This window comes from Pseudomonas sp. HUK17, assembly GCF_001566765.1.
Map to the genome: position 1 here is coordinate 1 of NZ_LSMW01000013.1, position 55324 is coordinate 55324.

The following is a 55324-nucleotide window of genomic DNA, read 5'->3' on the forward strand; positions in this document are numbered from 1 at the left end:
GTCGCACCAGGGTAACGTCCCCTTCGTCTAGTGGCCTAGGACACCGCCCTTTCACGGCGGTAACAGGGGTTCGAGTCCCCTAGGGGACGCCACACTCGAAAGAAACCGCCTCACGGCGGTTTTTTTTGTCCGCACGAAAGCCATTCACCAGGGTCTTTCCCAGGTGCCCGTCAGGGCATTGAATTGTGTTAGACCTGTACGCCGAGTCCAAGCAAGGGGAGTGGGATGATCGTCGAGTATCTCTACAGCCTGGCCCAGGTGTCTGCCGAGCAGTGGAACGGTTTGCTGGTGGACGACCAGCCCTTTCTGCGGCATGAATTCCTCTCTACCCTGGAAGACAGCGGCAGCCTGGGGCAGGGGACCGGCTGGCAGCCCGCGCACCAGATCCTCAAGGATGAACAGGGTCGACTGCGGGCCGCGATGCCGGCCTATCTCAAGGCGCACTCCTATGGCGAATACGTCTTCGACTGGGCCTGGGCCGATGCCTGCCGGCGCGCCGGGATCGACTACTATCCCAAGCTGCTGGCCGCCGTGCCCTTCTCGCCGGTGCAGGGGGCGCGTCTGCTGGGCGAGCCAGCCGCCTGCGCGACCCTGCTCGACGCCACCACGGGCAGCCTGGCCGGTCTGGAGCTCTCCAGCCTGCACGTAAACTTCACCGACCCCAAGGCCGATGCCGTGCTGCAGGATCGCGATGGCTGGCTGGCCCGCCTCGGTTGCCAGTTCCACTGGCATAACCGCGGCTATCGCGACTATGGCGACTTCCTCGCCGCCCTGACCTCGCGCAAGCGCAAGCAGCTGCGCAAGGAGCGCGACCAGGTCGCCGGCCTGGGGGTGAGTTTCGAGTGGCGTAAGGGCGATGAGTTGAGCGAGGCGGAGTGGGACTTCGTCTATGCCTGCTATGCCAATACCTACGAGGTACGCGGCCAGGATCCCTACCTGACCCGCGCCTTCTTCAGCCTGCTGGCCGAGCGGCTGCCCGAGGCGATTCGGGTGGTGCTGGTGCGCCAGGGCAGCCGGCCGGTGGCCATGGCCTTCTATCTTAAGGACGATGACACCCTCTATGGCCGTTACTGGGGCTGCCTGCAGGAATTCGACCAGCTGCACTTCGAGACCTGTTTCTACCAGGGTATCGAGTACGCCATCGCCGAAGGGCTGCAGCGCTTCGATGCCGGCGCCCAGGGTGAGCACAAGCTGATTCGGGGCTTCGAGCCCACCCTGACCCATTCCTGGCACTACCTGGTGCATCCGGGTTTGAGAGCCGCTGTGGCGGAGTTTCTCGACCAGGAACGAGAGGGGGTCCAGGCCTATGCGCGCCGGGCCGCCGAGGCCTTGCCCTATCGCCAGGAAGACGGCGCGGCACCATGCTGAACTATCTCTGGTTCCTACTGGCGGCGCTGTTCGAGATCGCCGGCTGCTATGCCTTTTGGCTCTGGCTCCGGCTGGATCGCAGTCCCTGGTGGATAGCGCCCGGGCTTGCCAGCCTGGTGCTCTTCGCCCTGTTGCTGACCCGTATCGAGGCGGCCTACGCCGGGCGCGCCTACGCCGCCTATGGCGGCATCTATGTGGTGGCCTCGCTGGGCTGGCTGGCGCTGGTCGAGCGCACCCGGCCGACTTGGACGGATCTGGCGGGCGGTCTGCTGTGCGTGGCCGGGGCGCTGGTGATCCTGTTGGCGCCGCGCGGCAGTACCTGACAGGCGCGAGACGCGCTAGTCGTCGAGCAACTCGGGCGGCACGTCGCGGCGCAGCACCAGTTGGCACAGCGCGCTGTCCGGATCGAAGAGGATGACGGCTTCGCCGGTTTCCAGGGCGCGTCGGGCGCGCTGGGTACGGGTCGCCAGGGGTGTCTCGTCACCGTTGTCGGTGCCGTCGCGGGTAACGAAGTCTTCCAGCAGGTTGTCGAGGGTGGCGGCAGCGAGCTGGTTGTGGGGGATGATCATGGAGAGGTGCCTGAAAAAAGGCGCCCAGGATACCCCAGGCGCTTGGTTCGAACGCTATTTGCTGCCGTCGCCGACGACCTCCTCCAGCGGCGGCAGGTGCGTCTGGTTGTCCATCTGGGTGTCTTCCGGCAGCAACTGGTGACCGAAGCGATCCAGCGAGCTGTCGGCCGGTTGCGCATCGCTGTCGAACACCGGCGGGCTGAGCATGTAGCCGGTCAGCAGCTGGCTGAGCGCCGCCAGGCTGACGATATGGGTGCGCTCGTAGCCATGGGTGGCATCGCAACCGAAGGCCAGCAGGGCGACCCGCACGTCCTGGCCGGAACTGATCGCCGAGTGGGCGTCGCTGTAGTAGTAGCGGAACAAGTCGCGGCGCACCGGGATGTCGTTGCGTTGCGCCAGGCGCAGCAGGTGCCGTGACAGGTGATAGTCGTAGGGGCCGGCGGAATCCTGCATGGCGACGCTGACGCGGTGCTCGTCGGAGCGCTGGCCGGGCGCGACCGGGGCGATGTCGATGCCGACGAATTCGCTGACGTCCCAGGGAAGGGCACCGGCAGCCCCCGAACCCACCTCCTCGGTGATGGTGAACAGCGGATGGCAGTCGATGGGTGGCGTCTGGCCGGTTTCCTTGAGCATCTTCAAGGCGGTGAGCAGGGCAGCCACGCCCGCCTTGTCGTCCAGGTGGCGCGAGCTGATGTAGCCGCTGTCGGTGAATTCCGGCAGCGGATCGAAGGCGACGAAGTCGCCGACCTGCACGCCCAGTTGCTCGGTCTCGTGGCGACTCTTGGTCACGGCGTCCAGGCGCAATTCGATGTGGTCCCAGGTCACCGGCATCTTGTCGATCTCGGTGTTGAAGGCGTGACCCGAGGCCAGCAGCGGCAGCACACTGCCTCTCAGGGTGCCGTCATCGGTGAACAGGCTGACCCGGCTGCCTTCGGCGAAGCGACTCGACCAGTGGCCGACCGCCGCCAGGCCCAGGCGGCCATTGTCCTTGATCTCGCGGACGATGGCGCCAATGGTGTCCAGGTGCGCGGAGACGGCCCGGTCGGGACTCTCCTTGTGGCCCTTGATGGTGGCGCGGATGGTGCCGCGGCGGGTCAGTTCGAAGGGGATGTCGAGTTCGTTGAGCCGTTCGGCGACGTACATGACGATGGTGTCGGTGAAGCCCGTGGGGCTGGGGATGGCCAGCATGTCCAGCAGGACCTTGCGCAGGTAATCCAGATCGGGCTCGGGCAAGCGATTCATAGCGGAACCTCCCGGGAGAGCGGGAACAGCAGGTCGATGAAGCGTTCGGCGGTGGGGCGGGGCTCGTGATTGGCCAAGCCCGGCCGCTCATTGGCTTCGATGATGACGTAGTCGGGCGAGTCGGCAGCCGGGACCAGCAGGTCCATGCCGGTGACGGGGATGTCCAGTGCCCGGGCCGCCTGGATGGCAGCGTCGGCCAGCACCGGATGGAGGCTGTCGGTGACGTCTTCCAGGATGCCGCCGGTGTGCAGGTTGGCGGTCTTGCGCACGGCCAGGTGGGTGCCGGTGGGAAGCACGCTGTCCCACTCGTAGCCGGCACCGCGGATGGCGCGTTCGGTTTCCTCGTCCACCGGGATGCGCGACTCGCCGCCGGTGGCGGCCTGGCGACGGCGACTCTGGGCTTCGATCAGGTCCCGGACGCTGTGCTGACCGTCGCCGACGATTTCCGCCGGCCGGCGGATGGCCGCAGCCACCACCTCGTGGCCAATGACCACTATCCGCAGGTCGAGGCCCTGGTGAAAGCTTTCCAGCAGCACGCGATCGTCATAACGCTGCGCCGCCTGGATGGCGGTGGCGAGGTGTTCGGCGTCGCGGATATCCACGGCCACGCCCTTGCCCTGTTCGCCATTGACCGGCTTGACCACCAGAGCGCCATGCTTCTCCAGGAAGGCGGCGTTGTCTTCGCCGCTGCCCGCCAGTTGCTGTTCAGGGACCTTCAACCCGGCCCGGGCCAGGGTACGGCTGGTCAGCACCTTGTCGGCGCAGAGGGTCATGGTCACGGCGGAGGTGAGATCGGTGAGGGATTCGCGGCAACGGATGCGCCTGTTGCCCTGGATCAGGGTGAAAAGACCCCCTTCGGCATCGTCCACCTGCACCTCGATGCCACGCCGCAGGGCTTCGTCGACAATGATCCGTGCATAGGGATTCAGTTCGGCAGCAGGGCCGGGGCCGAGGAAAAGCGTCTGATTGATGCCGTTCTTGCATTTGATGGCGAAGGTCTGCAGCTGACGGAAACCCAGCTTGTCGTAGAGTCGCTTGGCCTGCAGGTTGTCATGCAGCACCGACAGGTCCAGGTAGGCCAGGCCGCGGCTGGCATAGTGCTCGATCAGGTGGCGAACCAGCGCCTCGCCGACGCCGGGTCGGCTGCACTCGGGTGATACCGCCAGGCACCACAGCGAGGAGCCACCATCAGGATCCTGGAAGGCCTTGACGTGATTGAGGCCCATCACCGAGCCGATGATGGCGCCGCTGTCGTCGTCTTCCGCCAGCCAGTAGACCGGGCCGCCCCTGTGCCGGGGCGTCAGCCGCTCGGTATCGACGGGCAGCATGTGCCGCTGCTGATAGAGTCGGTTGATCTCGCTCCAGTCCTGCGCGGAGCAGGCGCGGCGGATCCGAAAGCCGCGATAGATCCGGCGGGCCGGACGATAGTCGCTGAACCAGATCCGCAGGGTATCGCTGGGGTCGAGGAACAGCTGCTGGGGTGCCTGGGCCAGCACCTGGTGCGGCGCGGCTACGTAGAGCGCGATGTCGCGCTCGCCGGGCGTTTCGGTGAGCAATTCCTTGGCCAGGCTGGCGGGGTCGGGATAGGTATGGCCGACGAGCAGCCGTCCCCAGCCGCAATGCAGGCAGAGCGGTTGAGAGGTCGGATGATCGCCTTCCGCCAGGCGCGCCTGCAGCCGTTCGTAGGAGGGCGTCTGGGCACGCTGGAGGCGCTGGTTGTAGCTGGTCGCTTTCATGCGTCGTGCACCCTCACAGTCCGTGTTCGCTCAGCCAGAGGTTGAGCGCGGCGAGTTGCCAGAGCTTGGAGCCACGCAGAGGGGTGATGCGGTCGGCCGGATTGGTCAGCAGGCGATCGATCTCGGCGGTGTCGAACAGACCGCGATCCTGGCTGGGATCCAGCAGCAGCTCGCGTACCCAGCTGAGGGTGTTGCCTTCCAGGTGCTTGAGGCCCGGCACCGGGAAATAGCCCTTGGGCCGGTCGATCACCTCTTGGGGAATGACTTTGCGCGCAGCGGCCTTGAGCACCTGCTTGCCGCCGTCGCCCAGCTTGAATTCGGCGGGAATGCGCGCCGAGAGTTCGGCCAGGCGATAATCGAGGAAGGGCACCCGGGCTTCTAGGCCCCAGGCCATGGTCATGTTGTCGACCCGCTTGACCGGGTCGTCCACCAGCATCACGGTGCTGTCCAGGCGCAAGGCCTTGTCGACCCCGGCGCTGGCGCCCGGCTTGGCGAAGTGCTGACGGACGAAGGCCTCGGCGGCGTCTTCCTCCAGGCGCATGCCCGCCTGCACCGTGGCGGCGTACTGGGCATAGTCGCGGTCGAAGAAGGCGGCGCGATAGGCCGCGAAGGGATCGGCGGCGCCATGCACCTGGGGATACCAGTGGTAGCCGGCGAAGAGTTCGTCCGCGCCCTGGCCGCTCTGTACGACCTTGCAGTGCTTGGAGACCTCGCGCGACAGCAGATAGAAGGCGATGCAGTCGTGGCTCACCATCGGCTCGCTCATGGCCGAGAAGGCGCGCGGCAGCTGCTGGATGATCTCGTCCTCGGCGATGCGCAGTTGATGGTGACGGGTACCGTAGTGATTGGCGATCAGATCGGAATACTGGAATTCGTCGCCGCGCTCGCCGCCGGCATCCTCGAAGCCGATGGAGAAGGTCAGCAGGTCCTTGACCCCCGAATCGTGCAGCAGGCCCACCAGTAGGCTGGAATCCACGCCACCCGACAGCAATACGCCCACCTCGCGCGCGGCGCGCTGGCGGATTGCGACGGCATCCTTGAGGCCGTGCAGGACCCGCTCGGCCCAGTCATCCAGGGTGTAGCGGCGCTCGTCTTCACGGGGACCGTAGTCCAGGTTCCACCAGGTCTCCTGATGCTGGTGGCCAGACGCATCCACGGTCATCCAGGTCGCCGGCGGCAGCTTCTGCACGCCCTGCAGGATGGTGCGCGGTGCCGGCACCACGGCGTGGAAGTTCAGGTAGTGGTTGAGCGCGACCGGATCGATGCGGGTGTCGATGTCACCGGCTTCCAACAGGGCGGGCAGGCTGGAGGCGAATCTCAGGCGTTTGTCAGTGAACGACAGATACAGCGGCTTGATCCCCAGACGATCCCGGGCGATGAACAGCCGGCCGCTGTCACGCTCCCAGATGGCGAAGGCGAACATGCCATTGAGCTTGGGCAGCATGTCCTTGCCCCAGGCGTGATAGGCCTTGAGCAGGATCTCGGTGTCACCTCCGGAATAAAAGCGGTAACCCTTGGCTTCCAGCTCGCTGCGCAATTCCGGGTAGTTGTAGATGGCGCCGTTGAACACCATCGACAACCCCAGTTCCGGCTCGATCATGGGTTGGCCCGAGGCTTCCGCCAGATCCATGATCTTCAACCGCCGGTGGCCCAGGGCGACCGGTCCCTGGCTGTGGAAGCCCCAGGCATCCGGTCCGCGCTGTTCGAGGCGGTGGGTGATGCGCTCCACCACGCTGATGGCTGCGGGTTGTTGATCGAAACGAAGCTCTCCGGCGATGCCGCACATGGTGCTGTGCCTCTTGAATCCTTGGGATGCGGCGCAACGAGTTCAATCCCGAACCCGGCGTGCGCATCCAATGCGTGTGGACTTCTCGCGATCCTTGAGAAGCCAATGCAGGGCGCCGTGCGGGCGCAAAGGGCAGGGGCGGACAGCTCGTCTGTCTGGCGCCGTGGGCCTGAACGCACGCACCGACCGACAGCGGGTCTCAAAGAGAGTGGGGTACCGCCGGTCAGGGCCTCAGGTTACGAGCCCCAGGCGCGGCGGATGGTTCCATCGCAAGGGTCATGGCTGCCGCCACCGTCACAGGCGGGACTGCAAAAGTGATCTTTATATGTTATAATGTATCTTTAATCGGCGCACGGGAGGCATCTCGTCTTCGGCGCCCCAGACCAGGAGACGTCTCATGAAACCCGGTATCCATCCCAACTACCGTCCCGTGCTGTTCCACGACACCACCTCGGACACCTACTTCCTGATTCGCTCCACGGCTGAGAGCGACCGCACCCAGGAATACGAAGGCGAGACCTATCCCTACATCAGCCTCGACGTATCCAGCGCTTCCCACCCCATCTACACCGGCGAGCAGCGCCAGATGAAGGTCGAAGGCCGCGTCTCGAGCTTCAACAAGAAGTTCGCCGGCTTCCCGGGTGGCAACAGCAAGTAAGCGCCACGGGCAGCGCGCCGGCTCAGCGCGCGCTGCTGACCCCTTCGAGGGTGGCGAAGGAGGTGTCCTTGGCGGTCAGCAGGAAATCCTGCATGAAGGGCGCTTCCAGCATGTCTTCGCGAATCGCCGCATGGAGCGTCGCATAGAGGCCTTTCTCCCCCAGCCGGCGCGCCGTCACGTAGCCGCGCGAGCTGTACTCGTGGATCGCCCAGTTGGGCAGGCAGCAGACGCCACGGCCTGACGCCACCAGTTGCAGCATCATCACCGTCATCTCCGCCGTGCGAATCGAGAGCGGTTCGACATCGGCCGGATCGAGAAAACGGGTGAAGATATCCAGTCGATCGCGCTCCACCGGATAGGTGATCTGGGTCTCCTGGGCGAGGTCCTCGGGCACGATATAGGGCCGCTGTGCCAGGGGATGCTGGTTGGCCACCGCCAGCAGGGCTTCGTAGGTGAACAGTGGCACATAGGTGACCCCCGAGAGGTCCACCGGATCGGCGGTGACCACCAGATCCAGATCGCCCCGCGCTAGCGCGGGCAAGGGTGCGAAAGAGAATCCGGAGGCCAGGTCCAGCTCCACTTCCGGCCAGGAATCGCGAAACTGGTCGATGGTCGGCATCAGCCATTGGAAGCAGCTGTGGCATTCGATGGCCATGTGCAGCCGGCCCGCCGTCCCGCCCACCAGGCGCGCCAGATCCCGTTCGGCACTGCGCAGATGCGGCAACACCGCGTCTGCGGTCTGCAGCAGGCGCAAGCCGGCGCTGGTGAAGCGGATGGGTTTGGTCTTGCGAATGAATAGCGGGGTCCCCAGCCGTTCTTCTAGTTCCTTGAACTGATGGGAGAGGGCGGACTGGGTCAGATGCAAGCGTTCTGCGGCCTCCACCAGACTGGAGGATTCGCGGAGTGCATGCAGGGTTTTCAGGTGGCGAAGTTCGAACATGGCGTCGGCGCTGGAGGTAAAGGTGCATCATGAAGACTTTTCATGGTGCTGCCTATGCTCCAACGTGCCTGGCGCGCTGTTTCAGTGTCTATTGCAAGGGTGAACACCACTGTTCCTGAGCGGATTGCCCGCTCAGGAACAGCAGGCGTCAGGCCGCGTTGCTGTCCTTGGCGCTCCGGGCGGGTTCGGAATGCGCCAGGAGGTTTTCCAGAGCGGCCCGCTCCGTATCGGTGAATACCAGGCCCAGCTTGGTCCGCCGCCAGAGCACGTCATCGGCACGGGTGACCCACTCGTGGCGCTGCAGGTATTCCACTTCACGCACGTGGAGATCAGCGCCGATTACCGCTCCTAGTTCCTCCACCGAGCGCGAATCACCCAGCAGGGTCCAGACCCGACTGCCATAGGTGGTGGCCCAGCGCTGCGCCAGGGCCGGCGTCAGGCCGCTGACCTTGTCCAGCAACTCGCGGGTCAGCGCCTGGGGTGTGGTCATGTGCTCGCCACCGGGCAGCGGTGCCGAGGCTGTCCAGCTGTTGCCCAGCAGGGGGAAGAAGGGCTGCAGCTGCGCCATAGCCGACTCGGCCAGCTTGCGATAGGTGGTCAGCTTGCCACCGAACACCGACAGCAGCGGGGCGCCCTGTTCTTCGGCCAGCGACAGGGTGTAGTCGCGGGTGATGGCGGAGGGGTTATCCGACTCGTCGTCGCACAGCGGGCGGACACCGGAGAAGGTGTGCAGGACGTCATCGCGACTGAGCTGCTTGCGGAAGTGGGCATTGGCCACCCCCAGCACATAGTCGATTTCCTGGTCAGTGATGGCCACCTTGGCCGGATCGCCCTGGTACTCGCGATCCGTAGTGCCGACCATGGTGTATTGGCCCAGGTAGGGAATGGCGAAGACGATGCGACGGTCCTCGTTCTGCATGATGTAGGCCTGCTCGCCTTCGTACAGCTTGGGCACGATGACATGGCTGCCCTGGATCAGGCGGATGCCATAGGGCGACTTCTGCTGCAGGTCCTGACGGATGAAGCTGGCGACCCAGGGGCCGGCGGCATTGACCAGGCCCTTGGCACGGATCTGCTGGCGCCCCTGAGGACCTTCGACCTCAACCTCCCAGTGACCCTCGACGCGGCGGGCGCTGACGCAACGGGTGCGGGTCACTATGTCGGCACCCTTGTCCCGCGCCTGCATGGCGTTGAGCACCACCAGACGGGCATCGTCCACCCAGCAATCGGAATACTCGAAGCCACGCTTGATCTCGGCCTTGAGCGGCCCCTGGGCATCGAATTTCAGGCCGCGCGAACCTGGCAGCTTTTCGCGCTTGCCGAGGTGGTCATAAAGGAAGAGACCGGCACGGATCATCCAGGCCGGACGCAGGTGCGGGCGATGGGGCAGGACGAAGCGCATCGGTTTGACGATGTGGGGCGCCTTCGCCAGCAGTACCTCGCGCTCGGCCAGGGCTTCGCGCACTAGCCGGAACTCATGGTGTTCCAGGTAGCGCAGGCCGCCGTGGATCAGCTTGCTGCTGGCAGAGGAGGTGTGGCTCGCCAAGTCGTCACGTTCACAGAGGAACACCGACAGGCCACGACCGGCGGCGTCGGCGGCGATGCCGACGCCATTGATGCCACCGCCGATGACGGCGAGATCGTAGGTCCGGGGAGTTGCAGTGGGTGCCTGGGCCATGGTGCCTCCTGTGAAACGAACATAATTATTCGGTTTCGAACATAATAGCCCAGCAAAAACTCAGGTTCTAGCCAGGTCTGTGTCTTCAGACCGCTAAAACGAAAAAAAACGAATATGGAGAGGGGGGAGGCGACGAATGGTCGTCGCCCCTGGAGGTCAGCGCGGGCGCGCTACCTCGACCTTGACCTGCCATTCGCGCAGGCAGCGCGCGAAGGCCGGAGAGGGCTCCTGCTCGGTGAACAGCTGATCGATCTGCTCCAGGCTGCCCAGGCGGATCATGGCGTTGCGGCCGAACTTGCTGGAGTCGGCGGCGAGAAACACCTGGCGGGCATTGTGGATGATGGCCTGGGAGACGCAGACCTCCTGGTAGTCGAAATCCAGCAGGGTGCCGTCTTCGTCGATACCGCTGATGCCCACCAGGGCGTAGTCGACCTTGAACTGCTTGATGAAGTCGGCGGTGGCCTGGCCCACTACGCCGCCGTCGCTGCGTACCTTGCCGCTGGCGATCAGCACGTCGAAGTCGTCCTTGGCGCTGAGGATGTTGGCCACGTGCAGGTTGTTGGTGATGACCTTGAGGCTGCGATGCCCGAGCAGGGCATGGGCGATGGCCTCGGTGGTGGTGCCGATGTTGATGAACAGCGAGGCATGGTCGGGCACGGCAGCGGCCACGGCTTCGGCGATCAGGCGCTTTTCCTCGCGCATCTGCCCGGCCCTCATGCTGTATTCGGTGTTTTCCACGCTGGAGTCGTGGGCGGCACCCCCGTGGTAGCGCCGGAGCAGCCCGGCTTCGGCGAGCTGGTTGATGTCGCGGCGGATCGTCTGGGGGGTGACGGAGAAATGCTGGGCCAGCTCTTCGATGCTGACGTAGCCGCGCTCACGGACCAGTTCGAGAATCTGCTGTTGGCGAGGCGCCAGGCTCATTACGGCTTCCTTGAGGTGATCGAGTAAATTCACAGAGGATGCCGTAGCTCTTTCAAGGTGGAAAGCGCTTGTCGCGCAAAGCAAGACCGGCGTCGGAAGACGCCGGCCTCGTGGGGGAGCCTTGCGGGAAGCGGCCCCGGCAAGTACCGGCCGCTTCCCGGTCGGATTCGACTCAGTCCAGCGCCCAGCCGCGGGTACGCTCGACGGCCTTCTTCCAACCCTTGTACAGGGTGTCTCTCTTGCTCGGATCGCAAGCCGGTTCGAAGACCCGTTCGATGGTGCTCTTGCTGCGCAACTCGTCCAGGCTGCTCCAGAAGCCGGTGGCGAGACCCGCGAGGTAGGCCGCGCCCAGGGCCGTGGTCTCCTTCATTTCCGGTCGCTCGACCCGGGTGCCGAGCACATCCGACTGGAACTGCATGAGGAAGTTGTTGGCGGTGGCGCCGCCGTCCACGCGCAGGGACTTCAAGGCTTCGCCGGCATCCTGCTGCATGGCGTCCAGCACGTCGCGGGTCTGGAAGGCAATGGATTCCAGAGTGGCGCGGATGATGTGGTCCACTTTCACGCCCCGGGTCAGGCCGAACAGCGCGCCGCGGGCATAGGGATCCCAGTAGGGCGCGCCCAGACCGGTGAAGGCCGGGACCAGGTAGACGCCGTTGCTGTCGGTCACCTTGGTGGCGAAGTACTCGGAGTCCAGGGAATCGTTGATCACCTTGAGCTCGTCACGCAGCCACTGGACGGTGGAGCCGCCGTTGAAGATGGCGCCTTCCAAGGCATAGTTGACCTCGCCGCGAGGACCGCAGGCGATGGTGGTCAGCAGGCCGTGCTGGGACTGCACCGCCTTCTCGCCGGTGTTCATCAGCAGGAAGCAACCGGTGCCATAGGTGTTCTTGGCCTGGCCGGGCTCCACGCACATCTGGCCGAACAGCGCCGCCTGCTGGTCGCCGGCGATACCGGCGATGGGGATGCCGGTGGTCTGGCCGCTGCCCAGGTGCGCCTGGCCATAGACCTCGGAGGAGGACTTCACTTCCGGCAGCATCTCGCGCGGGATGTCGAGCACCTCGAGCATGGTGGCATCCCACTCACGCTTGTGGATATCGAACAGCAGGGTGCGGGAGGCGTTGGTGTAGTCGGTGACGTGGGCCTGGCCCTGGGTCATCTTCCAGATCAGCCAGGTGTCCACGGTGCCGAACAGCAGCTCGCCGCGGCGGGCGCGTTCACGGCTGCCTTCGACATGATCGAGGATCCACTTGATCTTGGTGCCGGAGAAATAGGGATCGATCACCAGGCCGGTGGTCTTGCGGATATGGTCTTCCATGCCGTCGCGCTTGAGCTGGTCGCAGATCGCGGTGCTCTGGCGGCTCTGCCAGACGATGGCGTTGTAGATGGGACGACCGGTGAGCTTGTCCCAGACGATGGCGGTTTCACGCTGGTTGGTGATGCCGATGGCGGCGATCTGCTCGGTGCTGATGCTGGCCTGGGCCAGGGCCTCGACGAACACCGCGCTCTGGGTGGCCCAGATCTCCATGGGGTCGTGCTCGACCCAGCCGGCCTGGGGATAGATCTGCGCGAATTCGCGCTGGGCGATGGTCACCACGTTGGCATTGCGGTCCAGCACGATGGCGCGGGAGCTGGTGGTGCCCTGGTCGAGCGCGACGATGTACTGCTTGTTCTGGTCGGTCATGGTCGTATTCCTTATTGTGATTCGCGGCGATCAGGACGCTTTGGAAGCGGAGTTCACTTCGGTGCGAGCGCTGTCCTCGGCCTTGGCCGGGACGTCGCAGGCACCGGAAGCCAGGCCGGGCAGGTGGCGGCAGATCAGCGCCTTGTAACCGGCGGCGCCCAGGCAGGCACCGACGATGGGGCCGAAGATCGGCACCAGGAAGTAGGGGATGTCGCGGCCACCGGTAAAAGCGATTTCACCCCACCCGGCGAAGAAGGCCATCAGCTTGGGTCCGAAATCCCGGGCCGGGTTCATGGCGAAGCCGGTCAGCGGACCCATGGAACCACCGATCACGGCGATCAGCAGGCCGATCAGCAGGGGGGCGAGCGGGCCACGGGGCAGGCCGTTGCCGTCGTCGGTGAGGGCCATGATCATGGCCAGCAGGATGGCGGTGATGACGGCTTCCACCAGGAAGGCCTGACCGATCGACAGGGAAGGATGGGGATAGGTGGAGAAGACGCCGGCCAGTTCCAGGCTCGCCTGGCTGCCGCGGACCATGTTGTGGGCCTGTTCATAATCGAAAAACAGGCTGCTGTAGAGGCCGTAGACCAGCGCCGCGCCACAGAAGGCACCGGCGACCTGGGCCAGGATGTAGGCCGGGACCTTGCGTCTTTCGAAGCCACCGAACAGCCAGAGGGCGATGGTGACGGCCGGGCTGAGATGCGCGCCGGAGACACCGGCGGACAGGTAGACCGCCATGCTCACGCCGACGCCCCAGATGATACTGATCTCCCACAGGCCGAGGGTAGCGCCGCCGACCTTCGCGGCCGCCACGCAGCCGGTACCGAAAAAGATGAGCAGGGCGGTGCCGAGGAATTCGGCGATGCATTGACCGCGTAGTGTTGGAGCGAGAAGAGTACTCATGGGGGAGCCTCGTGGTTGTTGTATTTATAGGTGGCCGATGGGCCATTTGTTCGCAACCGAAAATCTAATTTCAAATATGAAAACTGTCAAAGCTCCTGAGCGCAAAAACAGTGACGACGTTCGACAATTCATTGCCGATGCGACGCCGCCTGCTATTTTGGTCATAGGACTCATGAAGACAATCTGTCCATCGGCCGGTCTTAGGCTGTAGCCGTCGCTACAGGGATCATCAGAGGCCGGGTGCCCGCGCGACGTTGACGCTTGCTGTTTCTCTTCTTCTGCTCAGGTAGCGTGCATGTCCCTAGAATTTCATCAGGTCGATGCCTTCACCGATCAGGCCTTTCGCGGCAATCCTGCTGCCGTCTACCGCCTGGATAGCTGGCCGGCCGACGAGCTGCTGCAGCGAATCGCCACCGAGCACAATCTTTCGGAAACCGCCTTCGTGGTGCGCGAGGGCGAGACCTGGCGGATTCGCTGGTTCACCCCGCGGACCGAGGTGCCATTATGCGGTCATGCCACTCTGGCAGCCGCCCATGTGCTGTTTGAAGCCTATGGAGAGCCTGGAGATCGACTGGAGTTCATCTGCCAGTCGGGCGTGCTGCGGGTGTTTCGCGAGGGCGATGGCCTGCTGGCGCTGGATTTTCCGGCGTTGGTGCCCACGGAGCTGGGGGTGACGCCCGAACTGGAGCGAGCCCTGCAGGTCTCGCCGGTGGATGCCCTGGCGGCGGACAAGCTGCTGGTGCTGCTGGAGTCGGAACAGGCGGTGCGTGACTGCAAGCCGGATCTGGCTGCCATCGCCCGGCTACCCTGGCAGGGCGTCATCGTGACCGCGCGGGGACAGGAGGTCGACTTCGTCTCGCGCTTCTTCGCCCCGGCAGTGGGCGTGGACGAGGATCCCGTCACCGGCTCGGCGCATTGCAGCCTGATTCCCTACTGGTCGCGGCGACTGGCCAAGCGGATGCTCACCGCCCAGCAACTCTCCGCTCGCGGTGGGCAACTCAGGTGTCGGTTAGAAGGCGATCGGGTCAGTATCGCCGGGCGGGCGGTAACGGTCATGCGCGGGCAGCTGTTGCTGTGAGCCAAAGGCCTCGGCTGCCTGGCGCAACCGAGGCCTACGCCAGGATCAGGCGTGTAGCGGCGGCTTGATGAGGAATTCGAGCAGCGCCTTCTGGGCGTGGAGGCGATTTTCGGCTTCGTCCCAGACCACGGCGCGCGGATCGTCCAGCAGGGTATGGCTGATTTCCTCACCGCGGTGAGCCGGTAGGCAGTGCATGAACAGCACCTTGGGGGCGGCGCCATCGAGTAACTCGGCGGTGACCTGGTAGGGCTTGAAGGCCGCCAGGCGCAGACGGGTTTCCTCTTCCTGGCCCATGGAGGTCCAGACGTCGGTGCTGACCAGGTGCGCCTGAGCCACGGCCTCGCGCGGATCCCGGGTCACCCGGACGCGCTCGCCGGCACGCTCGAGAAAGCGCGGGTTGGGCTCGTAGCCTTCCGGGCAGGCGATGCGCAGATTGAAGTCGAGTTGTTCGGCCGCCTCGATATAGCTGTTGCACATGTTGTTGCCGTCGCCGATCCAGGCCACGGTCTTGCCACGGATATCGCCCCGGTGTTCGAAGAAGGTCTGCATGTCGGCCAGCAGCTGGCAGGGGTGCAGGTCATCCGATAGACCATTGATCACCGGCACCTGGGAATGGGCGGCGAAGGTGGTCAGCATCTCGTGGGCGTAGGTGCGGATCATCACGCCGTCGAGCATGCTCGACATGACGCGGGCGCTGTCCGGAACGGGTTCGCCGCGGCCGAGCTGGGTATCCCGGGAGGAGAGGAAGATCGCCTGGCCGCCGAGCTGGATCATACCGGCCTCGAAGGAGAGGCGGGTGCGGGTCGAGGCCTTCTCGAAGATCATGCCCAGGACGCGATTGCGCAGGGGCTCATGCAGCACGCCCCGGTTGCGCAGGGCCTTGAGTTCGATGCCGCGTGCGATGAGTTGCCGGAGTTCCTCGGGGGAACAGTCCATGAAAGAAAGAAAGTGGCGAACCGTCATTTCGTTACCCTAGCGTCCCGTCCCGGTAACGGCCGTCCGTGGAAGGCGCGGCGAACCTGAGAGCATGCCGTTTCAAACGGCGGAAAGACCAAAGGCGAAATGGTATAAGTTCATGTCGCATTTTACCACCATCCCAGCCTAGGCCCTTCGTTTCGGGCTGCTAGCCTGGGACGGGGTAGCGTAGGGGAGGCGCCTTACAGCAGGTCGGCGGGGACGTTGCCGCCGTTGTCGGCCAGCTTCTGCAGAACAGCCTTGTGCAGCCACATGTTCATCTGGGCGGAGTCGCCCATCTTGTCGGCGGGGCAGTTCAGTTCCTTGGCCAGTTCCTGGCGGGCGGTCAGGCTGCTGTCCAAGTCGAGCAGCTTGAGCAGGTCGACGATGGAGGTCTTCCAGTTGAGCGGTTCGCCTTTCTGGGCGGCCAGACCGTCAAGCTTGGCGGCGACGTCCACCTGGCTCATGGGGGTGGCGCCGGTCGGGGCGGCCGGGCTGCCGGCGGGTGCGGCGGTATCGGTCGCGCCGGTGGTGGGCGCAGCGGCGGGGGTATCCGCATGGGCTTCACCAATGCCGAGCTTCGAGAGGATCTTGCTGAACAGGCTCATGGAATTCTCCTGGGTCTTGGATCAGGCGCACCGAGCGGCGCCTACCCTTAACCTGACCACGGCTCCGGTGCCAAAGTTTTGCCTGGCGCCGCTCCGAATGGTCATGGCGGTGGCGAACGGCCGGGTCGGAACGTGGTCGATTGCCAGGTCGAGCCGCGCCTGTCACGGGCTGGGCGTCGCGGAAATCCCGGCGTTCCACCGGCCTTTCCGTTACAATCGTCCCACCGTATTAGCGAGGTGCATCGTGGAAATCATCGATACCATCAAAGACCAGATTGCCAACAATCCCGTGCTGCTCTACATGAAGGGTTCGCCGAACGCGCCTCAGTGCGGCTTCTCTTCCCGTGCCGCTCAGGTGCTGATGGCCTGTGGCGAGAAATTCGCCTATGTCGACATCCTGCAGAATCCGGAAATCCGCGCCAATCTGCCCAAGTACGCCAACTGGCCGACCTTTCCCCAGCTGTGGGTGGGCGGCGAGCTGGTCGGCGGCAGCGACATCCTGGCCGAGCTGTACGAGAAGGGCGAGCTGCAGACCCTGATCAAGCAAGCCGTGGAAACCAAGGACGCCTGAGTCTTTGGCCCATGAAAAAGCCCGCAGCGTGCGGGCTTTTTTTATGGGCGTTTGCCCGATCAATCGTCGTCGTGCATCTGCGACTGGATGTAATTCTCGATCCCGACGCTGGCGATCAGACTCAGCTGGGTTTCCAGCCAGTCGATGTGCTCTTCCTCGGACTCGAGGATGCTCTTGAGCATGTCGCGGCTCACGTAGTCCCGCACGCTTTCGCAATAGGTGATGGCTTCACGCAGGTCAGCCACGGCGCTGATTTCCAGGCGCAGGTCGCACTGGATCATTTCCTGGGTGTTCTCGCCGATCATCAGCTTGCCCAGGTCCTGCAGATTGGGCAGGCCTTCCAGGAACAGGATGCGCTCGATCAAGCGATCGGCGTGCTTCATCTCGTCGATGGATTCCTTGTACTCGTGATGGCCGAGTTTGCGGATACCCCAGTCGTTGTACATCCGCGAGTGCAGGAAATACTGGTTGATGGCCACCAGTTCGTTGCCAAGGATCTTGTTCAAGTGCTGGATGACGGTGATATCGCCTTTCATGGCCGGACCTGCAAATCGGGTGGGATTGCCGGCAGTCTGAGCGTGGAAGGGCCCTTTGTCAAAAGCTTAAGTTGTTGAAAAATCGACGAAAATCGAACGGTAATCGAAAGCTTTTCCATCCTTTCCGTAAGCGTTTGATTAGACAATAAAAAAGCCGGACGCAAGGTCCGGCTTTTTTTTGCAGGGATGTTGCTCAGACGCGCGGGACGTCCAGAGCGTAGGCGAGCTGCTGGGCACCATGTAGCTCACCGAGGGTTTCCTTGACCACCTGCTTGGCGAGGCAAGCGCACTTGCCGCACTGGGTGGCGCAACCCGTGCTTTCCCGGACTTCCCGATAACTGCAGCAGCCTTCATAGATGGCTTCGCGAATATGCTTGTCGGTCACGCCACGGCAAAGACACACGTACATGGATCGCCTGCTGTATGAGTGGAGGTGCCGCCAAAGCTAATGACAATGAGAATGATTGTCAAAGTTGTAGGCGGCAAAATCTCATCAAAGGCGTCCTGGGCGACAGGCGGTTGTCCGATCAGTCCAGGTCGACCCAGCCGCCCATCTCCCGCCAGCGATTGACGATGCCGCAGAACAGCTCGGCGGTCTTCTCGGTGTCGTAACGGGCCGAGTGGGCTTCGCGATTATCGAATTCGATACCGGCCGCCTGACAGGCCTTGGCCAATACCGTCTGACCATAGGCCAGGCCGGCGAGGGTAGCGGTATCGAAGCTGGAGAAGGGGTGGAAGGGATTGCGCTTCAGGCCACAACGCAAGACCGCGGCATTGAGAAAGCCCAGGTCGAAGCTGCTGTTGTGGCCGACCAGGATGGCTCTCTTGCAGCCACTGGCCTTGAGCGACTTGCGCACGCCCTTGAAGATCTCGCTCAGCGCCTGCTCTTCGCCCACCGCCATGCGTAGCGGATGGTCGAGCTTGATGCCGGTGAATTCCAGCGCCGCCGGTTCGATGTTGGCGCCGACAAAGGGTTCGACACGGAAGAAGTAGGTGTGATCCGGATAGAGCACCCCTTCCTCGTCCATGGCCACGGTAGTGGCGGCGATTTCCAGCAGGGCATCGGTGGCGGCGTTGAAGCCACCGGTCTCGACGTCCACCACCACCGGCAGATAGCCGCGAAAGCGGCGCGCCATGGGGATGCGCGAGTCGGACATCGGCTGGCTGGCATCCAGTTCGTCGCTGAAGGTCTCGTCCATGCTCATACGCCCACCTCCAGCCGCCAGCGCAACGTTTCACCCGCGCGCAGCGGAATCACCTCATGGTCGCCGAACGGCAGGGAGGCCGGCGCCTGCCAGTCCTCGCGCACCAGGGTGACGGTCTCGGTATTGCGCGGCAGGCCGTAGAAGTCGGCACCGAAATGGCTGGCGAAGCCTTCCAGGCGGTCGAGGGCGTTGCGGCTCTCGAAGGCCTCGGCATAGAGTTCCAGGGCGCCATAGGCGGTGTAGCAGCCGGCGCAGCCACAGGCCGCTTCCTTGGCGTGACGGGCATGGGGCGCCGAGTCGGTGCCGAGGAAGAACTTGGGATTGCCGCTGGTGGCGGCGTCCAGCAGGGCGCTCTGGTGGGTGTTGCGCTTGAGGATCGGCAGGCAATAGAAGTGCGGCCGGATCCCGCCCACCAGCATGTGGTTGCGGTTGTACAGCAGGTGGTGGACCGTGATGGTGGCACCGACGTTGGCCGGGGCCTCGCGCACGAAGGCAGCGGCATCACCGGTGGTGATGTGCTCGAACACCACCCTCAGCGTCGGGAAGCGCTGGACGATACGCACCAGGTGCTCGTCGATGAATCGCTTCTCGCGGTCGAAGACATCCACCTCGGCATGGGTGACCTCGCCATGCACCAGCAGCGGCAGGCCGATCTCGGCCATGGCTTCCAGGGTGGGGAAGAGGTTGTCCAGCGAGGTGACCCCGGAATCGGAGTTGGTGGTGGCACCGGCCGGATAGAGCTTGGCGGCGTGCACGAAGCCGCTGGCCTTGGCGCTGCGTACGTCGTCCGGGCTGGTGCGGTCGGTGAGGTAGAGCACCATCAGCGGCTCGAAGCGACTGCCGGCCGGACGCGCGGCCAGGATGCGCTCGCGGTAGGCGGCGGCCTGTTCGGCGTTGCGCACCGGTGGCACCAGGTTGGGCATGACGATGGCGCGACCGAATTCCCGGGCGGCGTCGGCGACGGTCTGCGGCAGGGCGGCGCCGTCGCGCAGGTGAATGTGCCAGTCATCGGGACGGGCAAGGGTGATCCGGTCGGTCATGCGGGATTCCAGGCTGCGGGAAAGTGGGGAAATGCTACCGGAAAAGGGGGTAGCCGGCACCCGTGCGGCGGGACCGCGCTCAAGTTTTCCGCGCCCTCGACCGATAAGAAGCCCAGGTACTTTTTCTTTCCGGAGCCCGACGTGCGCCCGCGTTACCTCTTCCTTTCCTATCTGCTGCTCGCCGTGCCGGCCTGGGGGATGACCTTCCAGAGCCGGCTCGAGAGCGTGGAATGGAAAGTGGAGGGCGACATCTTCGCCTGTCGCCTGCTGCAGCCCATCCCGCGCTTCGGCAGTGGTGGCTTTCTGCGCCGCGCGGGCGAAGCCACGGTGTTCGAGCTGCGGCCCAATGGCCAGTGGCTGCCGGCGGGCAGTGCCCACCTCAAGGCGGCCGCAGTGCCCTGGAAGCCGGGGCTCGGCGACATCAGCCTCGGCTCGGTCAAGGTGGTGGAGGGCGAACAGGCGCTGGCCACCAGCGCACAGCAGGCGCAGCGCCTGCTGGCGGGTCTGATGGAAGGGCGTATGCCCCAGGTGAGCAGGGCAGGTGCCCTGGACGACCGGGTCGAGGTCCGGCTGCTGCCGGTGCGCTTCGAGCCGGCCTACCAGCAATTCCAGGCCTGTACCCAGAAGCTGCTGGCGGTCAACTTCGAGCAGATCCGTCATTCCCAGGTCGGCTTCCCAGGCGGCGGCGATACCCTGGACGACCTCGCCAAGGCCAAGCTCGATCTCATCGACGAGTACCTGAAGGCCGATCCGACGGTCAATCACGTCATCGTCTCCGGCTACAGCGACAACCAGGGCACCCGGTTGGACAATCGCCAGGAATCCCGCCTGCGCGCCATCGCCGTGATGGAGTACCTCAAGAGCAAGGGTTTCGCCGCCGAGCAGATCGAGCTGCGCTTCTTTGGCGAGCAGTATCCCGTGGCACCCAACACCAGCAAGGCCAATCGCTCGCTCAATCGCCGGGTGACCCTGGTGTTCTCGCGGGCGCCGGCAAGCAGCGAACCAGCGGCCGCGCCAACCACCAGCACCGCCGCCAATCCGGCCGAACCGCCGGCGCCTACCCCGGCACCGCCCGCCAAACCCAAGGGCTGATCCATCTGACCGGATGTCGCCCAGACATCAGAGTGCGTCGCGCCCCTGTAAAAGCGGCGAGGCGACCAGTAGACTTGTCGCTTTCCGACTCAACGCAACACACGGGAGCGAACGGCATGGCGGATGTGAAGAAGGTAGTCCTGGCGTATTCCGGCGGCCTGGACACCTCGGTGATCCTCAAGTGGCTGCAGGATACCTATAACTGCGAAGTGGTGACCTTCACCGCTGACCTCGGCCAGGGCGAGGAAGTCGAACCGGCACGCGCCAAGGCCCAGGCCATGGGCGTCAAGGAAATCTACATCGACGACCTGCGCGAAGAGTTCGTCCGCGACTTCGTCTACCCGATGTTCCGTGCCAACACCGTCTACGAAGGCGAGTACCTGCTGGGTACCTCCATCGCCCGTCCGCTGATCGCCAAGCGCCTGATCGAGATCGCCAACGAAACCGGTGCCGACGCCATCTCCCACGGCGCCACCGGCAAGGGCAACGACCAGGTGCGCTTCGAGCTGGGTGCCTATGCGCTCAAGCCAGGCGTCAAGGTGATCGCCCCCTGGCGCGAGTGGGACCTGCTGTCCCGCGAGAAGCTGATGGACTACGCCGAAAAGCACCAGATCCCGATCGAGCGCCACGGCAAGAAGAAGTCGCCGTACTCCATGGACGCCAACCTGCTGCACATCTCCTACGAGGGTGGCGTGCTGGAAGACACCTGGACCGAGCACGAAGAAGACATGTGGCGCTGGACCAAGTCCCCGGAAGCCGCACCTGACACCCCGACCTACATCGAGTTGACCTACCGCAACGGTGACATCGTCGCCATCGATGGCAAGGAGCTGAGCCCGGCCACGGTGCTGGCCGAACTGAACCGCATCGGCGGCGAGAACGGCATCGGTCGTCTGGACATCGTCGAGAACCGCTATGTGGGCATGAAGTCCCGTGGCTGCTACGAGACCCCCGGCGGCACCATCATGCTCAAGGCCCACCGCGCCATCGAGTCCATCACCCTCGACCGCGAGGTGGCCCACCTCAAGGACGAGCTGATGCCCAAGTACGCCAGCCTGATCTATACCGGCTACTGGTGGAGTCCCGAGCGGCTGATGCTGCAGCAGATGATCGACGCCTCCCAGGCCAACGTGAACGGCGTGGTGCGGCTGAAGCTGTACAAGGGCAACGTCATCGTCGTCGGTCGCCAGTCCGACGAGTCGCTGTTCGACGCCAACATCGCCACCTTCGAAGAAGACGGCGGTGCCTACAACCAGGCGGACGCGGCGGGCTTCATCAAGCTCAACGCCCTGCGCATGCGGATCGCCGCCGGCAAGGGTCGCACCCTGCTGTAAGGGTGGCCCTGCAACGCGAAACCCCAGCCTAGGCTGGGGTTTTTTATGGCTTAGAGCCTGTTCAAAGTCTGCTGCGCGTCGGCCAAACGGCGTTGAAAATGGCCTGGGTCGCCAGCCCGGTCGGAATACTCATTTACTACTCGTAAACCCGAGCGCGGGTCCGATCCGCTTCCTCAGCTATTTTCGCGGGGCCGCCTAGGCCTTGTTTGGCTCTAGCTCGCTAGACTTTGAACAGGCTCTTACAGATCGAAGTCGTACTCGGAGAGCTGCCGCTTCAGGCGGCGCTCTTCGAGCATGTTGTCGATCAGGCGCCGCTTGGTCAGGTTGGTCTTGCTGACGATGGGCTCGACGGGATCGACGGTTTCGGGCGCCTCGTTATCGGTCTCGAAATCGTCGTCTACATCGATATCGCTTTTGTCTTCGGCCATTGGTAACTCCTGCAAGGCTGGACAGGGTCACACGCACTCATGACAGGGCGGCGGGACCTTTTCGCGCACCTTATAACGACAAAGCAGGGGCCGGTAAAAAAGATTTTTTCAATCGCCGAAGGGCTTTGATACGCCCTTTTTCAATCGTCAGAGGTTTTTGCCTTGTATTCGCAGAGATCTTCGATGCGGCAGCTGCCGCAGCGGGGCTTGCGCGCCTGGCAGACATAGCGACCATGTAGGATCAGCCAGTGGTGGGCATCCAGCAGGTAGGCCTTCGGCACCACCTTGAGCAGCTTGAGCTCGACCTCCACCACGTTCTTGCCGGGGGCCAGATTGGTTCTGTTGCTGACCCGGAAGATATGGGTGTCCACCGCCATGGCGAGCTGGCGGAAGGCGGTGTTGAGCACCACGTTGGCGGTCTTGCGGCCCACGCCGGGCAGGGCCTCCAGTTCTTCGCGGGTCTGGGGTACCTCGCCGCCATGGCGTTCCAGCAGCAGCCGGCAGGTCTCGATGACGTTCTTGGCCTTGCTGTTGTAGAGCCCTATGGTCTTGATGTACTCCGAAAGACCCTGTACCCCGAGATCCAGGATGGCCTGGGGCGTGTTGGCCGCCGGATAGAGGCGGGCAGTGGCCTTGTTGACGCTGACGTCGGTGGCCTGGGCGGAGAGGATCACCGCGATGAGCAGCTCGAACGGCGAGGCATAGGCCAACTCCGTCTTGGGGGCGGGATTGTCTTCGTGCAGGCGACGAAAGATTTCCAGGCGTTTGGCGGCGTTCATCGGGCGACTCGATCTTCCAGGGCCGCGAGGCGGTGAGCCGCCTGCTGAGCGGCGCTGCGCAAGGTTTCCAGTTGCGCGTTCTGCTCGGGTGTTGGCTCGGTACCAAAGGCCCGCTCGGCCTTGGTCAGCTGGGCACGCGCCAGGGTGGCAGCGATCCGCGCCTGCTTGAGGGCGGCGGGATCGGCGGCTGGCGTCGCCAGGGCAGGTGCGCTGGCAGTGGCGGGCGCTTGCTGCGCCTGGTCGAGGGCCGCCTGGGCCTGCTGGGCGGCTTCACGCAACTGCTGCACCTGGGTTTCCAGTGCGGGCGTGCCGTATTGGGCCAGTTGCCGTTCGGCCTTCTGCAGGGCGACACGTGCCATGGCAGCAGCGATCTTCAGCGGCTTGAGCGAGGATTCCGCCGTGGTGGGGTGCTCTGCAACCGTGGCGGTCGCAGGTGGCACCTGACGGCGCTGGCGCTCGGCGTCCAGTCGCTCGCGGTCCCGCTGCAGGCGCGCCTGGCGGGCATCGAAGCGGCGCCGATAGTACTGCGCGCGCTGGCGCTCTTCGACGCGATCGACCGGCGCGGGTGCAGCCACCAGATCGATGCAGTCCACGGGGCAGGGGGCCAGACAGAGTTCGCAGCCGCTGCATTCGCTCTCGATCACCGTGTGCATCAGCTTGGCCGCGCCGAGGATGGCGTCGGTAGGGCAGACCTGGATGCACTTGGTGCAGCCGATGCACTCGGCCTCGCGGATCACCGCGCGCTGGCTGGGCGTCACCGGATAGGGCGAGTCCAGGGGCAGCGCCGGGCGCTGGAGCAGGGTTGAGAGTTCGCGGATGGTGGTCGCGCCCCCGGGCGGGCACTTGTTGTGCGCTTCGCCCGCGGCGATGCCCGCCGCATAGGGCTGGCAACCGGGATGGCCGCACTTGCCGCACTGGGTCTGTGGCAGCAGGGCGTCGATGGCGGTGATGAGCTGGGCTTGGGCGTTCATGGCTTGCACTTGAAAGGACGGCGCCCTGAGGCGCCGTCGCTATCACATTACCCGCTGGCCGGGCTTGGCGCCGCTGTCGGGACTGAGCAGGTGGATCTCGCTGCCGCCGGGGCCGGCGGCCAGGACCATGCCTTCGGAGACGCCGAACTTCATCTTGCGCGGCGCTAGGTTGGCGACGTACAGGGTTAGGCGGCCTTCGAGTTGACTCGGCTCCGGGTAGGCGCTCTTGATGCCGGAGAAGACGTTGCGCTTGGCGTCGCCGATGTCCAGGGTCAGGCGCAGGAGCTTGTCGGCGCCCTCGACGAATTCGGCCTTTTCGATCAGGGCGATGCGCAGGTCGACCTTGGAAAAGGTATCGAAGTCGATGGTCTCGGCCAGCGGGGCCTTGGTCAGTTCGCCGTTGCCGGCGGGCTCGGGCGCGGCCTGGGCGGCCAGGTCTTCCTTGGAAGCGTCGATCATGGTCTGCACCTTGGCGGGTTCGATGCGGGTGAGCAGGGGCTGGAAGGCGTTGAGCTGATGATTGGCCAGGCGGGTGTCCAGGTCGGCCCAGGTCAGGGGGGCGACGTTGAGGAAGGCCTCGGCGGCGGCGGTCAGGTTGGGCAATACCGGCTTGAGCAGGATCGCCAGCTGGCGGAACAGCTCGATGCCCTGGGCGCAGATGGCCTGGACTTCGTCGGCCTTGCCGTCCTGCTTGGCCAGGCCCCAGGGCGCCTTGTCGGCGATCCAGGCGTTGGCGCGGTCGGCCAGGGCCATGATCTCGCGCATGGCACGGCCGAAGTCACGGGTCTCGTAGGCCTCGGCGATGCTCGGCGTGGCGGCGCGGAAGGCGGCTTCCAGTTCGGGTGCGGCCTGGGCATCCACCAGCAGGCCGGCGTTGCCCTTGTGGATGAAGCCGGCGCAGCGGCTGGCGATGTTGACCACCTTGCCCACCAGGTCGGAATTGACCTTCTGCACGAAGTCCTCAAGGTTCAGGTCGATGTCCTCGACGTGGCGCGAGAGCTTGGCGGCGAAGTAGTAGCGCAGGTATTCGGGATTCAGGTGATCCAGGTAGGTGCGCGCCTTGATGAAGGTGCCGCGGGACTTGGACATCTTCTGGCCGTCGACGGTGAGGAAGCCGTGGACGTTCAGCGCCGTGGGCTTGCGGTAGCCGGCGCCTTCGAGCATGGCCGGCCAGAACAGCGCATGGAAGTTGACGATGTCCTTGCCGATGAAGTGGTACAGCTCGGCCGTGCTGTCCTTGGCCCAGTAGGCGTCGAAATCCAGGTCGTCGCGACGGTCGCAGAGATTCTTGAAGCTGGCCATGTAGCCGATGGGCGCGTCCAGCCAGACATAGAAGTACTTGCCCGGGGCGTCGGGGATCTCGAAGCCGAAGTAGGGCGCGTCACGGGAAATGTCCCATTCCTGCAGGCCGGCGTCCAGCCATTCGGCGATCTTGTTGGCCACCGATTCCTGCAGGGCGCCGCTGCGGGTCCAGCCCTTGAGCATCTCGGCGAAGTCGGGAAGCTTGAAGAAGAAGTGCTCGGATTCGCGCAGCACCGGGGTCGCGCCGGAGATGGCCGACTTGGGGTCCTTCAGCTCGGTGGGCGCATAGGTGGCGCCGCACTTCTCGCAGTTGTCGCCGTACTGGTCGGCGCTGCCGCATTTGGGGCAGGTGCCCTTGATGAAGCGGTCGGCCAGGAACATCTGCTTGTCCGGGTCGAAGTACTGGGTGACCGGACGGGTGGCGATGTGGCCGTTCTCCCGCAGCTTCAGGTAGATGGCGCGCGACAGCTCGCGATTCTCTTCCGCATGGGTGGAGTGGAAGTTGTCGAAGGCCACGCCGAAGTCGGCGAAGTCGGCGCTGTGCTCGCGCTTGACGTTGTCGATCAACTGCTCGGGCGTGATCGCCTCGCGCTCGGCGCGCAGCATGATGGCCGAGCCGTGGGCGTCGTCGGCGCAGACATAGATGCACTGGTTGCCGCGCAGCCGCTGGAAGCGGGCCCAGATGTCGGTCTGGATGTACTCGACCATGTGGCCGAGGTGGATGGAGCCGTTGGCGTAGGGCAGGGCGCTGGTGACGAGAATCTTGCGGGGCTCGGTCATGGTCTTGGCTGGATCGCGGCGCTGATAAGTTGACCGACCATCATAGCGAAATGGCCGGTCGGTTTCATCCGTGGGGATGGGCGTTGAAAAGCGCGAAGTCCTGCGAGCTAGCGCCAGGCAAGGCGGAAATTGCCGAAGAGGCGCAGTTTACAACGGGTAAATGAGCATTCTGAGGCAGTTTCCAACGCCGTCTGGCCGACGCGCAGCAGACTTCGAGCATTTAGAGATCGGCCAGCTGCCAGTACAGGGCATTGACCATGGCCGCGCCCAAGGCGGCGCTGCGGGCACCGTTCCAGCCCACATCCGGGCGGGGGTCATTGGCGTTGTCCTTGAACGGCAGCTCCAGGGTCAGGGCCAGGCAGCCATGGGTATGGCCGACATACTTGGTGGCGAGTTTCAGGGTTTCGCTGCCGAAGTGACCACGGGGATAGCCGTACCGGGTCTGGAAATCCGGGCTCGCACGTTGGAAGCGCTGCAGGAAGGCCTGTTGCTCGGCCTCTTCGCGCTCACCGAAGTTGGGCAGGCCATTGCAGCCGTCGACGAAGACATAGGGCAGGGCCTCGTCGCCGTGGATGTCGAGAAACAGGTCGCAGCCGCTCGCGGCGATGGCGCGGCGTACCGCCAGCACCTCGGGACTGCGTCCTTCGTCCGGCTCCAGCCATTCGCGGTTGAGGTTGGCGCCGGCGGCGTTGGTGCGCAGATTGCCCAGCGCCGAGCCGTCGGGATTCATGTTGGGCACCACGTGCAGCACGGCCCGCTCCAGCAGCTTGGCGCCCACCGGATCGCCCTGGTGTTCGCCCAGGCCGAGCAGCCTACGCAGCAGGCCTTCCACGAACCACTCGGCCATGGGCTCGCCGGGGTGCTGGCGGGCGATGATCCAGATGTTCTTCTTGCCAGCGCCCGGCGTACCGATGCGCAGCAGGTCCAGCGAACGTCCCAGCAGCGAACGGCCGACGGTTTCCAGACGGACGGCGGGGTGGCGTTGCGCCTCACCAACGAAGGCCAGGTGACGGCTCTCCGGATAGGGCTCGAAATAGGCGAAGAACAGGCTGTCGTGTTCCGGGGTGACGGTCCAGCTCAGGGTCTTGCCGTCGTAGCGGGTGGGAATGCGGAACCACTCCTGCCCGCAATAGCTGGCGACCACGCCATAGTCGCGCCAACCCTCTGGGTAGGCGCACGCGCCGGCGTTGTCGAAGCTCAGCTGGCAGGGTAGGCCGCGGGCGCCTTCGAGACGGAAATGGAACCACTGGGTGAAGGGCGAGGCGGTGTCCGGGCGAATGCGCAGGCGGATATCCGCGTGATCGGCCAGGGACAGCACCTCGACGGCGCCGCTGTCGAAGGTGGAACTGATGTGCAAGGAAGAGGCGTTCACGCAGGGCTCCACGGGCGAGGGGAAAGCCGGGAGTGTAGCGCCGCGTGGATAGGCTTTAGCAAGGACAGTGGGTAGCATAGGCCGCAGCTTCTCTTTCCTATCCGCTGTTTCCGGGAGTCTGCATGACCGCTCCGACTCGCGAGGCCATCGAGGCCGCGCTGCGCCAGTATCACGATCCCTATCTCGAACAGGACCTGCTCAGCGCCGGCGCCCTGCGCGACCTCGCGCTGGACGGTGGCCGGGTGCGCGCCCGCTTCGAGCTGGGCTATGCCGCCGGACTGTTCAAGGGTGGCCTGGCCCAGGTGCTCAAGACTGCGCTGGAGAACGTCCCCGGGGTCGAGACCGCCGAGATCCAGATCGACTGCACCATCGCGCCCCACGCGGCGCAGCCGCAGTTGGAGGCCATGGGCAACGTCAAGAACATCATCGCCGTGGCCTCGGGCAAGGGCGGAGTGGGCAAGTCCACCACGGCTGCCAACCTGGCGCTGGCGCTGGCCCGCGAAGGCGCCCGGGTCGGCGTGCTGGACGCCGACATCTATGGCCCCAGCCAGGGCATCATGTTCGGCTTCGCCGAGGGCACCCGTCCCGAGGTGCGTGACGAGAAGTGGTTCATCCCGCTGCAGGCCCATGGCGTCGAGGTCATGTCCATGGCCTTCCTGACCAACGACAAGACCCCGGTGGCCTGGCGCGGCCCCATGGTCTCCGGCGCCCTGATCCAGCTGATCACGCAAACCGCCTGGAATGACCTGGACTACCTGGTGATCGACATGCCGCCGGGCACCGGCGACATCCAGCTGACCCTGGCGCAGAAGGTGCCGGTGGCCGGTGCGGTGATCGTCACCACGCCCCAGGACCTGGCCCTGCTGGATGCCAAGAAGGGCGTGGAGATGTTCCAGAAGGTCAACATCCCGGTGCTCGGGGTGGTGGAAAACATGGCGGTGCACATCTGCTCCAACTGCGGCCATGCCGAGCACCTGTTCGGCGAAGGCGGCGGCGGCCGGCTGGCCGAGCAGTACGGCGTGGACCTCTTGGCCTCGCTGCCGCTGGCCATGGCCATCCGCGAGCAGGCCGACGCCGGACGGCCCACCGCCATCGCCGATCCGGACAGCCAGATCGCGCTGATCTACCAAGAACTGGCGCGCAAGGTCGGTGCCCGCATCGCCCAGGGCGGCCAGGCTGGCGGCGGCATGCCGACCATCACCGTGAGCGACGACTGATTTCGTCCGTTCGCCTTTGAGACCGCGCGGCTATCCACTAGAATGCGCGGTCAATTTTTTCGCCCCGGAGCCAGACCTGCCATGAGCATCAAATCGGATAAGTGGATTCGCCGCATGGCCCAGGAGCACGGCATGATCGAGCCCTTCGTCGAGCGCCAGATGCGCGGCGCGGACGACAGCCGGGTGATCTCCTACGGGGTGTCCAGCTACGGCTACGATGTGCGCTGCGCCAACGAATTCAAGGTCTTCACCAACATCCATTCCGCGGTGGTGGACCCGAAGAACTTCGATGACAAGAGCTTCGTCGATGTGGTCAGCAACGTCTGCATCATCCCGCCGAACTCCTTCGCCCTGGCGCGCACCGTGGAATACTTCCGCATTCCGCGCGACGTCCTGACCATCTGCCTGGGCAAGAGCACCTACGCCCGCTGCGGCATCATCGTCAACGTCACGCCGCTGGAGCCCGAGTGGGAAGGCCACGTCACCCTGGAGTTTTCCAACACCACGACCCTGCCGGCCAAGATCTACGCCAACGAGGGCGTGGCCCAGATGCTGTTCCTGCAATCCGACGAGGCCTGCGAGGTCTCCTACAAGGATCGCGGCGGCAAGTACCAGGGCCAGCGCGGCGTGACCCTGCCGCGCGCCTGATCCGCGCGTCCGTTCTGGAAGCCGCCCTCGGGCGGCTTTCCTATTTCCGGGACTCAAGAACTGGCGTCAGCCGCCGATAGCCTGTGACCTGACTTATCTTTGGAGTGGACTTTCCATGGCCGGCATTCTCGACACCGTCGATCAACGCACTCAGCTGGTTGGCGAGAACCGTCTGGAAATTCTCATGTTCCAGCTGTCCAGCCGGCAGATGTTCGCCATCAACGTGTTCAAGGTGCAGGAAGTCCTCAAGCTGCCGCGCCTGACCCAGATGCCCAAGCGCCATCCGATGATCTGCGGCGTGGTCCACCTGCGTGGCCAGACCCTGCCGGTGATCGACCTGGCCGCCGCCATCGGCATGCGACCCATCACCCCCGACGAGAACAGCACCATCATCGTCACCGAGTACAACCGCTCGGTGCAGGCCTTCCTGGTCGGTAGCGTCGATCGCATCATCAACCTCAACTGGGACAGCATCCAGGCCCCGCCCGGCGGCGCCGGACGCCAGCACTACCTGACCGCCATCACCCGCATCGAAGACCGCCTGGTGGAGGTGATCGACGTGGAAAAGGTGCTGGCGGAGATCGCCCCCTACAACGTCAAGGTCTCCCAGGAGCGCCTGGCCGATCCGCTGCTGGCCAAGGCCCGCGGCCGCGAGGTGCTGCTGGTCGACGACTCCAGCACCGCCATTGGCCAGTTGCGCGACACCCTGGTGCAGCTGGATCTGAAATTCCACGTCGCCACCGACGGCCTGCAGGCCCTGCGTAAGCTCAAGGCCTGGGCTGACGAGGGCGTGGTGCTGACCGAGAAGCTGCTGATGGTACTGACCGATGCCGAGATGCCGGAAATGGACGGCTACCGCCTGACCACCGAGATCCGCCAGGATCCGCGCCTCGCCGACCTCTATGTGGTGTTGCACACCTCGCTGTCCGGCAGCTTCAACGAAGCCATGGTGAAAAAGGTGGGCTGCAACGCCTTCCTCTCCAAGTTCCAGCCCGATCAACTGGTCGAGGAAGTGCGCCGGCGCCTGGCGCTGGCCGAGGAGTAGTTCCCGCGGTTTCGCCGCTCCGGCGCCTCCCTTACACTGGCGGCCTTTGTCCGCCGCCAGGAAGCCGCGCCCATGTCGCACCTCAGTGCCCTCTATCGTTATCCCGTCAAGTCGACGGCCGTGGAATCCCTGGCGCAGGCCGAGGTGGACGCCTTGGGCCTGGTGGGTGATCGCCGCTGGATGGTGGTAGATGCCGACACCGGCCGCTTCCTGACCCTGCGCCAACTGGCGCAGATGAATCAGATCGAGGCGCGCTGGCTGGCCGCTGACCGCCTGCGCCTGAGCGCACCGGGACGGACGCCGATCGAGGTGGCGGTGCCGGGCGCGGCAGACGAGCAACTCGGCGTGACCATCTGGCGCGATACCCTGCAGGCGCCGGTGGCTGCCGAAGCCGATGCCTGGCTGAGCGACTTCCTCGGGCGTCCTTGCCGCCTGGTGCACATTGCCGAAAGCCATGCTCGCCAGATCAACACTGATTTTGCCGAGCCCGGGCAGAAGGTCCACTTCGCCGATGGCTTTCCCCTGCTGCTGACCAGCGAGGCCTCTCTGGCCGATCTGGTGGCGCGCGTCGGCAAACCGCTGGAAATGCTGCGCTTCCGGCCGAATCTGGTGGTGGAAGGGACGCCGGCCTATGCCGAGGATGGCTGGAAGCGACTGCGCATCGGGACGGTGGACTTCGCCGTGGCCTGTCCCTGCGCGCGCTGCATCGTCATCACCCAGGATCCGGTGACCGGCGAGAAGGATCCGGATCGGCAACCGCTGACCGCGCTGCGCGAATACCGCTTCAATGACAACCGCATGTTGTTCGGCATGAACGTCATCCCCCTGGGCCGTGGCGTCATCGAGGCCGGCATGCCAGTGGAGGTGCTGGAATGAGTCCCGTGCGGCGTGTGGCGCTGGTCAGTCCGGCAGGTGCGGTCAAGGAAGAGCTGGTCACGGCAGCGGTCGAGCAGTTGCAGGCCACCGGTATCGAAGCGGTGCTGGGGGAGCAGGCGCTTAAGCGCCATCGCTATCTCGCCGGAACCGCCGAGGAGCGGGCAGCGGATCTGCATTGGGCGTTCAGCCAGGCAGACGTGGATGCAGTCTGGTGCCTGCGCGGCGGCTATGGCTCCGCCCAGCTGCTGCCCTGGCTGGACTGGTCGCGGCTGTCCAGCAGCAAGGGGCGGCCCCTGATCGGCTACTCCGATCTGACCGTACTGCTGGAAGCCTTTCACCGCCGTGGCCTCACCGCAATCCACGGTCCCGGCGCGCTGGACTGGGGGCGTCGTGACGAGGATCCTGAAGCCCAGGCCGCCCGTATCCGCTCCCTGGAGTCGGTGCTGGAGCTGTGCGCCGGTGCCCGTCCGGGCTGGCAACTGGAGCGCCTGGCCGGTCCGGCCCAGGTGCCTGCCGGCGAGCTGATCGGGGGTAACCTCACCACCCTGGCCAGCGTGGTCGGCACGGCGGCAGCGCTGCGTCCCCATGATGGCGCCATCCTCATGCTGGAAGACGTCGGCGAGCCCTACTACCGGCTGGAGCGCAGCCTCTGCCAGCTGCTGGGCAACCTGACCGAACATCGCATCGGCGCCGTCTGCCTGGGCACCTTCACCGATTGTCCACCGCGCAACGTCGAGCAGTCGCTGGAAGAGATCTTTGCCGAATGGCTGGCCCCGCGCGGCATCGCCCTCTACCGCGGCTTGCCCAGCGGCCACGGCCCGGAAAACCAGGCCTGGCCCTATGGGGCTCGTGTCCGTCTGGAAGCGGGTCGCCTGCAGGTCCTCTAGGCCTAACCGGCCCTGGGCGGATCAGTCCGCCCAGGGCGAGGCCAGTTCCAGCTTGCGCAGCATCTGGCGCTTCTTGCTGTTGTAGCCCTGCATCCGCACCAGCAGCTCATCCAGGGTGGCGACCGCCTTGAGGATGTGCGGGCCCTTGTTCAGCATCACGCATTCGGCGCGGACCCCGGTGGCGGCATCGGTGATCTCGGCGCGGGAAGGTGAGCCCTTCTTGGCCAGGTTTTCCAGGACCTGGGTCGCCCAGATCACCGGCACATGGGCCGCTTCGCACAGGCAGAGGATGTCTTCCTGCAGGGCCGCCAGACGCTCGAAGCCGCCTTCCACCGCCAGATCGCCACGGGCGATCATGACGCCGAATCCGCCGCGCTGCATTCCCGCCAGCAACAGCGCGGGAAGGTTGTCGAAGCCACGCCGGGTCTCAATCTTCAATACCACGGCCAAGTGGTCGGCCTGCAGGCGTTCCAATTCCACGAGCAAGGCGCGGACGTCGTCCGCGCTGTTGACGAAGGACATCTCGATGCCGTCGGCATGCTCGGCGGCAAAGGCGAGGGCGGCGAGGTCCTGGTCGCCCAGCGCTGCCAGCCGCAGGGTGCTCTGGGGAAAGTTGATGCCCTTGTCGCCCTTGAGCTTGGCGCCGCCGGGCGCATGGGTGATGCGGACGTGCAGTGCGTCTTGATCGGCGCGCTCGATCACCCCGCCGATCTTGCCGTCGTCGAACCAGACCGGCTCGCCGCCGCGCACGTCGGCGAATACCTGGGGCAGGGTGCAGCCGAGGGTGGCCGGTGTCAGCAGGCGACCGCCGCTGTCATGGCTGGCGGACTGGCCGGGCGTCTGGTCGGCGGTCAGGATCAGCAGGTCATCCTCGGCCAACCGCAGAGCGCCTGGCTGCGGAGCGAAGTCACCGATGCGGCTGTGCCGCTTGCGTCCGTAGCGCTCGACGCTCAGGTGCAGCCCAGGTGCGAGATAGGTGGTCTTGGCCGCCTCCGCCCAGCAGCCGCGGTCCGTGACCTCGACGATCGTCCAGCGACGCTGCGCCCGACGCGTGTCCGTCAGCTGGATCCGGTCACCTGGCTGCAAGCCGCTCAGCCAGCGCTCGCCTACCTGAATACTGGCCGCCGCGGGGGAGGGCGCCGGTCGCGGCCGGCGGCGGCCGGTCAGCCAGATCCGCGCCGGCTGGCGGACGCGACCCTGGGCGTCGCGCTCGGGCTTCACCTTCCTTACCGCCACGCCCGTGGCGATGGGCCCGGTGCGCAGCTTGGGGCCCGGCAGGTCCATGAATACCTTGCAGGGCTGGTCCAGCTCCGCGCTGGCCCGTCGCACGTGTTCGATCATGCGCGTCCAGCTGGCCGGTTCGTCGTGGGCGCAGTTGATGCGCGCGCAATCCATATGCCCCGCCAGCAGGTCGCGTACCAGCGAGTAATCCTCGGCGGCCTCGCTTGGCAAGGTGACCATGATGCGGACCTCCCGCGCGGAGGCGGGCGTGCCGAACAGTGCCCGCGCATGGTCGGCCAGGGGATTGGCCGCCCTGGCTGTCGGCCGCGCCGCCGGGCGGCCACCGAGCAGGCGCTCCAGGGTGTTGATGAGGGTCGCCACGGTCGGCAGCACGGCAGCTTCGGAGCGCCCCAAGGACGACAGCCCCAGGGCGGAGAGTTGCAGCTGCAGGTCATGCAGATCGCCGTCGCGCAACGCCAGATAGGCGAGCAGGTTCTGCGCGCTGGCCCGGTAGGCGGGATTGAGCGCCTGCCGATCCAGCCGTGGGTCCGCGCTGGCCTGTTGCAGAGCGCCGTGCAGGGCGCGTAGCTCATCGAGGAGGGTGGCGAGAGCGTGATCGGGGGTCCGGGAGCGCGAGGTCGAACGGGGCGGCACGATAGGTCTCCAGCAGCAGGGGCCGGCGAGACGCTCGCCGGGCGTTCCTGTGTCGGACCCCCGGCCGCTGGAGAAGTGAAAAGCCAAGTGTTGCCAGACATTAGCGGCACATGGCCACTCATCACGGAGGAGCCGCGGGCGACCATAGGGAGTCGGCGAGGATGCTGCTATGATGCGCGGCCTTGACGACCCCCGTTTTCAGGTACCCGCCATGGTGCAGATTTCCGAACGTCTCCTGGTCCAGGCCCATCTGGCCGCCAAGCAGCCCAAGGCGCTCGGTCCGGACGAGATCGCGGCCTACAAGACCGCCATCGCCCGCGAGCTCAAGGCGCAGAACGCGGTACTGCTGGCCCACTACTACACCGATCCGCTGATCCAGGCCCTGGCCGAGGAGACCGGCGGTTGCGTCGCCGATTCCCTGGAGATGGCCCGCTTCGGCAATCGCCATCCGGCGTCCACCGTGGTGGTGGCCGGGGTCAAGTTCATGGGCGAGACGGCCAAGATCCTCAACCCGGAAAAGCGGGTGCTGATGCCGACCCTGGAAGCCACCTGCTCCCTGGACCTGGGCTGCCCGGTGGACGAATTCTCCGCCTTCTGCGACCAGCACCCCGAGCGCACCGTGGTCGTCTATGCCAACACCTCCGCCGCCGTGAAGGCGCGCGCGGACTGGGTAGTGACGTCCGGCTGCGCGCTGGATATCGTCGAGCACTTGATGGACAACGACGAGACCATCCTCTGGGCGCCCGATCGTCACCTGGGTCGCTACATCCAGCGCGAGACCGGTGCCGACATGCTGTTGTGGGAAGGCTCCTGCATCGTCCACGAGGAGTTCAAGGCCAGCCAGCTGGAAGACCTCAAGCGGCTCTACCCGGAGGCCGCCATTCTGGTGCATCCGGAATCGCCCGAGGCGGTGATCGAACTGGCTGACCATGTCGGTTCCACCAGCCAGATGATCAAGGCCGCCCAGACGCTGCCCAATCGCCAGTTCATCGTCGCCACCGATCGCGGCATCTTCTACAAGATGCAGCAGGCCTGTCCGGACAAGACCTTCATCGAGGCGCCCACCGCCGGCAACGGCGCCGCCTGCCGCAGCTGTGCCCACTGCCCTTGGATGGCGATGAATACCCTGGAGCGCACCCTCAACTGCCTGCTCGACGGCTCCGGCGAGGTGCTGGTCGATCCAGCCCTCATCCCCCGGGCGGTCAAGCCGCTCAAGCGCATGCTCGACTTCACCCAGGCGCTGCAGCTAAGGATCAAGGGCAACGCCTAATAGGCGCTGCCTGGGACGCTAGCGCAGGATCTCTTCGCTCAGCTTGCGCTGGGCGATCATCTCCTGCTGACGGGCGTCGATCCGCGCGGCCAGCTGATAGTTGCTGGCCGCGCGTTGCTTGGCGAAGCCCAGTTGCTGGATGGCCTGGTTGTAGTCGCCGGTCAGGGCGAAGTATTCGGCCCGCGCCTGGTGCACCCCGACCAGATCACCGGCCTGGCCGCGGACGTCCGCCGCCTGGTTCCACAGATCCGGATCGATCGGCCGCTGCTTGAGCAGCTTGTCGAGCAGTTGGCTGGCGGCCTTGGCCTGCTTGGTGCGGCCGAGCATGTCCACCTGGGCCAGACTCACGGCCAGATCGTCCGGATAGAGCTCCAGCAGCCGCTGCACCCGTTTCTGGGCGTCGGGCAGGCGATTGGCGGTGATGTCCAGATCGACCTGGGCAAGGTTGTAGCTGATATCGTCCGGCGCCTTGCGCAGCAGCGGCGCCAGGGTGTCGCGCGCTTCGTTGAGCTGACCCTGCTTGGTCAGTCCCATGGCCAGGCCGTAGCGTACAGCGTCGTTGTCCGGTTTTTCCTGCAGCTGGGCCCTATAGCGCTTCACCAGCAGGCCGGCGGTTTCCTCGAAATACATCTGAGCACGCACCTTCATGAGTTGGAAGCGCTTGCTGTCCTCGACGCCGCCCTTGGGAAAACGCTCGGCACGCGCCTGGGTATCGGCGATCCGGCTGTCGGTGACCGGGTGGGTCAGCAGGAATTCCGGCGGGGTGCGGTCATAGCGATACTGGCGGGCGAGACGGCCGAACATCTCTGGCATCGCGCGCGGATCGTAGCCGGCGCGCTCCAGATTGACGATGCCGACCCGGTCGGCCTCCTGCTCATTGAGCCGGGAAAAGCGCAACTGGCTCTGGATGGCCGCCGCCTGGGTCGAGGCAATGGCGGCGATTCCTGCATCGCCACCGCCCGCGGCCGCAGCTACGATACCGGCGAGCAGCGCGGCCATCAGCGGCAACTGCATGCGCTGCTGGTTTTCCACCCCGCGGGCGAAGTGGCGCTGGATGAGGTGACCCAGCTCATGGGCCATGACCGCCGCGTACTCGGCTTCGGTCTCCGACTTCAGGAACAGCCCGCCATTGACCCCGATCACCCCGCCGGGCGCGGCGAAGGCGTTGATCTCCGGATCCTTGATCAGGATGAAGACCAGGCGGTGGTCCTGCAGGTCGCTGGTCTCGGCCAGCTTGTAGACGGTCTGTTCGACGAATTGCTTGAGCTGCGGATCGTTGATGGCCGGGACCTGGCCGCGCAACATGCTCAGCCAGGCGCGGCCCATCTGAAACTCCTGCTCGGGCGAGACGATCGAAGAGCTGGCATCGCCCAGCGACGGCAGATCGTTCGCCCCCTGCGCCAGGAAGGGCGCGGCGAGCAGCGCCAGGGACAGCAGGGCAGGGCGCAGGACTTTCATGGCATGACTCGTGGCCGCAAAAGGGCTACTTTAGCGGCCCGCCGTCTAGGTGCCTAGCGACCCTGACACTGGCGTACCCCACAATGGAGAATCCCATGGCCGACCTGAGCCAACCCTACACCGGCGCGGTGACCGCCCAGCTGGACGCCACCGGCCTGAGCTGTCCCATGCCGTTGCTCAAAGCCAAGCTGGAACTCAACCGTCTGGCAACCGGCGAGGTCCTCGCCGTTACGGCCACCGATGCCGGCTCGCAACGCGACTTCCGCACCTTCGCCAAGCTGTCGGGACACGCTCTGGTGGGTGAAGAGGTGGCAGGGGAGACCTTCCGCTACTGGCTGCGCAAGGCCTGATCAGGCTCCGTTCAGCGCCTGGGCGGCGGCCAGCACCTCGGCGACGTGCCCGGGCACCTTCACGCCGCGCCAGATCTGGCGCACCACACCTTCCCGGTCGATGAGGAAGGTGCTGCGATCCACGCCGATGTAATCCTTGCCATAGAGCTTCTTTTGCCGCATCACGTCGAACAGCTGGCAGAGGGTCTCGTCCTTGTCGCTGATCAGCTCGAAGGGAAAGCCCTGCTTGGTGCGGAAATTTTCGTGGGTGCGCAGGCTGTCACGGCTGACGCCCATGATCAGGGTGTCGGCCGCCTGGAACTGCTCGTGCAGATCACGAAAGCCCTGGCCCTGGGTGGTGCAGCCGGGGGTGTTGTCCTTGGGATAGAAGTACAGCACCGCCTGGCGACCGTGCAGGCTGGCGGGCGAGACCTCGAGGCCGCTGGTGGCCTGGGCCTGGAAATCCGGAAGCGGTTGGTCGAGGGTCACGCTCATGGGCAGCTCCTTGCGGGTCCTGTCAGTTGCTCTGCGGGCGCCAGGGCTCGATCAGGGCATCGAGATTGAGGGCGTCGGCGAAATCCAGGAACTGGTCGCGCAGCCAACTGATCTGGGTGCCAGCCGGCAGGGTCACGGTGATGGTGGCGTTGAGCATGGTGCCGCCGGTCTGGGGCGCCTGGTAGGAATCGCAGACCAGGTTCTCCACCTCGATCTTGTGGTCAGCGAAGAACTGGCAGAGTTCGTTGAGGATGTCCGGACGATAGGCGGCGCTGACATAGACGACGTACGGCAGGGCCTGGGGGCGATTCTCCAGGGCGGCGCTGCGGGTGACGCCGACGGTGAAGCCGTGACGCTTGCCAAGGCCGGCGAGGCCCCCTTCGAGGCGCGCCAGACCGTCCCAGTTGCCCGAGACCTGCAGGATCAACGCGCTGTATTCCCCGTGGCGGCTCAGCCGGCTGCTGACCACCGCGCACCGGTTGTCCATGCAGCTGCGGTAGAGCACGTTGGTCAGTTCCATGGGATTGGCGCCCAGCGCACTGATGACGAGAAATTGTTCGCGAATCGGGGGGGTAGCGGACATTAGGGTTCCTGGCAGGGGGAGATACAGACTGGCAAAGGCGAAAGGGTAGCGAAAAGCGCCCGCGGGGGGAATGCCCGTTGGGGGCACGTTGCTTGTGCTGGCGCAGAGGCGTCAGTACCATTACCGCTCTCTTTTTCCGGCAGGAGCGGTTGCATGATTGCGGGGAGCATGGTGGCGCTGGTCACCCCTATGGACGCCCAGGGGCGTATCGACTGGGACAACCTGACCAAGCTGGTGGACTTCCATCTCGCCGAAGGCACCGACGCCATCGTCGCGGTGGGCACCTCGGGTGAATCCGCCACGGTCGACGTCGACGAGCACGTGGCCGTGATCCGTCATGTGGTCGAGCAGGTCAAGGGCCGCATCCCGGTCATTGCCGGCACCGGTGGCAATTCCACCCGTGAGGCCATCGACCTGACCCGCGCCGCCAAGGACGCGGGCGCCGATGCCTGTCTGCTGGTCGTGCCCTACTACAACAAGCCGACCCAGGAAGGGCTGTATCAGCACTTCCGCATGATCGCCGAAACCGTCGCCATCCCGCAGATCCTCTACAACGTGCCGGGCCGTACCGCCTGCGACATGCTGGCCGAGACCGTCGAGCGCCTGGCCAAGGTGCCGAACATCATCGGTATCAAGGAAGCCACCGGCGACCTGGCCCGCGCACGCGACATCCTCTCCCGTGTCAGCAAGGACTTCCTGGTCTACTCGGGCGATGACGCCACCGCTGCGGAGCTCATGCTGCTGGGCGGCAAGGGCAACATCTCGGTGACTGCCAACGTGGCGCCCAGGGCGATGAGCGAACTCTGCGCCGCCGCCATGCGGGGCGACGCCGACACCGCACGCGCGCTCAACGAAAAGCTGATGCCGCTGCACAAGAATCTGTTCATCGAATCGAATCCGATCCCGGTGAAGTGGGCCCTCCACGAAATGGGCATGATCGACGCCGGTATCCGCCTGCCGCTGACCTGGCTGAGCTCGCGCTGCCATGAAGTGGTACGTCAGGCCCTGCGTCAGGCGGGAGTGCTGGCGTGATCAGGAAACAGTCGATGAAACGTGTTCTGGGTTTGACCACCCTGGGGCTGGCCGTGGCCACCGCCAGTGGCTGCAGCTGGGTGTGGGGCGAGCACGGTTATTTCCGCGATCGCGGCAATGACTATCTCGAATCCCGCGAAACCGGCCCCATGCAGGTGCCGACCGATGTCCAGGCCAAACCTATGGATCCGCTGCTGCCGATCCCGGCCAACGTGGCCGACACCCAGAATCGCTCCTATGGCTTCGAAGTGCCGAAACCCCAGGCGCTGGCCGTCCAGGGCAGTGGCAACGAGCAGTTCAGCGTGCAGCGCAGCGGCAACGCCCGCTGGCTGGCCGCCCAGAAGGTCCCGGCCAACGTCTGGCCGGTGGCCCGTCAGTACCTGACCGACAATGGCTTCCGCATCGCCGAAGAGCGTCCGCAGACCGGTGAGATCATCACCGCCTGGCAGTCGCCGACCGAGCTGTCGACGCCCCTGGCCCGCAGCCTGAGCACCAATGGCCGCCTGCAGCCGGGCACCGAGCTGCGCACCCGCCTGCGCATCGAGCCGGGCGTGCAATCGGGCAGCAGCGAGATCTTCCTCCAGACCCAGACCCGCAGCCAGGGCAGCTCCAGCGAGCCGTCCTGGTCCAGCAGCCAGAACAGCTCGGCGCTCGATGACGCCCTGCTGAATCAGGTGCTGGCCGGCCTGGACCGTAGCGAGCAGGGCAGTGGCTCGGTCTCGCTGCTGGCCGCCGGTGGCTACGACACCCCCGAGCGCGTGACCTACGAGGTCGACGGCAGCGGCGTGCCCATGCTGGTGCTGGAAAGCGATTTGAATCGCGCCTGGTCCAGCGTGGGTCGCGCCATCGAAGGCGCCGACATCCGCGTCGACGACATGGATCGCAGCCTGGGCGTCTACTACGTGAACATCGCCGAAGGCGCGCAGAAGCCCGAAGAGCGCAAGCCGGGCTTCTTCGGCCGCATGTTCGGCAAGGGCGAGACCAAGGAAGAGGAAGACGCCCGCGCACGGCGCTTCCAGGTGCGCCTCACCTCGGTGGGCAACACCGTCCAGGTCACCCTGGACAAGACCATCAACACCGCAGCACCCCAGGACATCGCCGAAGGCGTGCTGAAAAAGCTTCAGACGAGCATGCAGTATGCGCTTCGCAATCCTGGGCAGCGGCAGTCGGGGCAACTCGACCCTGGTGCACAGCCATAACAGCTATGTGCTGATCGACTGCGGCTTCTCCCTGCGGGAAGCCGAACGTCGTCTGGCCCGGCTGGGCGTGGTACCTGCCCAGCTGGACGCCGTCCTGGTCACCCACGAACACTCCGATCACGTGCAGGGCGTCGAGCTCCTGGCGCGCAAGCACGGGGTGCCGGTCTATTACAGCGCCGGTACCGGTCGTGGCCTGCGCAAGCCGGTGGCCGCCCAGGGCCTGCTGGTGGACGGCGAACGGCTGGTGCTGGACGCGCTGGAAGTGACCGTGGTGCAAGTGTCCCATGACGCCCTCGAGCCGACCCAGTTCGTCTTCGACGATGGCCGCAAGCGTCTGGGCGTGCTCACCGATCTCGGCGAGGCCACCCCCGGGGTGCTGGCGCATTACCGGGACCTTGATGCCCTGGTGATCGAAGCCAACCACGACAGCAACATGCTCGCCGCGGGCCCCTATCCCTATCACCTCAAGGCACGGGTCGGCGGGGTGCGTGGCCACCTCAACAACCGGCAATCGGCCGAGCTGGTGATGGAGCTGGCCTGTCCGGGCCTGCAGCATCTGGTGCTCGCCCACCTGAGCGAAAAGAACAACAACCCCTGGCTTGCCCGCGCCTGCTTTACCAACGTGCTCGGCTGCGACGCGGACTGGCTGCAGATCGCCGATCAGCAGCAGGGACTGGAGTGGCAGGCCATCGCCTGAGGCGCTGACCCGGTTTTCTTTCGCGGCCAGGCGCTGCTGCACGGCCAAAATACCCACGATCCTATGTAAACTGCGCTTCCCGGCTGTACTCGTCCCGAACCGCTCGTCTCACCTGCGTTCGTCCACAGCCTGCAAGCCATTCGAACCGGAGTCCAAGATGGAAAAACGCGCAGAACTCTACCGTGGCAAGGCCAAGTCGGTATTCACCACCGACGATCCCGATCGCCTGGTCCTGTTGTTCCGCAACGATACCTCTGCCTTCGATGGCGAGCGCATCGAGCAACTCGAGCGCAAGGGCATGGTGAACAACAAGTTCAACGCCTTCGTCATGCAGAAGCTGGAAGCCGCCGGTATCCCCACCCAGTTCGAACAACTGCTGGGCGACAACGAGTGCTTGGTCAAGAAGCTCGAGATGATTCCGGTGGAGTGCGTGGTGCGCAACTTCGCTGCTGGCAGCCTGGTGCGCCGTCTGGGCGTGGAAGAGGGCCTGGAGCTGACGCCGCCGACCTTCGAACTCTTCCTGAAGAACGATGCGCTGCACGACCCCATGGTCAACGAAAGCCATGTCCAGGCCTTCGGCTGGGCCACCCTCGACCAACTGGCCGAGATGAAGGCGCTGACCTTCCGCATCAACGACATCCTCAAGCAGCTGTTCGACGACGCCGGCCTGCTGCTGGTGGACTTCAAGCTCGAATTCGGCCTGTTCCACGGCAAGGTCGTGCTGGGCGACGAATTCAGCCCGGACGGCAGCCGTCTCTGGGACAAGGAAACCCGCAAGAAGATGGACAAGGATCGCTTCCGCCAGGGTCTGGGCGGCGTGATCGAGGCCTACGAAGAGGTCGCCCAGCGCCTGGGCGTCCCACTCTAAACGCAAGCCGCTGATACCAGAGCTTTTTTTGCAATTGCTTGTTCGCTTTTGCCCCCATGGCTGGTATCATGCGCCGCGTTGGAGAGATGCCGGAGTGGTCGAACGGGACGGATTCGAAATCCGTTGAGTCAGCAATGGCTCCTAGGGTTCAAATCCCTATCTCTCCGCCATATCCAGAAGCCCCGAGCGTGCCAGGCACCTCGGGGTTTTTTATTGCCTGACGTTTGGCTAGCTAGCCTTGCCCCTGACCTGGTTCGCAAGGCAGCAGCTTGGCTCCGCCGCTGCACCAACCAGGCGTTGGCCGGAGAATTCCTGCAGGCGCTGGTAACGGTCCAGCCAGAAGCCCAGTTCCAAGACCAGGGTCTTGCGCTCCAGCGGAGAGAGCGCGGCTGGCCCCTGGCGGATGACCTTCTCGGCATGGTCGATGGCGGCCCGTTGCTCAGGCGTACGGGCAGGGCAGTTTCTGATGGCGTAATGAAGCGCTTCGTTGAAGTCGCTATCCAGACCAGACATAAAAAGTCCTTGAGTCGATAAGGGATTCTTCGAGTAGCTTTGCCTTTATCACTATCGAAAGGACGAGCGCTCTGGAGCGCCTCTTCAACTGCTCGTCGGCAACGCGGTTTGGCGTCGGCAGCATGACGTCAGGACCTGCCAAGTCCTTGTTAACGCGAGCCTTTGAATCGGTCCAGGCGCCGATGTTGGCTGAATACTAGTCCGCTGCAGAGAACTTGAGCAGGCCACATCGAGTTGCCTGATAGGCGGTACGAAAAGCTGTACCTGTCTTGTATCCGGCTCTGGAGTGGGGTTTTGCCGTGATCTGGAACAGCTGATCCGGCAAGTGCCGCCGCTTGCATCTTGTATGGAAATTGGACGAAGCCGCGACTTTTTCGGCAGTCAAGCGCAATGGCGTCGACGAAACTGCGCGCCGTCGAGCGGTAGTGGCCGGCGCCTGGGAATGGCTGGACGCCCCAGGCAAATGGAGCGATGCTGAAAACGTACGCCACAGCGCGTGCGATCCCAAGGGGCGAGCGGCAAACGGCAGACCTTGGAAGGTGACTTCGGCGCATAACAATAAAAGAGGAGTCGAGCGATGTTCTACAAGGTCAGCGTGTATTCACGGCCTGAAGATCGTGGGCTGCTGGTGTGGCGGTGGAAGAAGCAGTTTCTCGGTGAGTGGGTGGAGTCGCGTCAGGAGTTCGAAGACTGCGATCACTGCGTTCATCATGCCCTGCAGGATGCCAAGGGGCAGAGCGTTCACCTCGAAACCGATCGCTGCACCCTCTATCGTTACCGCTTCGAAAGCATGCTTCACCAGTATGGGAGTTGCTATTGCCTGAGCGGCGGGCGCTCGGCCGAAGCGGTACTGGATCTGATCGCCCAGATCGAAGAACGCCACAACGTCATCGTGCTGCGCGATGGCCAACCGTACTTCGCGCATTACCGGGCGGATCTGCAGGCGGAAGGCACGCTGGCACCGGAGCTCTGGCAGGGGGTGGAATGGCGTGGGCTGGACGGGCGCTTCGAGTACGTGCGCAATCGCCATTCGCCCTGGTTGCGGTAGCTACGCCAGCTACCGGCCGAGTCAGAAGGGCAGCAACTCCTGGCGCATGATGCTGATGTCGGCAGGGGCCTGAATGCCTACCTGTACGCGATCGCCCTGAACCTTGAGAATGCGGATATTGATGCCGCCGTTGAACAGCAGATCCAGCACCTGCTCTTCATCGGCTCCCGGTTTCAGGGATAGATTGATGATTTCGTCGGTGCGACGGGTCAAGACCAGATAAGACATGAGCATCCCTGCCATGATTTCAGGGCTCTGATGATAGCCAGTTCCGCTCTGGCTGAGAACCAGTAGGCAGAGTATTAGCGCTGCGGAAAAGCTCTGGTACGGCGCCCAGAGCGATATCGGCGCCTCAGTTGCCAGCGTCGCCCAAGGTAGCCCAGCGCGCCTGCGGCCACTACCAGCAGGTTGATGGTGTTGGTGACCACACCACCATGGTAGCCCCCGACCACCGCGATCAAGGTTGTCAGCGCCCACATGCAACTGGCGGTCGCAACGGCCGCGGCCATCTCGTTGAAGTCGGATTCGCACGCAGGTTGCGAGAAGGGCTGCAGGTCGCTTTCATATTCTTCTGCCATGGGAGGCTCCGGCTGCTGTTCTTGTTGGAGAGTATCGCCATGAGTCTTATCGACTGACGATGAACAGTCTGGATGGGATCGATAGCGCGATCAGCAATTATTTCCGCCGAACGGACGAGAGGTATCGGCTAGAGCCTCGGGTGGTCAGCATAAGCGACCGTGGCGCCGTTTCGTCTCTGGACAGCTCGTCTGACAGAGGACAACTGCTGTGGACGGGTCCGGTCACTGCTGTGTTCGACGTGACTAGCCTGGAGACCACCATGAGCGACGACAAGATCACTCTCACGACCCGCCAGGGTCATCCGGTACGGGACAATCAGAGCCTGCGCAGCGTGGGCGAGCGAGGCCCTGCCACGCTGGAAAACTATCAGTTCATCGAGAAAATCACTCACTTCGACCGGGAGCGGGTGCCCGAGCGGGTCGTGCATGCCCGGGGGACCGCTGCTCATGGTTGCTTCGAAGCCTACGGCACCATCGGCGATGAGCCGGCCAGCCGCTACACCTGCGCCAAGGTGCTGACCAGGACCGGGGTGAAGACGCCGGTCTTCCTGAGATTTTCCACCGTCATCGGTGCCAAGGAGTCACCGGAGACCGCGCGCGATCCGCGGGGCTTCGCGATCAAGTTCTATACCGAGGACGGCAACTGGGATCTGGTGGGCAACAATCTGAAGGTGTTCTTCATTCGCGACGCGATCAAGTTTCCCGACATGATCCATGCTTTCAAGCCCGACCCCATCACCAATCGCCAGGAGCCCTGGCGCTTCTACGATTTCGTCCAGCATCATCCGGAAGCCCTGCACATGGTGACCTGGGTGAAGAGTCCCTGGGGCATCCCGGCGGACTATCGGCACATGCAGGGGTCCAGCGTGAACACCTACAAGCTGGTCAACGACCAGGGCGTGGCGGTGCTGTGCAAGTTTTCCTTCGAACCCAGACAGGGCATCAGGAATCTCACCAGCGAGCAGGCAGCCGAGATCCAGAAATACGACGTGGGCCATGCCAGTCGCGATCTCTACGACGCCATCGAGCGGGGTGACTATCCCGAGTGGGAGATGTGCGTGCAGATCATGACGGACGAGGCACACGACGAATTGCCCTTCGATCCTCTGGACGACACCAAGCGCTGGCCGGAGGACCAATTTCCCCTGCTGCCGGTGGGCCGGCTCGTGCTGGATCGCAATCCCTCGAACGTCTTCGCCGAAACCGAGCAGGCCGCCTTCGGCACGGGCGTGCTGGTAGAAGGCATCGACTTTTCCGACGACAAGATGCTGCAAGGGCGGACCCTGTCCTATTCCGATACCCAGCGCTATCGGGTCGGCGCCAACTATCTGCAATTGCCGATCAATGCCCCCAAATGCCCCTACGCCACCAATCAGCGCGATGGTCAGATGGCGCTGCAGGTGGATCGCAGCGGGAGCAATCCCCACGTCAATTACGAGCCCAGCTCCCAGGGTGGCCTGCGCGAGGCGCCGCGGCCGCAGCACGAGTATCGTCAGTGGATCGAGGGCCATCTGGGGCGCTATCAATCTCGCAAGACGGCTGCCGATTACCAGCAGACCGGCGCGCGCTATCGCAGCTTCGAAGATTGGGAACGGGACGATCTCATCGCCAACCTGGTTGCCGACATGCAGGCCTGTCCCGAAGACATCCAGCTGCGGATGGTCTGGCACTTCTGGCATTGCGACCCGGACTATGGCACCCAGGTGGCCCAGGGCGCCGGCATCGACCTGGAAAGGGCCAAGGCGCTACCGAATCTGCCGGGCCATCCTGCGCCCAACGAGGACGTAGCGGAAGCCACCTACCAGGGTGGGGAACGGGAAAGCCGTTGAGGGGGACGCCATCGCCTGCGGCTGAAACCGAGGCGGCCCGGCGGACAGGCGCCGCCGGGGTCCGGCCCGCTCAATTCAGCGTTCTATCGCTTTCTAACCGTGCCCAGCAGCGGTCGAAGTCGGCCTGCCAGTCCGGCAGGGCGCTCGGCAAAACCGCCTCGACCTTGCTGCAGTCGAGACAGGAGTAGAGCGGTCGCGTCGCCGGCGTGGGGTAATGTTCGGTCGTGGTGGGATAGAGACGCGCGCGCAGCTCGCCGCGTTGATCCAGGCGTTCGGCAATGGCGGCGGCGAAGCCGTACCAGGAGGTCTGACCCGCATTGGTCAGGTGATAGAGGCCACCGACGTCGTCGTGCGTCAGCAGGCGTTCGACCAGTTGGCGAGTGGCCGTGGCGATGGTAGGGGCCCAGGTGGGGGCGCCGAGCTGATCCTCCACCACATGCAATTCGTCGCGCTCGGCCAGCAGTTGGCGCATGGTGTTGAAGAAGCATTGGCCGTCATGGGAGTAGACCCAGGAGGTGCGCAACACCAGGGCGCGACCCCCTGCCGCCAGCACCCCTTGCTCGCCCGCCAGCTTGGAGCGGCCATAGACACTGAGAGGCGCTGGGATGCAGCTCTCGGTGTAAGGCTGGCGGCGTCTGCCATCGAAGACATAGTCGGATGAGTAGTGCACGAAAGGGATATCCCGTTCGCGCGCCAGCTCGGCCAGGATCTGCGGCGCCCGGGCATTGATGGCCTCGGCACGCTCGACGTCTTCTTCGGCCTGATCCACCGCGGTATAGGCGGCGGCGTTGAGAATGAGGTCGGGTGCCAGCTGGTCGAAGGCCGCGCGCAGTTGCTCGGTCCGGGCCAGATCGAGATCCGCCTGACCCAGCACGGTCAATTGATGGGTGCTACCGAACTCGCGCTGCAAGGCGCGCGAAACTTGGCCGGAACGGCCAGTGATCACAATATTCATGAAAGCATGCCTGAACGTCTTCAGCGGAAGACGTACGTCCTGTCGGTCGATTCCTGAAAAGCCCTGGGCTTTTCCCACACGAGTCAACGTCTGCCGCGCGAGGCAACAAAACGAGGATTCCGGTCATCTTTCCTGGGAAAGATGGCAGCCGCTGGCTATGGCGGAGTGGGCATCGACAGGATGGACAGGGTGGTCATGCTGGGACTCGAACAAGGGTACGCGGCTAGGACTGCCGTCTGTCGGCAGAGTTCAGCGGGGTACCAGGGACAGTGGCAGCAGCTTGCCAAGCTGGAGTCCTGACGTCGAGGCAGTCAACAGCGCGGTATGGAGAACCTGTTCAAGTTCGCGAATGTTTCCCGGCCAGGGATAGGCGATCAATGCAGCCTGGTCCTGGGTCGTCAGCTCTGGCGCCCTGCCGTCGAGACGGTCCGCGTGCTGCTGGAGGAAATACCGGGCCAGCGGTAGCAGGTCGGCCGGGCGCTCACGGAGCGGCGGGACGGCCACCAGACCTGGCGCAAGCAGCGCCCAGAGGCGAGCAGAGAAGTTACCCGCCTGAACCGCCTGTGCCAGGTCGACGCTGGAACCGGCGATCAGGCGGACATCCACGGCTGTGCGTAAGCTACTGCCCAGGCGCAGGATGCTGCCGTCCAGCAGGACCTCCACCAGCTCTTCCTGCAACGCGCCAGGCAGGTCGGCGATTTCGTCGAGATAGAGGCTGCCCTCGTGAGCGGTGCCGAACCAGCCCAGGCGGCTGCCAGAGGTGCCGGCATAGGCCCGGGGGACATAGCCAAACAATTCGGCAGCGCCATGTCGGCGACTGAGCGAGGCGCAATTCAGGCTGCTGAACAGGCCGCTTCGGCCGCTGCGTTCGTGCAGCCGACGCGCCAGTAGCTCGCGCCCGGTTCCCCATTCGCCTGACAGTACGACAGGGCTTGGCAAGGGTGCCCACTCGTCCAGTTGTTCGAGCAGCTGTCGGGAGCGGGGATCGGCGAAGGCCAGTGCCTTGGCGCGGATGGTCAGGGTACTTTGCTGATCCGCAGGGACGATCAGCAGATCGGACGAGAGCGTAGGCATGGTGAGGTCGTAGGCAGTCAAAGCATCATCCTACGTGGTAGTTGTTATGCCAAAAAATAAGCTTTAGCTATGCCTTTAGCTCGTTTGGTTATCTATACGGATCGGGTATGAATTGATCGCAGCTCTGGGAGTCCGGGTAGTGACCTGAAGGTCTGCTGAAGACCGGCAATTGCCTCTTCCAACAAGGCTGCATTGCGTGACCGCTGCCACTATCGCTAGGGTGGAGCCGCGGGCCTATTCCTGTTGCCCCTGAAGAAGAGGAATCGAGGTCAGATGGCTTCCCTGCGTGCTCCCTGTCCACCTGGTGTCTGCACCTGCGAGCGTGACGCCATTCTGGCGGACCCCGCCGGTGATGCCCGAGCGCTGTTGCTCAATCGCCAGGAAGAGCAGCGGCTACTGGAACGGCTGGAAAACATCGCCAGCGTAGCTGAGCTGGAGCGACTGCAGCAGCGCCTGCAGGAACAGCTTGGCATCCGCCTGGAGATCGGGCCGGGACCCGGAGAGGTACGCAGCGCCCGTGGCATGCTGATCGAATTGCAGCCGCGACCGGGACTGTGCCGCAAGCTCCATCAGTCGATACCGGCGGCGGTGCGCCGTGGTCTTAACCAGCGTCCGGAAGTCCTCTTCGCGCTGCTCAATGCCAACGATCTGCTGCGCGACGCCTGAGCGCGCTCAGGCAGGGGCCTTGAAGCGAATCCAGGTGGGGGCGTGGTCGCTGGTCTTTTCCAGGCCGCGTACCCAGCGATGCACGCCCGCTTCCTGCAAGGAATCCTGCAGTGCCGGACTCAGCAACAGATGATCGATGCGCAGGCCGGCGTTGCGCTGCCAGCGTTGGCGAAAATAGTCCCAGTAGGTGTAGATCGCCTCGTCCGGATGGCAGGCCCGGAGGGCATCCAGCCAGCCTTGACGCAATAGGCGTTCGAAACAGTCACGGCTCTCGGGTTGCAGCAGGGCGTCCTTGCGCCAGGACTTCGGATCGTAGATGTCATGGTCGGTCGGCACCACGTTGTAGTCCCCGGCCAGCACTACCGGATGACCACTCTCCAACAGACTCTGAGCGTGGTCGATGAAGCGCTCGAACCAGGCCAGTTTGTAGTCGAATTTAGGACCAGGCCAGGGGTTGCCGTTGGGCAGATAGAGGCTGGCGACGACCACGCCCTTGACCGCCGCTTCCAGATAGCGGCGTTGCGGATCTTCGGCCAGTCCCGGCAGGCCGCGCCGAATCTCCAGGGGCTGGTCGCCCCGCGCCAGGATAGCGACCCCATTCCAGGACGGCTGTCCATCCCATAGCGCACCGTAGCCCGCCGCTTCCAGCTCCGCCTGGGGAAAGTCGGCGGACTTGGCCTTCAGTTCCTGCAGGCAGACGATGTCGGGCTGCTCCCGCTCCAGCCACTGCAGGAGCATGGGCAGCCGAGCGCGAATGCCATTGACGTTATAGGTGGCAAGGGTGAGGGCGGTCATGGGTCGCTCCTGAGTCGGTTATAGCCATGACCCGGGGTTGATGTAGCCAGTTCCTCTTGCACCATTATGTGATCAACTTCGCATTAATTTGTGACTTACTTTTTTTGGCACCTTAGGGAACTTTTTGGCGGTTGTTCCAATATGGCGGAAGTAAATTTGACGGCGGGCGGGAGTGTGATGCTGGGAAAACGGAGGTGAATGGATTCACTCGTCTGAGTCGATGAGCGGAAATTTTAAAAAATTCAATAAAAACAAAGGCTTTTATTATTCTGGACGTGATGTCTAAATAGTGGCCATGATAATTGCTGATGAAGTTGGCATGTGGCTTGTATAGGTCAACCTGCCTGGAGGCAACGTCGTGCCAAATTTCCTGCGCGCGACTCTTCTCTCACTTCACATCGGCAAGTGTTCAGGGAGCGCGCTGTCGATTTAGCGCAGTTGGTGATGATGAATCCATCTTTCCTGAAGTTTTCCCGCAGGGCAGCCCGGGTGCTGCCCTTCGTTGCCGCCCTGACCCTGGCTGCCGGTGCCAAGGCCGAGCAGGTCAATCTGGTGGGCCTCAATCTGTCCGGTGCCGGTTTCGCCGGACAGGTACTACCGGGTGTCAACGGTACCCACTACATCTTTCCCGTCGAAGCCTACTTCAAGCAGTGGAGCGGCAAGGGCATCAAGCTGATTCGCTTCCCGATCATCTGGGAGCGCCTGCAACCCGTGCTGGGCGGTCCGTTGGACCCGACCTATGCGGCGCTGGTGGACCAGACCTTCGCCAATGCGCAGAAGTACGGCATGCGCATCATCCTCGATCTGCACAACTACACCTTCTATCGCGGATCGGTGATCGGCAGCGCGGCGGTTCCCTACGACCGCTATCAGGAGATCATGACCCGGATCGCGCAGCGCTGGAGCAGCCAATCCTCGCTCTATGCCTACGACATCATGAACGAGCCCCACGACTCCATGGCCCAGTGGCCGATCGCCGCCCAGTACGGCATCAACGGGGTCCGCGCGGTCGACAAGACCAAGCCCATCATGATCGAGGGCAATGGCTGGTCGGAGGCGACCCGCTGGCCGCTGTGGAACGACTCCCTGCTGGCGCTCAAGGATCCGTCCGATAACCTGATCTTCCAGGCGCATTCCTATTTCGACGAGAGCGCCGGCGGCAACTACACCGGGATTGATGTCGGCAAGCTGAGCCAGGATTACGGCGTGGAGCGTGTTCGGCCGTTCGTCGAGTGGCTGAAGAAGAACAGGAAGAAGGGCATGATCGGTGAGTTCGGCGTGCCGGATAACGATCCCCGTTGGCTGCCGTTGATGGACCGGATGCTGGCCTATCTCAAGCAGAACTGCATTCCCGCCACCTACTGGGCCGCCGGCCCGGGCTGGGGCAACTATTTCCTGTCGGTGGAGCCGATCAATGGCGTCGACCGGCCGCAGTGGCCGACCCTGCGCAAGTACATCGATGACAGCAGCTGCACCGCCATCGGTCCCTTCGCCAGCGGTACCGGCAGCACCCCGGCCAGCGGCACCGGGGCCACGGGTGGCGGCACTGGTGCCACCGGCGGCAGCGGTGGTTCCAGCAGCGGCAATACCGGTTCGAGCAGCGGTGGCAGCTCGGATACCGGCGCCTCCGCGGGCACTGGCAACACCGGCGGCTCGACCACGACCGGGGTGACCACCGCGATCAACGATTTCACCAACGAAGACTGGCTGCATGGCGTCTATCGCAAGGCCGCCGGCTTCTCCATTCCGGCCTCGGCCGCCAATGTGGGCGCCTTCAAGGTAGGCGCGCAGATCACGCCGGCCGATGGCAAGAGCTACAAGGTGACCTATGCCCAGGTCGTCGGCAGCAACATGAGCGTCTTCATCGAGAGCCCGCAGCTCGACGGCAATGCCTATGGCTATCCCAAGACCCTGAAGACCGGTACCACCACCTCTAGCACGCCGGCGACAGTGCCGGGTGCCACGACCGGTTCGACCGGTGGTACGGGAAGCACGGGCAGTGCGGGCAGCACCGGCAGCACCAGTTCGGGCAGCAACTCGGGCAGTGCGACGCCGGCCGTGACGACGCCAGTGGCCGAGGTGAAGCCTGCGACCGGCAGCGGCAGCACGGGCTCCTCGGGTGCCACCACGCCCGCCACCGGTTCGACGGCCACACCCACGGGATCGACCGGCACACCCGCCAACAGCGCCAAGCTCAATCTGGTGGGGCTGAACTTCTCGGGTGCCGCCTTCGCGCCCCAGAGCCTGCCAGGGGTGCTCAACGTCAACTACATCATGCCGGGCGAGGCGCATTTCCAGCAGTGGAGCGCCAAGGGCGTACGGCTGATCCGCTTCCCGGTGATCTGGGAACGTCTGCAGACGCGCTTCTTCGGGAGCCTGGAAGGGGCGTACACCCAGCAGGTCACCCAGGTGCTGGAGCTGGCCAAGAAGTACAACATGAAGGTGATCCTGGCGCTGGACAACGGCGGCCGCTACAAGGGCACCCTGATCGGCACCGGTACCGTCACCAACTTCAACTACTGGGATCTGATGTACCGTCTGGCCTACCAGTGGGGCAACCATGCCGCGCTCTATGGCTATGACATCATGGGCAAGCCCAATGGCGCCGACAGCAGCTGGCCGGTGACGGCGCAGTCCGGCATCGACGGGGTGCGTACCATGGACCGCACCCACCCGGTGATCGTCCAGGGCAATGCTTGGGGTAGCGCGGCCAACTGGCCGAGCGCGAGCAATGCCTTGCTCAATCTCAAGGATCCGGCCAACAACATCATCTACGCGGCGAACGTCTACCTCGATGAGGACGGCAGTGGCACCTACGCCGCGCAGAACATGAACAACTTCGATCCGCAGGTGGGGGTCAATCGCGTCAAGCCCTTCGTCGAATGGCTCAAGCGCAATGGCAAGCGCGGCATGATCGCCGAGTTCGGCGTACCGGCTGGCGACAGCCGCTGGCTGACGGCTACCGACAATCTGCTGGCCTACCTGCAGCAGAACTGCATGCCGCTGACGTACTGGGCGGCGGGTCCGGGCTGGGGAACTGCCGCGCTGGCGGTGGAGCCGGTCAATGGCGTGGAGCGGCCGCAGTGGCCGACCCTGAAGAAGTACGTCGATGCCAGCAACAGTTGCACGGCGGTAGGACCGCGCTAGCGTTCGCTGAGCCTATCCTGAAGGCGACGAACCTCTTGAGGTTCGTCGCCTTTTTTCTTGACCGATTGGTAAGGAAAAACGCGCCTTTCACGCAGCACGGAAGCGCATCAGCGAGACGAAACGGCTCTGTAGCGGTGGTTTAAGGGACGACGAACGGCTCTAGCTCGATTTGTCAGGGCACGGTTAGAGTCCGCTTGACACCACAAGCACAAGGAGTAGGTGCCATGACGCAAACCACCCAGCAGCGGCTGCAGACTCTCGAAGAGCAAATTCGCAGTCATCGACAGGATCTCGCCCGGAGCCGGCAGAGCTTTCAGGAGCAATTCGTCATCTACACCCGAGAGTTTGCCCGGCTGAGCGTGCTCGAAGCCCAACTCGAGCTGGTACGCCGGAATACCAAGGCGTCGAACTGAAGTCGGTCAGGCATCAATCGTCCCGCGTCAAGACTTCCAGCAACTCGATTTCGAACCTCAGGTTGGAGTGCGGCTTGATCAGAGCACCGACCTGACGTTCGCCATAGGCGAGCGCCGCCGGTACCTCCAGGCACCGCTTGCCGCCCACCCGCATGCCCATCAGCCCCTGGTCCCAGCCCTTGATCACCCGGCCGGTGCCGATCACGCACTGGAAGGGCCGCCCTTTGGCACGGGACGAATCGAACGGGGTGCCGTCGTCCAGCCAGCCCTCGTAGTGGGTGGTGATCAGGGCACCCTTGACCACCGCCTTGCCGTCACCCACTACCAGATCCTCGATCCGCACTTCGTCACTCATCGCTGCGCTCCCGGCAAAAGCCGGATTCTAGCCTGGGCGCGGCGTCCTGGCGGGGCGACTCACTCCGGTACGTCACCGAACAGGCCGGCCTGGTAGTCGCGGATCGCCTGACGGATCTCCCCGGCGCTGTTCATCACGAAGGGGCCGTGGGCGACGATGGGCTCGGCGAAGGGCGCCGCATGGCCATAGAGCAGCACGGCGCCGTCGCGACTGCCGATGTCGAGGTGGTCGCCGTCATCGGCGAATTCGAACAGCTGCCACGGCGCTTCGTCCTGGCCGGCGATCTGCACGGTGCCGCGCACGCCATAGCAGAACACCGAGTTGCCGGCCGGGGCAGGCAGGGTGACGCGGCCACCCGGGGCGATCTCGACGGTCATCAGGGTGATGGGGGTCGGGGTGGCCACGGCACCCTGGATACCCTCATGACTGCCCGATGCCAGGTGCAGGCGTACCCGGCCGCTATCGGCCTCGATCAGGGGCAGGTCCGCGGCGGAAACGCCGTGGTAGGCCGGCGGGGTGAACTTGAGGCGGGCGGGGAGATTGACCCACAGCTGGAGGATCTCCAGGTCGCCGCCGTCGCGCTTGAAGGCGGCGGGCGACAGCTCGGCATGCACCAGGCCGCTGCCCGCGGTCATCCATTGGATGCCCCCGGCTTCGATGACGCTCTCATGGCCGCCGCTGTCGCGGTGGGCGAGCGAACCGGAGAGGATGAAGGTCACCGTCTCGAAGCCGCGATGGGGATGAGGACCAAAGGGCAGACCGGCATTGTGCGGCGGATAGACCTGGGGACCGTGGTGGTTGAGAAAGAGAAAGGGGTCCAGATGGGGCAGGCCGGGGCCGGGTAGCGGCCGCCGGGTCTGGAGGTCGCCGATGTCGTCACGCCGGGCGGGATGGCGGTGCAGCAGGGTACGGGCGGTCATGCGGAGGCCTCGCGGAACAAAACCCCAGTGTAAGGCGCTCCATGGCCTGTCGGTACCCCGCCGGGTATGGCCACCCTTCAGATGGAGAAGCGGACCTCGCGTTCCGGCCGGGGCGCGAGCGGCCGACGGTGATTGACCACCAGTTCGCCGATACGTATCAGGTGGGCACGGGTGACGTTGCGGCTCAGCCCCAGCAGGCGGGCGGTATGGACCTGGTTGCGATGGCAGAAGCGATAAGCGGCGCGGACCAGGGCATCTTCGACGCGCTCGTGCAGGGCCTCAGGTTGCTCTTCGAACAACTGGGCGAAGGCGTCGGTCAGGAGGCTGTCCACCGGCGCCGCCTCGGTCGGGCGCGGCGCCGCCGGGACCAGGCTGGGACGCTGGACGAACGACAGGTCACCGGCATCCAGCAGGCCCTGGGGCTTGAGCAGCAGGACGTGCTGCAGGGTGTTTTCCAGTTCGCGGATATTGCCCGGCCAGGGGTGCTCCAGCAGACGTCGCTCCGCCGCCGGGGTCAGGGCGACCGGCGCCTGGGCATAGGCGTGGAGGAAGTGCCGGGCCAGCGGCAGGATATCGCCCTGGCGCTGGCGCAGCGGCAACAGCGGCAGGCTGACCACATTGAGGCGGTACCAGAGGTCTTCGCGAAAGGTGCCTTCGGCCACCGCCCGCTCCAGCGGGACGTTGGTGGCGGCGATGATCCGCACGTTCAGCGGCACGCTGCGGCGAGAGCCGAGTCGCACCACCTCGCGCTCCTGCAGGACGCGCAGCAGCTTCACCTGTACCGACAGCGGCAGGTCGCCGATCTCGTCGAGAAACAGGGTGCCGCCGTTGGCCTCCTCGAACCAGCCGGCGCGCGCGGTCAGGGCGCCGGTGAAGGCGCCCTTTTCATGACCGAACAACTCCGCCTCGACCAGGCTCTCGGCGAAGGCGCCGCAGTTGACGGCGACGAAGGGGCCGGCATGGCGGTGACTCAGCGCATGGATATGCCGGGCGATCAGTTCCTTGCCGGTACCGGTTTCG

At 64.6% G+C, this 55324-nt stretch carries 56 protein-coding genes and 2 tRNA genes (1 of these 58 cut by a window edge); 25 read left to right on the top strand and 33 right to left on the bottom strand.

The window, feature by feature from the left end; all coding sequences use genetic code 11:
• Positions 1–16 precede the first annotated feature (16 nt).
• The 3 genes from AX284_RS09000 (at position 17) to AX284_RS09010 (ending at position 1691) form a co-directional block, all read left to right on the top strand.
• Positions 17–92: transfer RNA gene (locus tag AX284_RS09000), tRNA-Glu, on the top strand.
• A 133-nt stretch (positions 93–225) separates the two neighbouring features.
• Positions 226–1368: a GNAT family N-acetyltransferase gene (locus tag AX284_RS09005; protein ID WP_064307227.1), complete on the top strand. Its 1143-nt coding sequence runs from the start codon at positions 226–228 to the stop codon at positions 1366–1368.
• Positions 1362–1691, top strand: coding sequence for a YnfA family protein (locus tag AX284_RS09010; protein ID WP_064307226.1), 330 nt, complete (start codon positions 1362–1364; stop codon positions 1689–1691). The genes AX284_RS09005 and AX284_RS09010 overlap by 7 nt, the downstream gene beginning before the upstream one ends.
• A gap of 15 nt (positions 1692–1706) precedes the next feature.
• Here the strand turns inward: AX284_RS09010 and AX284_RS09015 are convergent, their stop codons facing one another.
• From AX284_RS09015 to AX284_RS09030, 4 genes are read right to left on the bottom strand one after another with little or no spacing between them, the layout of a single operon-like run.
• Positions 1707–1937, bottom strand: coding sequence for a YheU family protein (locus AX284_RS09015; RefSeq protein WP_064307225.1), 231 nt, complete (start codon positions 1935–1937; stop codon positions 1707–1709).
• Positions 1938–1991: 54 nt separating this feature from the next.
• Positions 1992–3179: an osmoprotectant NAGGN system M42 family peptidase gene (locus AX284_RS09020; RefSeq protein ID WP_017640298.1), complete on the bottom strand. Its 1188-nt coding sequence runs from the start codon at positions 3177–3179 to the stop codon at positions 1992–1994.
• Positions 3176–4915 carry an N-acetylglutaminylglutamine synthetase gene (gene ngg / locus AX284_RS09025; protein ID WP_068384770.1) on the bottom strand — a complete coding sequence of 580 codons (1740 nt, stop codon included), beginning with the start codon at positions 4913–4915 and terminating at the stop codon, positions 3176–3178. Before ngg ends, AX284_RS09020 begins: the two co-directional genes overlap by 4 nt.
• A gap of 13 nt (positions 4916–4928) precedes the next feature.
• Positions 4929–6701: an N-acetylglutaminylglutamine amidotransferase gene (locus AX284_RS09030; RefSeq protein ID WP_068384774.1), complete on the bottom strand. Its 1773-nt coding sequence runs from the start codon at positions 6699–6701 to the stop codon at positions 4929–4931.
• A 397-nt stretch (positions 6702–7098) separates the two neighbouring features.
• Between AX284_RS09030 and AX284_RS09035 the strand changes: the two genes are divergently transcribed.
• Positions 7099–7359: a type B 50S ribosomal protein L31 gene (locus AX284_RS09035; RefSeq protein WP_007162739.1), complete on the top strand. Its 261-nt coding sequence runs from the start codon at positions 7099–7101 to the stop codon at positions 7357–7359.
• 22 nt (positions 7360–7381) lie between these two features.
• Here the strand turns inward: AX284_RS09035 and metR are convergent, their stop codons facing one another.
• The 5 genes from metR to AX284_RS09060 form a co-directional block, all read right to left on the bottom strand.
• Positions 7382–8299 carry a transcriptional regulator MetR gene (metR, locus tag AX284_RS09040; protein WP_064307222.1) on the bottom strand — a complete coding sequence of 306 codons (918 nt, stop codon included), beginning with the start codon at positions 8297–8299 and terminating at the stop codon, positions 7382–7384.
• Positions 8300–8447: 148 nt separating this feature from the next.
• The gene (gene glpD / locus AX284_RS09045; RefSeq protein ID WP_068384776.1) at positions 8448–9977 is read right to left on the bottom strand and encodes a glycerol-3-phosphate dehydrogenase; all 1530 of its coding nucleotides are present in this window, start codon (positions 9975–9977) and stop codon (positions 8448–8450) included.
• 156 nt (positions 9978–10133) lie between these two features.
• On the bottom strand, positions 10134–10898 hold the full coding sequence (locus AX284_RS09050; RefSeq protein WP_007162742.1) for a DeoR/GlpR family DNA-binding transcription regulator: 765 nt from the start codon (positions 10896–10898) through the stop codon (positions 10134–10136).
• Positions 10899–11070: 172 nt separating this feature from the next.
• A complete protein-coding gene (gene glpK, locus AX284_RS09055) occupies positions 11071–12579 on the bottom strand; it encodes a glycerol kinase GlpK (protein WP_017640303.1) in 1509 nt (502 codons plus the stop codon).
• Between the two features lie 30 nt (positions 12580–12609).
• The gene (locus AX284_RS09060; RefSeq protein WP_017640304.1) at positions 12610–13482 is read right to left on the bottom strand and encodes an MIP/aquaporin family protein; all 873 of its coding nucleotides are present in this window, start codon (positions 13480–13482) and stop codon (positions 12610–12612) included.
• Between the two features lie 295 nt (positions 13483–13777).
• Between AX284_RS09060 and AX284_RS09065 the strand changes: the two genes are divergently transcribed.
• On the top strand, positions 13778–14560 hold the full coding sequence (locus tag AX284_RS09065) for a PhzF family phenazine biosynthesis protein (protein WP_017640305.1): 783 nt from the start codon (positions 13778–13780) through the stop codon (positions 14558–14560).
• A 45-nt stretch (positions 14561–14605) separates the two neighbouring features.
• On the opposite strand, the gene argF is transcribed toward AX284_RS09065, so the two are convergent.
• Together argF and AX284_RS09075 are read right to left on the bottom strand one after the other, a co-directional pair.
• Positions 14606–15523, bottom strand: coding sequence for an ornithine carbamoyltransferase (argF, locus tag AX284_RS09070; protein ID WP_068384779.1), 918 nt, complete (start codon positions 15521–15523; stop codon positions 14606–14608).
• Positions 15524–15717: 194 nt separating this feature from the next.
• The gene (locus tag AX284_RS09075; RefSeq protein WP_068384782.1) at positions 15718–16122 is read right to left on the bottom strand and encodes a DUF3597 domain-containing protein; all 405 of its coding nucleotides are present in this window, start codon (positions 16120–16122) and stop codon (positions 15718–15720) included.
• A gap of 244 nt (positions 16123–16366) precedes the next feature.
• On the opposite strand from AX284_RS09075, the gene grxD reads away from it, so the two are divergent.
• The gene (gene grxD, locus AX284_RS09080; RefSeq protein WP_017640308.1) at positions 16367–16693 is read left to right on the top strand and encodes a Grx4 family monothiol glutaredoxin; all 327 of its coding nucleotides are present in this window, start codon (positions 16367–16369) and stop codon (positions 16691–16693) included.
• Between the two features lie 59 nt (positions 16694–16752).
• Here grxD and bfr read toward each other — a convergent pair whose 3' ends face one another.
• From bfr to pyrC, 4 genes are all read right to left on the bottom strand, one after another.
• Positions 16753–17229 (bottom strand): bacterioferritin, encoded by a 477-nt coding sequence (gene bfr / locus AX284_RS09085; RefSeq protein WP_017640309.1) that lies wholly within the window; start codon positions 17227–17229, stop codon positions 16753–16755.
• A 193-nt stretch (positions 17230–17422) separates the two neighbouring features.
• On the bottom strand, positions 17423–17638 hold the full coding sequence (locus tag AX284_RS09090) for a bacterioferritin-associated ferredoxin (RefSeq protein ID WP_064307217.1): 216 nt from the start codon (positions 17636–17638) through the stop codon (positions 17423–17425).
• A gap of 118 nt (positions 17639–17756) precedes the next feature.
• Complete coding sequence (rnt, locus tag AX284_RS09095) at positions 17757–18428, bottom strand: ribonuclease T (protein ID WP_371099781.1); 672 nt, start codon at positions 18426–18428, stop codon at positions 17757–17759.
• 2 nt (positions 18429–18430) lie between these two features.
• The gene (pyrC, locus tag AX284_RS09100; protein WP_064307216.1) at positions 18431–19474 is read right to left on the bottom strand and encodes a dihydroorotase; all 1044 of its coding nucleotides are present in this window, start codon (positions 19472–19474) and stop codon (positions 18431–18433) included.
• 141 nt (positions 19475–19615) lie between these two features.
• Between pyrC and AX284_RS09105 the strand changes: the two genes are divergently transcribed.
• Positions 19616–20566 carry a flagellar protein MotY gene (locus tag AX284_RS09105; RefSeq protein WP_068384786.1) on the top strand — a complete coding sequence of 317 codons (951 nt, stop codon included), beginning with the start codon at positions 19616–19618 and terminating at the stop codon, positions 20564–20566.
• 116 nt (positions 20567–20682) lie between these two features.
• Positions 20683–21900, top strand: a complete 1218-nt coding sequence (locus AX284_RS09110; protein ID WP_017640314.1) for an argininosuccinate synthase — start codon at positions 20683–20685, stop codon at positions 21898–21900.
• A 239-nt stretch (positions 21901–22139) separates the two neighbouring features.
• On the opposite strand, the gene AX284_RS09115 is transcribed toward AX284_RS09110, so the two are convergent.
• From AX284_RS09115 to AX284_RS09135, 5 genes are all read right to left on the bottom strand, one after another.
• Positions 22140–22328, bottom strand: coding sequence for a PA3496 family putative envelope integrity protein (locus AX284_RS09115; RefSeq protein ID WP_068384788.1), 189 nt, complete (start codon positions 22326–22328; stop codon positions 22140–22142).
• 140 nt (positions 22329–22468) lie between these two features.
• Entirely contained in the window at positions 22469–23107 is a 639-nt protein-coding gene (nth, locus tag AX284_RS09120) for an endonuclease III (protein ID WP_068384791.1), read from the bottom strand.
• Positions 23104–24078 (bottom strand): RnfABCDGE type electron transport complex subunit B, encoded by a 975-nt coding sequence (locus AX284_RS09125; RefSeq protein ID WP_068384793.1) that lies wholly within the window; start codon positions 24076–24078, stop codon positions 23104–23106. The genes nth and AX284_RS09125 overlap by 4 nt, the downstream gene beginning before the upstream one ends.
• A 42-nt stretch (positions 24079–24120) precedes the next feature.
• Complete coding sequence (gene metG, locus AX284_RS09130; RefSeq protein ID WP_068384796.1) at positions 24121–26160, bottom strand: methionine--tRNA ligase; 2040 nt, start codon at positions 26158–26160, stop codon at positions 24121–24123.
• A 220-nt stretch (positions 26161–26380) separates the two neighbouring features.
• Positions 26381–27532: a M14 family metallopeptidase gene (locus AX284_RS09135; protein ID WP_017640319.1), complete on the bottom strand. Its 1152-nt coding sequence runs from the start codon at positions 27530–27532 to the stop codon at positions 26381–26383.
• Between the two features lie 122 nt (positions 27533–27654).
• On the opposite strand from AX284_RS09135, the gene apbC reads away from it, so the two are divergent.
• From apbC to AX284_RS09160, 5 genes are all read left to right on the top strand, one after another.
• Complete coding sequence (apbC, locus tag AX284_RS09140; protein ID WP_017640320.1) at positions 27655–28749, top strand: iron-sulfur cluster carrier protein ApbC; 1095 nt, start codon at positions 27655–27657, stop codon at positions 28747–28749.
• Between the two features lie 81 nt (positions 28750–28830).
• Positions 28831–29397 carry a dCTP deaminase gene (dcd, locus tag AX284_RS09145; RefSeq protein ID WP_017640321.1) on the top strand — a complete coding sequence of 189 codons (567 nt, stop codon included), beginning with the start codon at positions 28831–28833 and terminating at the stop codon, positions 29395–29397.
• Between the two features lie 115 nt (positions 29398–29512).
• The gene (locus tag AX284_RS09150; RefSeq protein ID WP_017640322.1) at positions 29513–30442 is read left to right on the top strand and encodes a chemotaxis protein CheV; all 930 of its coding nucleotides are present in this window, start codon (positions 29513–29515) and stop codon (positions 30440–30442) included.
• A 72-nt stretch (positions 30443–30514) separates the two neighbouring features.
• Positions 30515–31318 carry an MOSC domain-containing protein gene (locus AX284_RS09155; protein ID WP_017640323.1) on the top strand — a complete coding sequence of 268 codons (804 nt, stop codon included), beginning with the start codon at positions 30515–30517 and terminating at the stop codon, positions 31316–31318.
• On the top strand, positions 31315–32205 hold the full coding sequence (locus AX284_RS09160; protein WP_017640324.1) for a S66 peptidase family protein: 891 nt from the start codon (positions 31315–31317) through the stop codon (positions 32203–32205). Before AX284_RS09155 ends, AX284_RS09160 begins: the two co-directional genes overlap by 4 nt.
• Before the next feature lie 21 nt (positions 32206–32226).
• On the opposite strand, the gene AX284_RS09165 is transcribed toward AX284_RS09160, so the two are convergent.
• Positions 32227–34080 (bottom strand): pyruvate kinase, encoded by a 1854-nt coding sequence (locus AX284_RS09165; protein ID WP_068384803.1) that lies wholly within the window; start codon positions 34078–34080, stop codon positions 32227–32229.
• Positions 34081–34291: 211 nt separating this feature from the next.
• On the opposite strand from AX284_RS09165, the gene nadA reads away from it, so the two are divergent.
• Positions 34292–35350, top strand: a complete 1059-nt coding sequence (nadA, locus tag AX284_RS09170) for a quinolinate synthase NadA (protein WP_026083760.1) — start codon at positions 34292–34294, stop codon at positions 35348–35350.
• Positions 35351–35368: 18 nt separating this feature from the next.
• Here nadA and AX284_RS09175 read toward each other — a convergent pair whose 3' ends face one another.
• Positions 35369–36808: a M48 family metalloprotease gene (locus AX284_RS09175; RefSeq protein WP_068384804.1), complete on the bottom strand. Its 1440-nt coding sequence runs from the start codon at positions 36806–36808 to the stop codon at positions 35369–35371.
• 95 nt (positions 36809–36903) lie between these two features.
• Between AX284_RS09175 and AX284_RS09180 the strand changes: the two genes are divergently transcribed.
• The gene (locus AX284_RS09180; protein WP_017640328.1) at positions 36904–37158 is read left to right on the top strand and encodes a sulfurtransferase TusA family protein; all 255 of its coding nucleotides are present in this window, start codon (positions 36904–36906) and stop codon (positions 37156–37158) included.
• On the opposite strand, the gene AX284_RS09185 is transcribed toward AX284_RS09180, so the two are convergent.
• Both AX284_RS09185 and AX284_RS09190 read right to left on the bottom strand, forming a co-directional pair.
• On the bottom strand, positions 37159–37632 hold the full coding sequence (locus AX284_RS09185; RefSeq protein ID WP_068384809.1) for a peroxiredoxin: 474 nt from the start codon (positions 37630–37632) through the stop codon (positions 37159–37161). It abuts the gene before it with no gap.
• 22 nt (positions 37633–37654) lie between these two features.
• Positions 37655–38215 carry a glycine cleavage system protein R gene (locus tag AX284_RS09190; protein WP_007162770.1) on the bottom strand — a complete coding sequence of 187 codons (561 nt, stop codon included), beginning with the start codon at positions 38213–38215 and terminating at the stop codon, positions 37655–37657.
• A gap of 153 nt (positions 38216–38368) precedes the next feature.
• Here AX284_RS09190 and dapA point away from each other — a divergent pair, with 153 nt between their 5' ends.
• From dapA to AX284_RS09215, 5 genes are all read left to right on the top strand, one after another.
• Positions 38369–39247 (top strand): 4-hydroxy-tetrahydrodipicolinate synthase, encoded by an 879-nt coding sequence (gene dapA, locus AX284_RS09195; RefSeq protein ID WP_017640330.1) that lies wholly within the window; start codon positions 38369–38371, stop codon positions 39245–39247.
• 14 nt (positions 39248–39261) lie between these two features.
• Positions 39262–40446, top strand: coding sequence for an outer membrane protein assembly factor BamC (gene bamC, locus AX284_RS09200; protein ID WP_017640331.1), 1185 nt, complete (start codon positions 39262–39264; stop codon positions 40444–40446).
• The gene (locus AX284_RS09205) at positions 40385–41143 is read left to right on the top strand and encodes an MBL fold metallo-hydrolase (protein ID WP_068384812.1); all 759 of its coding nucleotides are present in this window, start codon (positions 40385–40387) and stop codon (positions 41141–41143) included. The genes bamC and AX284_RS09205 overlap by 62 nt, the downstream gene beginning before the upstream one ends.
• 157 nt (positions 41144–41300) lie before the next feature.
• Positions 41301–42011: a phosphoribosylaminoimidazolesuccinocarboxamide synthase gene (gene purC, locus AX284_RS09210; protein WP_007162774.1), complete on the top strand. Its 711-nt coding sequence runs from the start codon at positions 41301–41303 to the stop codon at positions 42009–42011.
• Between the two features lie 80 nt (positions 42012–42091).
• A tRNA-Ser gene (locus AX284_RS09215) sits at positions 42092–42181 on the top strand.
• Positions 42182–42239: 58 nt separating this feature from the next.
• Here the strand turns inward: AX284_RS09215 and AX284_RS09220 are convergent.
• Positions 42240–42524 carry a hypothetical protein gene (locus AX284_RS09220; protein WP_017640333.1) on the bottom strand — a complete coding sequence of 95 codons (285 nt, stop codon included), beginning with the start codon at positions 42522–42524 and terminating at the stop codon, positions 42240–42242.
• A 577-nt stretch (positions 42525–43101) separates the two neighbouring features.
• On the opposite strand from AX284_RS09220, the gene AX284_RS09225 reads away from it, so the two are divergent.
• The gene (locus AX284_RS09225) at positions 43102–43572 is read left to right on the top strand and encodes a hypothetical protein (protein WP_068384814.1); all 471 of its coding nucleotides are present in this window, start codon (positions 43102–43104) and stop codon (positions 43570–43572) included.
• 21 nt (positions 43573–43593) lie between these two features.
• On the opposite strand, the gene AX284_RS09230 is transcribed toward AX284_RS09225, so the two are convergent.
• The gene (locus AX284_RS09230) at positions 43594–43800 is read right to left on the bottom strand and encodes a carbon storage regulator (RefSeq protein ID WP_068384886.1); all 207 of its coding nucleotides are present in this window, start codon (positions 43798–43800) and stop codon (positions 43594–43596) included.
• Positions 43801–43874: 74 nt separating this feature from the next.
• On the bottom strand, positions 43875–44150 hold the full coding sequence (locus tag AX284_RS09235) for a hypothetical protein (protein WP_068384817.1): 276 nt from the start codon (positions 44148–44150) through the stop codon (positions 43875–43877).
• A gap of 260 nt (positions 44151–44410) precedes the next feature.
• Between AX284_RS09235 and AX284_RS09240 the strand changes: the two genes are divergently transcribed.
• The gene (locus tag AX284_RS09240; RefSeq protein ID WP_068384819.1) at positions 44411–45979 is read left to right on the top strand and encodes a catalase; all 1569 of its coding nucleotides are present in this window, start codon (positions 44411–44413) and stop codon (positions 45977–45979) included.
• A 70-nt stretch (positions 45980–46049) separates the two neighbouring features.
• Here AX284_RS09240 and rfbD read toward each other — a convergent pair whose 3' ends face one another.
• Positions 46050–46934 carry a dTDP-4-dehydrorhamnose reductase gene (gene rfbD, locus AX284_RS09245; RefSeq protein ID WP_068384821.1) on the bottom strand — a complete coding sequence of 295 codons (885 nt, stop codon included), beginning with the start codon at positions 46932–46934 and terminating at the stop codon, positions 46050–46052.
• Positions 46935–47183: 249 nt separating this feature from the next.
• Positions 47184–48029 carry a sigma-54-dependent transcriptional regulator gene (locus tag AX284_RS09250; protein ID WP_068384825.1) on the bottom strand — a complete coding sequence of 282 codons (846 nt, stop codon included), beginning with the start codon at positions 48027–48029 and terminating at the stop codon, positions 47184–47186.
• Positions 48030–48281: 252 nt separating this feature from the next.
• On the opposite strand from AX284_RS09250, the gene AX284_RS09255 reads away from it, so the two are divergent.
• Positions 48282–48674 (top strand): hypothetical protein, encoded by a 393-nt coding sequence (locus tag AX284_RS09255; protein WP_017640340.1) that lies wholly within the window; start codon positions 48282–48284, stop codon positions 48672–48674.
• Between the two features lie 6 nt (positions 48675–48680).
• Here AX284_RS09255 and xth read toward each other — a convergent pair whose 3' ends face one another.
• Complete coding sequence (gene xth / locus AX284_RS09260; RefSeq protein ID WP_068384828.1) at positions 48681–49469, bottom strand: exodeoxyribonuclease III; 789 nt, start codon at positions 49467–49469, stop codon at positions 48681–48683.
• Between the two features lie 444 nt (positions 49470–49913).
• Here xth and AX284_RS09265 point away from each other — a divergent pair, with 444 nt between their 5' ends.
• Positions 49914–52616, top strand: coding sequence for a glycoside hydrolase family 5 protein (locus tag AX284_RS09265; protein WP_068384831.1), 2703 nt, complete (start codon positions 49914–49916; stop codon positions 52614–52616).
• 224 nt (positions 52617–52840) lie between these two features.
• Positions 52841–53029, top strand: a complete 189-nt coding sequence (locus tag AX284_RS09270; RefSeq protein WP_017640342.1) for a hypothetical protein — start codon at positions 52841–52843, stop codon at positions 53027–53029.
• A gap of 13 nt (positions 53030–53042) precedes the next feature.
• Here the strand turns inward: AX284_RS09270 and AX284_RS09275 are convergent, their stop codons facing one another.
• The 3 genes from AX284_RS09275 to AX284_RS09285 form a co-directional block, all read right to left on the bottom strand.
• Complete coding sequence (locus tag AX284_RS09275; protein WP_068384834.1) at positions 53043–53384, bottom strand: FKBP-type peptidyl-prolyl cis-trans isomerase; 342 nt, start codon at positions 53382–53384, stop codon at positions 53043–53045.
• Between the two features lie 59 nt (positions 53385–53443).
• Entirely contained in the window at positions 53444–54304 is an 861-nt protein-coding gene (locus AX284_RS09280) for a pirin family protein (protein ID WP_068384837.1), read from the bottom strand.
• Positions 54305–54381: 77 nt separating this feature from the next.
• On the bottom strand, positions 54382–55324 hold the 3' portion of the coding sequence (locus AX284_RS09285; protein ID WP_068384840.1) for a sigma-54 interaction domain-containing protein. Its footprint extends 143 nt past the window's final position; 943 of the gene's 1086 nt are visible here — the last part of the coding sequence; its start codon lies beyond the right edge, outside the window — the gene reads right to left on this strand; the stop codon is at positions 54382–54384.

Coding starts and splice junctions, on each gene's coding strand:
- AX284_RS09005 (WP_064307227.1), top strand. CDS start 226: ATGATCGTCGAGTATCTCTACAGCCTGGCCCAGGTGTCTGCCGAGCAG.
- AX284_RS09010 (WP_064307226.1), top strand. CDS start 1,362: ATGCTGAACTATCTCTGGTTCCTACTGGCGGCGCTGTTCGAGATCGCC.
- AX284_RS09015 (WP_064307225.1), bottom strand. CDS start 1,937: ATGATCATCCCCCACAACCAGCTCGCTGCCGCCACCCTCGACAACCTG.
- AX284_RS09020 (WP_017640298.1), bottom strand. CDS start 3,179: ATGAATCGCTTGCCCGAGCCCGATCTGGATTACCTGCGCAAGGTCCTG.
- ngg (WP_068384770.1), bottom strand. CDS start 4,915: ATGAAAGCGACCAGCTACAACCAGCGCCTCCAGCGTGCCCAGACGCCC.
- AX284_RS09030 (WP_068384774.1), bottom strand. CDS start 6,701: ATGTGCGGCATCGCCGGAGAGCTTCGTTTCGATCAACAACCCGCAGCC.
- AX284_RS09035 (WP_007162739.1), top strand. CDS start 7,099: ATGAAACCCGGTATCCATCCCAACTACCGTCCCGTGCTGTTCCACGAC.
- metR (WP_064307222.1), bottom strand. CDS start 8,299: ATGTTCGAACTTCGCCACCTGAAAACCCTGCATGCACTCCGCGAATCC.
- glpD (WP_068384776.1), bottom strand. CDS start 9,977: ATGGCCCAGGCACCCACTGCAACTCCCCGGACCTACGATCTCGCCGTC.
- AX284_RS09050 (WP_007162742.1), bottom strand. CDS start 10,898: ATGAGCCTGGCGCCTCGCCAACAGCAGATTCTCGAACTGGTCCGTGAG.
- glpK (WP_017640303.1), bottom strand. CDS start 12,579: ATGACCGACCAGAACAAGCAGTACATCGTCGCGCTCGACCAGGGCACC.
- AX284_RS09060 (WP_017640304.1), bottom strand. CDS start 13,482: ATGAGTACTCTTCTCGCTCCAACACTACGCGGTCAATGCATCGCCGAA.
- AX284_RS09065 (WP_017640305.1), top strand. CDS start 13,778: ATGTCCCTAGAATTTCATCAGGTCGATGCCTTCACCGATCAGGCCTTT.
- argF (WP_068384779.1), bottom strand. CDS start 15,523: ATGACGGTTCGCCACTTTCTTTCTTTCATGGACTGTTCCCCCGAGGAA.
- AX284_RS09075 (WP_068384782.1), bottom strand. CDS start 16,122: ATGAGCCTGTTCAGCAAGATCCTCTCGAAGCTCGGCATTGGTGAAGCC.
- bfr (WP_017640309.1), bottom strand. CDS start 17,229: ATGAAAGGCGATATCACCGTCATCCAGCACTTGAACAAGATCCTTGGC.
- AX284_RS09090 (WP_064307217.1), bottom strand. CDS start 17,638: ATGTACGTGTGTCTTTGCCGTGGCGTGACCGACAAGCATATTCGCGAA.
- rnt (WP_371099781.1), bottom strand. CDS start 18,428: ATGGACGAGACCTTCAGCGACGAACTGGATGCCAGCCAGCCGATGTCC.
- pyrC (WP_064307216.1), bottom strand. CDS start 19,474: ATGACCGACCGGATCACCCTTGCCCGTCCCGATGACTGGCACATTCAC.
- AX284_RS09110 (WP_017640314.1), top strand. CDS start 20,683: ATGGCGGATGTGAAGAAGGTAGTCCTGGCGTATTCCGGCGGCCTGGAC.
- AX284_RS09115 (WP_068384788.1), bottom strand. CDS start 22,328: ATGGCCGAAGACAAAAGCGATATCGATGTAGACGACGATTTCGAGACC.
- nth (WP_068384791.1), bottom strand. CDS start 23,107: ATGAACGCCGCCAAACGCCTGGAAATCTTTCGTCGCCTGCACGAAGAC.
- AX284_RS09125 (WP_068384793.1), bottom strand. CDS start 24,078: ATGAACGCCCAAGCCCAGCTCATCACCGCCATCGACGCCCTGCTGCCA.
- metG (WP_068384796.1), bottom strand. CDS start 26,160: ATGACCGAGCCCCGCAAGATTCTCGTCACCAGCGCCCTGCCCTACGCC.
- apbC (WP_017640320.1), top strand. CDS start 27,655: ATGACCGCTCCGACTCGCGAGGCCATCGAGGCCGCGCTGCGCCAGTAT.
- dcd (WP_017640321.1), top strand. CDS start 28,831: ATGAGCATCAAATCGGATAAGTGGATTCGCCGCATGGCCCAGGAGCAC.
- AX284_RS09150 (WP_017640322.1), top strand. CDS start 29,513: ATGGCCGGCATTCTCGACACCGTCGATCAACGCACTCAGCTGGTTGGC.
- AX284_RS09155 (WP_017640323.1), top strand. CDS start 30,515: ATGTCGCACCTCAGTGCCCTCTATCGTTATCCCGTCAAGTCGACGGCC.
- AX284_RS09160 (WP_017640324.1), top strand. CDS start 31,315: ATGAGTCCCGTGCGGCGTGTGGCGCTGGTCAGTCCGGCAGGTGCGGTC.
- nadA (WP_026083760.1), top strand. CDS start 34,292: ATGGTGCAGATTTCCGAACGTCTCCTGGTCCAGGCCCATCTGGCCGCC.
- AX284_RS09175 (WP_068384804.1), bottom strand. CDS start 36,808: ATGAAAGTCCTGCGCCCTGCCCTGCTGTCCCTGGCGCTGCTCGCCGCG.
- AX284_RS09180 (WP_017640328.1), top strand. CDS start 36,904: ATGGCCGACCTGAGCCAACCCTACACCGGCGCGGTGACCGCCCAGCTG.
- AX284_RS09185 (WP_068384809.1), bottom strand. CDS start 37,632: ATGAGCGTGACCCTCGACCAACCGCTTCCGGATTTCCAGGCCCAGGCC.
- AX284_RS09190 (WP_007162770.1), bottom strand. CDS start 38,215: ATGTCCGCTACCCCCCCGATTCGCGAACAATTTCTCGTCATCAGTGCG.
- dapA (WP_017640330.1), top strand. CDS start 38,369: ATGATTGCGGGGAGCATGGTGGCGCTGGTCACCCCTATGGACGCCCAG.
- bamC (WP_017640331.1), top strand. CDS start 39,262: ATGAAACGTGTTCTGGGTTTGACCACCCTGGGGCTGGCCGTGGCCACC.
- AX284_RS09205 (WP_068384812.1), top strand. CDS start 40,385: ATGCGCTTCGCAATCCTGGGCAGCGGCAGTCGGGGCAACTCGACCCTG.
- purC (WP_007162774.1), top strand. CDS start 41,301: ATGGAAAAACGCGCAGAACTCTACCGTGGCAAGGCCAAGTCGGTATTC.
- AX284_RS09220 (WP_017640333.1), bottom strand. CDS start 42,524: ATGTCTGGTCTGGATAGCGACTTCAACGAAGCGCTTCATTACGCCATC.
- AX284_RS09225 (WP_068384814.1), top strand. CDS start 43,102: ATGTTCTACAAGGTCAGCGTGTATTCACGGCCTGAAGATCGTGGGCTG.
- AX284_RS09230 (WP_068384886.1), bottom strand. CDS start 43,800: ATGTCTTATCTGGTCTTGACCCGTCGCACCGACGAAATCATCAATCTA.
- AX284_RS09235 (WP_068384817.1), bottom strand. CDS start 44,150: ATGGCAGAAGAATATGAAAGCGACCTGCAGCCCTTCTCGCAACCTGCG.
- AX284_RS09240 (WP_068384819.1), top strand. CDS start 44,411: ATGAGCGACGACAAGATCACTCTCACGACCCGCCAGGGTCATCCGGTA.
- rfbD (WP_068384821.1), bottom strand. CDS start 46,934: ATGAATATTGTGATCACTGGCCGTTCCGGCCAAGTTTCGCGCGCCTTG.
- AX284_RS09255 (WP_017640340.1), top strand. CDS start 48,282: ATGGCTTCCCTGCGTGCTCCCTGTCCACCTGGTGTCTGCACCTGCGAG.
- xth (WP_068384828.1), bottom strand. CDS start 49,469: ATGACCGCCCTCACCCTTGCCACCTATAACGTCAATGGCATTCGCGCT.
- AX284_RS09265 (WP_068384831.1), top strand. CDS start 49,914: ATGATGAATCCATCTTTCCTGAAGTTTTCCCGCAGGGCAGCCCGGGTG.
- AX284_RS09270 (WP_017640342.1), top strand. CDS start 52,841: ATGACGCAAACCACCCAGCAGCGGCTGCAGACTCTCGAAGAGCAAATT.
- AX284_RS09275 (WP_068384834.1), bottom strand. CDS start 53,384: ATGAGTGACGAAGTGCGGATCGAGGATCTGGTAGTGGGTGACGGCAAG.
- AX284_RS09280 (WP_068384837.1), bottom strand. CDS start 54,304: ATGACCGCCCGTACCCTGCTGCACCGCCATCCCGCCCGGCGTGACGAC.